Below are 57,671 nucleotides of genomic sequence, written 5' to 3'. Positions count from 1 at the left end.
AAGACAGCTGCGTAGAGCTTTTTATCGCCTTTAACGGCGAAGAAGCCTATTATAACCTGGAATTCAACAGCCTGGGGACTTGCCTGATGGGGTTCGGCAACGGCAAAAAGGACCGGCAGGTCTTTTCAGAAAGCATTATCAGGGAAATTAAGCGGTCTGCGCAACTGAACGTGCGCGAAAGCAAGCGCGGCGCAACGGTGGTACACTGGGAACTGACGCTGCTGATACCAGTAGACGTGTTTTGCTGCCATGATTTCGCCACGCTGGACGGCCAGAACTGCAAGGTCAATTTCTTTAAATGCGGAGATGACTTGCCCAACCCACATTACCTGACCTGGAGCACCGTCACTGCCGAGGAACCTAACTTTCACCTTCCGGAATATTTCGGGGAGATGCAGTTCCAGTGAGAGAGCATTAATTGTGCATCGGCAGCGCCGAAGAAATAGAAAAACAACCCGTTTTTGGCCCGTTTTCCGGAAAACAGGCCGAAAACGGAAAAAAAGTTTAGGCGGCATTTCAGCTGACCAATGAAACCTGCATCAGCTATTGCTGACCTGACACAACCTTACACCAAATACAAACAAACGCTATGTCACTTGTCACCACTTCGCCAGAAACATCGGCCCCGCCGCTGGCCTCGCAAACGGGCAGTGCCCGGCCCATCATCATCATTGGGGCGCTGTTCTTCATCTTCGGGTTTGTCACCTGGCTGAACTCGGTTCTGATTCCCTACCTGCAGATTGCCTGTGAGCTGAGCACGTTTGCCTCTTACATGGTGGTGGCCGCCTTTTATATGCCATATCTAATGGCCATGCCTTCGGCGTGGGTGCTGAAAACTATCGGGTTTAAGAAAGGCATGTCAGTGGGGTTAATAGTGATGGCGGTTGGGGCGTTGGTCTTTGTACCGGCGGCCATGAGCCGGACGTATGGCCTGTTTTTGCTGGGGCTGTTTCTGCAAGGCACGGGCCTGGCGCTTCTACAGACGGCTGCCAATCCGTACATCACCATTCTGGGTCCCCGCGAAAGTGCGGCCAAACGTATTAGTATCATGGGCATCTGCAATAAAATTGCGGGTATCTGTGCGCCCATCGCGTTGGGGGCAGTGGCTTTGAAAGACGCAGACGCGTTAGTGAAGCAACTGGCCCAGATGGATTTAGTGCAAAAAACTGCCCAGTTAGATGCCCTAGCCCAGCGCGTGATTGTACCTTACTGCCTCATGGTAGGCGTGTTGCTGGTCTTGGCATTGGTGGTGTATTTCTCTTCTTTGCCAGAGGTTGACACTGACCAGGAAGATGAGGCCGTGGCAGCCGCCAATTCAGGCAAGAAAAGCATTCTGCAGTTTCCGCATTTGTTGTTGGGTACGGCGGCTATGTTCCTGTACGTGGGCGTTGAAGTGATTGCCGGTGATACCATTATCAGTTACGGAGCCTCGCAGGGCATTGCCTTTGCCACGGCCAAGTTTTTCACCTCTTTTACCCTAGGGGCCATGATTGTAGGTTATCTGGTGGGCATTGTGACCATTCCCAGGTTTATCTCCCAAGAAAATGCCCTGAAGCTGTCTGCGGTGCTGGGTATTGTGTTTGGGTTAGGCGCTATTTTCACCGACGGTTTCGTGTCGGTTCTGTGCGTGTCGCTCATGGGGCTGGCCAATGCGCTGGTGTTCCCGGCTATTTGGCCGCTGGCCATTGCGGGGCTGGGCCGTTTCACCAAGATTGGTTCCTCTTTCCTGATTATGGCGTTGGCGGGCGGGGCCGTCCTGCCGTTGCTCTACGGCTATCTGGCTGACCATTTTGACCCGCAGCAGGCGTATTGGCTCGTTATTCCCTGCTATTTGTTTATTCTGTATTTCGCCACGGCCGGTCATAAAGTGAAGTCCCGGTAACAGACGTTTATTGGCGCACTCCGTGCGATGTTTGATTGTATTCCTTAGCCCTTTACCCTTACACAATTTCATATGAGCAGTAACCGTAGAGACTTTTTGAAAATGGCCAGCCTGACCGGTCTTGGACTGGCTACTACCGGCCTGGTGAGCAGTTGCGCTACTTCAGCCCCTGCTTCTAATTTAGGTCAAATCCAGAAAGAGGCCGGCAAAACCCATCGGCAGGTATTTAACATGAGTGGCTACGCGGCACCCAAGATAGACAAAGTGCGCATTGGGTACATTGGTCTGGGCATGCGGGGCATTGGTTCCGTGAAGCGGGTAGGGCATATTGAAGGGGCCGAGATTACCGCCCTGTGTGACATCAGGCCAGAGCGTATAGACCTCTCCCGCAAAGAAATGGCCGCCGGCAGGCCCGCCCCGGCTACGTACTCCGGCACCGAAGACGCCTGGAAAAAGCTTTGCGAACGCGAGGATGTGGACTTGGTGTACATCGCCACGCCGTGGCACCTGCACACGCCCATGGCCGTGTACGCCATGGAGCACGGCAAGCACGTGGCCGTAGAGGTGCCCGCCGCCAAGACCATTGACGAGTGCTGGCAACTGGTAGAGACATCTGAGCGCACCAAAAAGCATTGCATGATGCTGGAGAACTGCTGCTATGATTTCTTTGAGATGCTCACCCTCAACATGGCCCGCCAAGGGTACTTTGGGGAAATTGTGCACGGCGAGGGTGCCTACATCCATGAGCTGATTGACCTCAACTTTGGCAAGACCAGCGAGACCGACCAAGCTTATTATGACATGTGGCGGCTCAAGGAGAACGGACGCAACGGTAGCCTTTACCCCACGCACGGCCTGGGTCCCATCTGCCAGATCATGGACATTAACCGCGGGGACCAGATGGACTACCTGGTGTCTATGTCCTCCAATGATTTCACCATGGGACCTAAAGCCAAAGAACTGGCCGCCAAAGACAGCTTTTACAAAGACTTCGCCCAAATGAATTTCAGGGGCAACATGAACACCACCACCATCCGGACCCGGAGAGGCAGGACTATTGTGGTGCAGCATGACGTGTCTTCTATCCGGCCTTATTCCAGAATCCATCTGGTGAGCGGCACCAAAGGCATTGCCCAGAAGTGGCCCACGCCCGCCAAAATCGCCAACAGCCATAAGTGGCTTTCAGCCGATGACTTTAAAAAGGTGCAGGACCAGTACACCCCGCCGCTCACCCAGAAACTGGGCGAAATGGCCAAGAAGATTGGCGGCCACGGCGGCATGGACTTCCTGATGGAATGGCGCCTGATAGACTGCCTGCGCAACGGCTTGCCGCTGGACCAGGACGTGTATGACGCCGCCTTGTGGAGCGCCATCGCGCCGTTGAGTGAATGGTCGGTGGCCAACCGCTCCAACTCCATTGACGTGCCTGATTTTACCGGCGGTACCTGGCAAAAGAACAAGCCGGTTGACCTCACGCTGGCAGGGGGCGGAACCACGAACGTGCGGGCGTAACCGCCAGAACTGTTTTCCGGTTGAACCCACTTTTCCGTTTTCGGGCTGTTTTTAGAAAAACAGCCCGAAAACGGGAAGATTCCCATCTCCCTTGCATCTCAAATCCTCCTCTACCATGATAAGAATTATTCCTGCCTTTCTTCTCCTGTTCCTGCTAAGCCAGGTTCAGGTTTTTGCCCAGGACAGCCTGCGGTACACCATCATTCCCAAGCCGCAGAAGTTGACGCCCCAAAAAGGCGAATTCGTCCTGGACGGAAAAACCACCCTCATTTTGCCTGCAGACAGCCCCGGTTTCAAGCTGGCCGCCGACTATCTGGCGGGATTGGTGAAAAACGCCGCCGGTTACCAGTTGCCCTACGCCAAACCGGGCAGTAAACCCCAAAAAAATTCCATCTCATTTTTGGTAGACACGTCCATTAAAAATGCCGAAGGGTATAAGCTGGAGGTGACGCCCAAGCAGGTGCTGGTGAAAGCCAGAACGGCCCAAGGTGCTTTTTTTGCGCTGCAGTCGCTTCGGCAGTTGATGCCCGCCGAGATTGAAGGCAAAACCCAGATGCGGACCTTTAAGGTACCTGCGGTGGCCATTGAAGACGCGCCCCGTTTTGCTTACCGCGGCCTCATGCTGGACGTGGGCCGGTACTATTTCCCGGTTGATTTCCTGCGGAAATACATAGACCTGATGGCGTTTTACAAAATCAACACCTTTCACCTGCACCTCACTGAAGACGCCGGTTGGCGCATGGAAATCAAGAAATATCCCAAGCTGCAGGAAATTGCCGCCTGGCGGGACAGCACTGTGGTGGGGCACGTGAAAGACAAGCCCCGTAAGTATGACGGCAAACGTCACGGCGGCTACTATACCCAGCAAGAGCTCAAAGACCTGGTGAAATACGCCCAGAACCGCTTTATCACTATTATTCCCGAGATTGACATGCCGGGCCATTCCCTGGCCGCGTTGGCTGCATACCCAGAGTTGGGCTGCATAAAAGACACCACGTACCAAGTGCTCACCGCCTGGGGAATCCAGAAAGACATTTTCTGCCCGCATGAGACCACCTTCAAATTTTTGGAAGATGTGCTCACTGAGGTGATGGACGTGTTCCCGAGCAAATACATTCACATCGGCGGAGACGAAGCCCCTAAAGACCGCTGGAAAAAGTCTGCTGAAGCCCAGGCCGTGATTAAGCGCGAAGGCCTGAAAGACGAACACGAGCTGCAAAGCTATTTCATTCAGCGCATTGAGAAGTTTGTGAACTCAAAAGGCCGGGCCATCATTGGTTGGGACGAGATTCTGGAAGGCGGTTTGGCCCCCAACGCCACGGTCATGAGTTGGCGGGGCGAAAAAGGCGGGATTGCCGCGGCCAAGCAGAAGCATGACGTGATCATGTCGCCCAACACGTTCCTGTACCTGGATTATTACCAAACCCCTGACGCCCGCAAAGTAGAGCCGGTGGCCATTGGCGGATACTTGCCGCTGGAGAAGGTGTACTCGTACAACCCCGTGCCGGCCAGCCTCACCCCAGAGGAAGCCAAGCATATCCTGGGTCCGCAGGCCAATGTCTGGTCAGAGTACATCGCCACCCCTGACCACGCTGAGCACATGACCTTTCCCCGGGCATCAGCCTTTGCCGAAGTAGCCTGGACTGCCCCCGAGAAAAAGAATTTCAGCGACTTTAAAGCCAGGTTATTCAAGCACGTGCAGCACCTGGATAAGCTAGGTGTAAAGTATGCCCCGTATTTTAAAACTGAGAAAGCGTTAGGGCAGGTCAAATAGGATAAGTTGTAAACTAGTTTGTTGTAGAGTAAAGCCGCCTTGGTTAAACCAGGGCGGCTTTCTTTGTGGGCATAGGTACGTCTTCCTGCAGAAGCCAGCACCACTTTTTAGTTGACGGAATAGGTTTGAAATGTAATAATGGCACTTGGGGAAGGCGACCAGAGAAGATGTTCTTATTTTTTTTATTCGCCCACGGCGGAAGTTACTAAAGCATCGGCCGCAGGCCGAAAGCAGGGGAGACGCAGACATTTAGTTTTGTGGGAAAGCTGCCAAAACGCTTGCAACGCATACAATCAAACTTGTGTTTTCGGCCTGTTTTCCAGAAAACAAGCCATAAACAGGAACCCGATTTGCTATCTCCATCCACGCAGTCTGTCCCCCTTTGAAGGGGGTAAGGGGATGATACTCATGCAGAAGTACGCATTCTCGAGAATCATTTTTTCAAAGACATTTGGCAGAAGCTGGCGGTTCTTCAACGGCCTTGGTCATCCCCCTACCCCCTTCAAAGGGGGACGGAATGCGTGTTAAAACAAAATTCCGTTTCCGGGCTGTTTTCACGAAAACAGCCCGGAAACGGAATTTAAAAACCCAAGATGAAATGGCTTTCAAATAATCCGTAGTCGGTTTGCTAACTTTTCTACTGAAAGCGGAATACAAAAATTACTTCTTCAGCTGAATCTCTGAAACCAACGGCAGGTGGTCAGAGGCGTAGGTTTCGGTGATGGTGCGGTAGCTTTTGATGTTGAATTTGTTCAACGGGTGCACCATGATGTAATCTATGGTGCGGGTGGGGTTAATGGCCGGGAACGTGAACGGGCACGCGCTTTGGCAGCCGGAACTTAACTGCTGGAACAGAATGCCCATGGTGGTAGAAGTGGGTACTGCGTTTAAGTCTCCGGCAATGATTAGAGGTAACGTAAGTTCCTTGACCACTTTCACCAGCTCATTCGCTTGCAAAATGCGGTTATCCTCGGGGCCCAGATGGTCTAAGTGCGTAGACGCGAAATGGAATTTATGTCCCTCTTTCTCCACTGTGATCAAGGCCACCGAACGGGTTTCTCCGCCCAGCTGGGAAGTTACCGGCAACTCATAGCGGCGTTTTTCAAGAATGGGCAGGCGGGACAGCACGGCATCACCAAATTGGCCGCCCTGGTAATCAATGGCCTTGGTGTAGTAATAGTGCATGCCAGTTAACCGGGCCAGTTCTTTCGCCTGGTCCACTGTTGATCCTGACCTTCTGGTGTTCACATCTACTTCCTGTAAAGCCACCAGATCAGGTTTTTGGAGGTTGATCACGTTGGCGGCTGCCTCCAGTTCCCGGTAATCGGCGGGTTTAGAGGGCGGGTTGCCAATATGGATGTTATAGGACATCACTTTAACCACAGGGCCCTGAGGGGCAGGGGCCGGAATCTCCTCTTCCTCCGGGTCGGCACTGGTTCCGCCGCAGGCGGCCAGAATGCATAAAGGCAGGAATAACTTAAATAGTGGCTTCATAGGGGTATGCTTGGTTTGTTGTTTAGTTAGATGACCGGAAAGGGAACCTCCAGTAGTAATTTTTCTAAAATCTTAAACTGCCGGAAGCTGGCATCCGTGTTTGGTCTGTTTGTCTGAAAACAGGCCAAAAACGGATGCCAAGTCCGGAGTTGGGGTGTTGCTTGAAACCCCCGGCCGCTTCCGGTGAATTTCCGCCGGGCGGAAGTTATGATTCTAACGTCTTGCGTGGTAGTTATCTCCTTTTAGAAGCCCCGTCCGCTGTGAATTGAGTGGAAACTATTCCCAACGGGCGGAGCGTCTTAATCTTTGTACACTTGAAACTGGGCAATAACAGGCAAATGCGCGCTGGTAGACGTGGTGCCCACCGTGTACCCCATCACTCGGAACCGATTTGGTTGCTTGTACAGGATAAAGTCTGAATAGTTCACCGGGTTTGTGACCGGAGTGTTGGCGGGGCAAGTGCTGCACGGGAAAATGAACTGGGCGTCTGCTAAGGAAACGTACACCGGCCCAGACGGCGGCCTCTCGTTGAAATTGCCAACTAAGATGAGCGGCTGGGTAGTGTAGGTGTTCATAACGTTCAACAGTTCCGGGAGCTGGGCCGCCCTGCGGGTGGCGTTGGAGTTTAGGTGCGTACCGGCAAAAACCACCTCGGTGCCGTCTGCCAACGCCACGGTAATGATGCCCAGCGGGCCTTTCTCGGTGTTGATGTCACCGGTGGGCAAGATGTGGTAGATCTGTTCTTTGATAGGCAACCTGGAGAAGATAGTGGCCCCATAAGAACCGCCGTCATAACTGGCAATAGACGGAATGTACAGGTAATGCGGCATACTGATCAGTTCTGCCAGCGCAGCGGCCTGGTCTATTTTGCCGTTGCGGTTGGTGTTGATATCCATCTCCCTTACCAGCAAAATGTCTGGGTTATGGGGGTTGATGATATCTGCCACCAAGGCCATGTTGTGCGCCCCAGACCCTTTCCCGAACGACATGACTTTGAGCGGCGTGCCTTCGCGCTGGCCTTCCACCACAAAATAGGTGGTTTTGAGGCTCTCATTCACCGGTATGTTCCCGTTCACCTGATCAATGGTCACCGGTAGCAGGTACTGCTTGAAGGGCTCTAACGCGCCTTTGGTTTTTACCTTTATCCGTAGCGCGGAAGAACTGACCCCGCCCGCAGAAATGCTTGCCTTGGGGTTGGGTAATTCATAACTCCCGGCGGGCATGGGGGCATAAGACGTGCCGTTGGCATTGTTAAAGGCGTCTACCAAAGCGGGGTCTACCCTAAATGTGACCTCTATAGGACTTTCAAGCGAGTTTGGCCCGCCGTAGGCAGCCCCAATCACAATGCTCTGCAGGGTGTCTGCCATCACAAACGTGCGTCGGGCCGGGGTGTCTATGGCCTGGGGCATATATACTTTGGCGTAGTCACTGGGGTTGGGGATGTCTGTATCATATTTGCATGCCACCAGACAGCAGCTTACAAATAAGGCTATGGCATAGAGATAGTTTATTCTTTTCATGGGTTTCATGCTTAATAGCCTGGGTTCTGGACCAAATTCATGTTCTTGTTAATTTCCGGCTGCGGAATAGGGAAGAAGTAATAGCTCTTCCGGAAGACGCGGTTTTCAAACACCACCCGCTTGTAGAACTCGGGCGGGTTGGCGCTGATGTTCATGCCGTAGAAAGGACCAGCGTCGGTCTGTTCGGCAATTTTCCAGCGGCGGGTATCAAAGTAGCGCATGTGCTCAAAGGCCAGTTCTATTCTGCGCTCATGGCGGATCAGCTCCCGTACGGCGTCTGGGGAAGGAGTGGGGAGCGGAGAAGGCCCTTCTCCAAACTGGGGAATGCCCGCCCGTTCACGTATGTCGTTCAGGTACTGCAGAATGTCTGGGTTGGAAGGATCGGTTTCATGCAGGGCTTCTATGTAGTTGAGTAGAATTTCCGCGTAGCGGAACATCACCCACGGGCGGGCGGTGTTCACCCCCGTTCTGGGGTTGGCAGCGGGGGAGACATTCTTACGGTTGATGTAACCTGTGCGGGAGTGGTCCCAGGAGCCGGCCGGGCCGGATTCACCGGTGTTGTAGGTCTGGATGACTTTCACTCCTTCACTGGTGTTGATCCATTGAACGCCGTTGAAATTCACGTTGGCATAGAAGCGCGGCTCCCGGTTCACGTACATGTTGTAGGTGTTGGCGAGCGTGTACTTGGTGGCAGCGGCGGTAAAACCGGTCTCTGAATAACCAGAGGGGGCATTGATGATGGGCGAACCGTTGGAAGTATACCCAAGAACCGGTCTCAACCCATTGGCCATGTGGTATGCATCTACCATTTGCTGGGTAGGACCAGTACTCGCGAACCCACTGGCCAACCTGGGGCTGGAGGCACGTTCCCACCCGGCAATGTTGTTCGCCACCCGGGCAAAAATTACTTCAGGGTTCCAGGCATCCAGGAAAATACCTCTGTAAGAAAGCAGCGGGTCAAAATTGCCCTGTGCGTCATTCTTTTTGTACAGCGACAAAATGTTCAGGTCAATAATGTCTTTGGCCGCTTTGGCTGCTCTTTCCCATTTTGCAGGGTTATACTGCTGGCTGATCAACTGCTTACCGTCTTTGTTCGTGAAACCGGCGTACTCCTGGTTGCCATTTACCAACGGGCTGGCGGCATACAGCAAGACACGGCTTTTAAGCGCCATACAGGCCACTTTGGTAGCACGCCCAAACTCACCCACGCCATACTGCTGGCTGTTTGATTCCTGGGTGGTCCAGTGCAGCGGAAGGTCCTGGCCTGCCAGGTCCAGTTCAGAGACAATGTAGTCTACGCACTCATCATAAGAATTGCGGGGCAGGTGGAGTTTTGCGTCATTGGGTTCCAGGTCCCCGGGTATAAGTTCATCCCCCAGAATGGTGACGGGCCCCCAGGTGCGCAACAGGCTGAAGTACAGGAACGCCCGCACAAACCGGGCCTCGGCGGTTCTCCGGGTGATCAGTTCTGGGGTAAACTGGGGGTTGTTGCCAATGTTGTTGATGAACGTGGTAGCAGACCTGATGCCTTTATAATAGTCACCGTAGTAGTTGTCATAGTACCCAGAGGCGGCACTCCAGTTCCCAATGTTCATCAGGAAGGTGAGGTAGCCTGGGCGGTCATAGGTCACGTCCCCTTCGTCTGAAAGACCAATCCAGGGGGCGTTGTTGGTGACCATGCTTTCATCCTTGATGTAGTTGTACACATTGGCCAGGTATTGTTCAGAGGTCTCGCGGCGCAGGAACACCTGCTCAATGGTTAAGCGGTCATCTGGCACCTGGTCCAGAAAATCATCCTGGCAAGAACTGGAGAACAGCAGGATAGTGAGACCAAGAATATGTTTTAGACTTTTCATAATAAACGTGGTAAGTCTGGTTAGAAGTTGAGGTTAAAGCCAAGGCTGTACGTGGCCACGTTGGGGTACATGGCCCCACCGGGGAAGGCGGCGTCACTACCGTCTCCTAATTCCACATCCCATAACTTAAAGGGGCTGAAGGTGAGTAGGTTCACCCCGGAGAAGAAGATATCTGCATTGGCCATTTTGGCTTTGCTGACAAAGCTCTTAGGCAGTTTGTAAGCCAATTGGGCGGTTTTGAGGCGCATGTACCGGCCGTTGGCAATCCACCAGGTGCTTCTGGCGTAGTTGTCATTGATGGTACCGGCTCCCAAGCGAGGATAAAAGGCATTAGGATTCGGGTTTTCCACGGTCCATCTGTCTTCAATGTTGTTGAACAGGTTGCCCCGGCTCAAGCCCTGCTGGAAAGGAACCAGACCTTCGCCGTTGAGCCAGATATCCATGTTGCCCACCCCCTGGAAGAGCGTTGAAAGCGTGAACGCCTTGTAGCCTAGGGTAAACCCGAACCCGTAGATGATTTCGGGCACTTGCCCGTAGCCGATGGGTGCCTGGTCATAGGCGTCAATGCGGCCATCTGCGTTCAGGTCCTTGAATTTGATGTCGCCGGGGCGAACGTCACCCGCTTGCAGGGCGCTGTTAGCAATTTCGTCTTCGCTTTGGAAAAGCCCCAGGGCAATGTAGCCAAACCGCTGGCCCACTTTCAGGCCTTTGCGGTCAAGCCAAGGGTAGATGGGCTCGGGTTGGTCGTCTTCCACCACTTTGTTGCGGTTGAAAGTGATATTGCCCAGTACCTGGAAGTTGAAATGCTTGCCAAGCTTACCTGAGTAATTGGCAGAGGCGTCTATCCCTTTGTTGTCAATTTTACCCACGTTGCCGTAGGGGTTGTTGCGCATGCCCACATAGGCCGGGAGCGAAGCCCTGCGCAGGAAAATTCCTTCCCTACGCTCCTGAAAGATATCTACCTGCAGGTTGAGCCCGCTGTTGATGGTCCAGATGTCCAGGCCAAGGTTTGATTTGGTGGCGGTTTCCCAGGTTACGTCTACGGCGTACTCGCCAATGTCATAACCGCCAAGGCTGGAAGGAGTCTTCCCGAACGAATAACCGGTGGTGGAAGACACGGTTCCTAAATAGGCAAACCGGCGACCGCCAATATTGCTGTTCCCTACTATGCCATGCGAGAAGCGCAGTTTTACCATCTGGGCTACGCCTTTCAACGGAGTAAAGAAAGGTTCTTCAGAGATTAACCAGCCTACGGCTGCCGAAGGGAAGAAACCGTACCGTTTGCTGGGCAGGAAGTTCTCTGAGCCGTTGTACCCAAAGTTCACCTCGGCAAAGTATTTCTCTTTGAACGCATACGTGGTGCGGCCCGCCAACCCCCGGAACCGGAAAGGCAGGGAGGATTCAAAGTCAGAGGCCTGGGTATTGATTTCATCGCTTTGGTTGAAGAGAATCATGCCCCCAAAGTTGTGGTTACCGAAAGCCCGCTGGTAGTTAAGTGAGCCCTCACTGTAAATGGTGCGGGAACCGTTGTTGTTGCGGCTGTAGGCCAGGTATTCTGTACCAATGCGGGTCTGCTGGAAAATCAGATTCCCATCCGCATCGCGGCCATTGGCCAGCCAGGTGTCAGGGGTTTTGGTTCTTCTCAAGCTTACGTAGTTGTAGGCGTCAAAAGAAAACATACCGGTAGCTGACAAACCCTCAGTGATGAAATCCAGGGTCTGGGTTACCCGCAGGTTAGAGAACAGTTGGTTGCGCCATTGGTTGGCATAGCCGGTTTGGGTCAGCAACGCGTACGGGTTCTGCACGCTGGAGGCCGCCACATCGGCCATTTTTCCGTCTGGGTACTGTACCGGGTTGAGCACCGGCGTCATGAAAAAGGCTTTCTCAAAGATGTCGCTGGCGTTGGTGCCTGGATAATTTACATTGGCCAGGTATCCTTGTACCCCAAGTTTCACGGTGGTGGTGACAGACGGCTTTAAAGTGATGTTTGAGGTGAGGTTATATCTTCTGTAGGAGACCTGGGAGTCATATTCAGCCAGCTGGTCTGTTTTGTAAAGCCCTTTTTCATCATAGAAGCTGGTGGCCACGTAGTAATTGACCTTGTCACTTCCGCCGTTAATGTTCATGTTCACCCTTCTGGTGCTTCCCCATTTGTTGAAGAGCTCTTTGTACCAGTCTACATTGGGGTAGAGGTAGGGGTCTGTCTGGTTTCTGGTAGCCTGTATGGTTTCTTCAGTATAACGGGGTTGGCCGCCCCGGTTGGTAAGCGCCTCATTGGCCATCTGCATGTACGTGACTCCGTTAGCAAAAGCAGGGACTTTAGTAAAAGTGGTAATACCCTCATTATACCTAATGTTGAATTTCGGTTTGCCCATAGTGCCGCTTTTGGTAGTGATAAGGATCACGCCGTTGGCACCTCTTACCCCGTACACCGCCGTGGCAGAGGCATCTTTGAGCACCGAGAAGGTTTCTATGTCTTCCGGGTCTACGTCTGAAAACGGGCGGGGAACCCCGTCTACCAGCACCAGCGGTTTGCTCAAGCTGTTGCTGAACGTAGAAATACCCCGTATGTAAATATCGGCGTCATCTCCGCCTGGTTCACCGCTGCGTTGCACAGAGACTACCCCAGCCAGACGGCCACCCAAAGATGTGCTCAAGTTCCGGACCGGGAGCTGAAGTTCAGTAGGCTTAATAGTAGACTGGGCGCCTACCGTACTGATTTTTTTCTGGGTGCCAAACCCCACAACCACTACCTCATCTACCTGCGAAGAATTGGATCTCAAGATTACATTTACCACGTCTTTTCCCCTCACCGTGGCTTCTTGCGAGAGATACCCTATGTAGCTAAAAACCAGCGTGGCATTGTCTGGGGCGCTCAGAATGTATTTCCCGTTGACATCTGTGCTGGTGCCAATGGTAGTGCCTTTAATTAATACCGTAACCCCCACTAAGGCAGTCCCGGTTGAGTCTTTTACAGAGCCGGTAATATCGCGGTTGGTGGTTTGCTGCACCATGGCTGCATATTCTTCAGCAGCAGGTGGCGGTGGGGTGGCAGCCTCAAGTAGATCTTTGCTAGTACCGGAGACATCCGTCGCTAAAGACCTATCCCTGGCAAGGCTGGTGTCAGGTGCCGCAGAAAGCAGTGCTGCTAGCATGACGGCAGACGGGTAAGGTAACAGTTTTCGCATTGAGAGAAGTTTAAAGGTTATTTCTGGGTAGATGTTGCTGTATAGGTATTCCGGCTTCTGAAAAGGAACCTGCGTTCTGCCGGGGCAGAGTGGGAAAACAAATCCTCAGGAACACAGTACCAGTTGCCTCTCTCTTTCCTTGTGCCCTCAAGATGCCGTTATGAACCCATGTTTATGGCATTATTGCATTTTTAAGCCATGGGTTTTGTCTTGCTCAACCAAATATGAATAAAAAAATCAATTGTGCAAACAAATTCATAAAATAAATGTGTACGTAAACGCATGAAAAATTTATAAGTGTTGACGTGCACACAAATTTCTGTTTAATTCTTGCCTTGGGAGATTGTATATATGTAAGTACCTTTGGGATTCAGGAAGAATTTGAAATATAAAGGTAAGGGATCAGGACGGAGAGATGGATTAAGGATTTGTTAAGCTTTTTTGAAAACAAATAGCTAGATCAGGTTTACCTTTAAAGTATACCTTTTAACTTTAGAAAGATATTTCCTATTTGTGGTACGCTAGCCGAAAGTTCCTCCGCCCCGGCAATAGTGCAGAATGCTAAAGAAGTGAAGTGCCTCTTCTTCTCAGGGGTTCCACTTAATAGATATTTAAGAATATATAAATGGTCAGGATTAAAGATATAGCCGAAAAGGCCGGGGTCTCAACGGGTACGGTAGACCGGGTACTGCATGAGCGCGGCCGCGTGGCCGAAGACGTACGGCAAAAGGTTTTAGAAATTGCCAAGGAGCTTAATTATCAGCCCAATCTGCTGGCCAGAACCTTAGTGAACAACAGAACCTATGATATTGCGGCACTCATTCCAGATCCTGCGCAAGATGATTATTGGCAGGCTCCGCAAACCGGCATAGAGAAAGCAGCTGCAGAATTAACCCAGTACGGGGTAAGGGTGACCCAGTTTATCTTTGACCCGCTTAACGCCAACTCTTTTAAGGAACAAGCCGCAGAAGTAAGAGCCCGGCAGCCTATCGCTATTTTGGTAGCTCCCATCTTTTACCGGGAGTCCTTGGCGTATTTTAAGCAATGGAAAGAAGCAGGTATCCCCTTCGCCCTGTTCAATACCCATATCCCAGACTATGAACCCCTGATCTATATTGGGCAGGACTCTTACCAAAGCGGATATCTGGCGGCTAAACTGCTGCAGTATGGTCATCCAGAGGGCGGGACATTCTTAGTGGTACATATAGATGTTGACTTGGCCAACTCCTCACACTTGATTAACAAAGAGCAAGGGTTCTATGATTATTTCCACCAGCATTCTGCGGGCAAGATGTTTAAAATAGTGCAGGCAGATCTGGGGAACTCCACCTCAGAGGCGTTTCAGGACCAGCTAGACAAGCTGCTGCTGCAGAACCCAGAGGTAAAAGGCATATTCGTGACCAACTCCAAGGCACATACCGTGGCCCAGTACCTGCAAACTAAAGGCATCTCCCAGATTAGGCTGATTGGCTATGACCTCATGGAGAAAAACCTGGAGTTTCTGAACAAAGGGACCATAGATTTCCTGATCAACCAAAACCCCAAAGGGCAAGGGTATTGGGGCATTTACGGGCTGGCAGACCAACTGGTGTTCAAGAAAAAGACCAACCCCATCAAGTACCTCCCCTTAGACATCATCACCAAAGAAAACCTGCATTATTACATAGAGGCAGATCTGTAGAACTTTCCCGCTTTTGTTGCAGCGTCTCACCTATCGGCTGTTTCTGGGCTGTTTTGGACAACAGCCAGAAACAGCAACTACATTTAACGCCCCAGACTGCAGTTCTGAGGACTTTGGCGTTTTAGGCCTGATTTTGCTAAAACAGGCCTAAAACGGGTTGTAAGATTATTTCATAACCATCTTATTTATCCGTGAAACGGCAAAGGCGATTGACTATTTTTTTGAGGAAGATAGAAAAGAATACTATACTTGGCCTGCGGTCTCATTCGCTTTTCAACCAATTACCAGCTATGAAAAATCTTCTCCTGTCGTTCTGCGTCTTGTGGGCATGCAGTGCTTCGGCCCAAGGGATATTAAAAGAAAGCCTTGAGGTAAAAAGCAAAGTTCTGGACAAGAAGGTAGAATACTCTATGTACCTGCCGGCAGACTATGAACGAACTAACCGCCGGTACCCGGTGCTGTACCTGCTGCATGGCTACTCAGATGACGAGACGGGTTGGGCGCAATTTGGCGAGGCCCACCTGACCGCAGAGCGGTTGATGCAGGCCGGCGAGGTGCCGCCTATGATCATTGTCATGCCAGATGCCGGCGTGAGCTGGTACATCAACAGCGCAGACGGCAAGGTGAAGTATGAAGATTTCTTCATCAACGAATTTATTCCCTACATTGACAAGATATACCGTACCCGTGGCAGCAAAGAGTTTAGAGCCGTAGCCGGTCTTTCTATGGGAGGTTACGGCACCCTGGTAATGGCGCTGAAACACCCAGACCTGTTTGCGGCGGCAGCCCCGCTGAGTGCCGCCGTCTGGACAGATGAGTTGTTTACCACTATGCCAGAGGCCTCCTTTAAACGGTATTTTTCTACTGTGTTCAAAGAGAACCTGCAAGGGCAGGAGCGACTGACTGCCCACTGGTACCAGAATTCAGTGCTGAAGTTGGTAGAAACAGCGCCTCTTGACCCCATGAAGAAAGTGAAATTTTACATTGACTGCGGGGATGATGATTTCCTGATCAAAGGTAACATGGCATTGCACGCGGCCATGCTGGACCGTAAGCTTCTGCATGAGTTCAGGGTGCGTGACGGCGGGCATACCTGGAACTACTGGCGCACGGCCCTGCCAGAGGTGTTGAAGTTTGTGGGGGAAAGCTTTCGGAGGTAGGTGTTCTAGGTACTGCCTGTTCAGGCGATGGGAAAATCCGTTTTGGGGCTGTTTTCTGAAAAACAGCCCCAAAACGGATTTTTTTTAGCGGCCCTTCCGGCCGTTCTGGAGAATAAAGAATATCTTATATACAGTAATTTCAGTATAAGACAATGAATAACGTAAGGAGCCCTTACAGTATTGTGAAGGCTTTCTTGACCATTATTGCTTGACCTATGCTGCAGATAAACGAACTGTCCCTGAACATACCAGACACCACCAAGCCACGTGTTGTCATCATTGGCGGCGGCTTTGGCGGTGCCAACCTTGCCCGCAACCTCTCTGGAAGGGATTTTCAGATTGTGATGTTTGACCGCCAAAACTACCACGGCTTCTGGCCGCTGCTGTACCAGGTGGCCACCGCGGGGCTAGAGCCAGATGCTATTGCAGAGCCGCTGCGTAAAATGTTTGATGAAGACTATGAAGACTTCCACTTTAGGCAGGTGAAGGTGACGGGCATAAACCCGGCTGCCAAAACGGTCTCAACGCTGGTGGGGGACTTGCCTTATGACTTTCTGGTGATTGCCACGGGCACCAAGTCTAACTACTTTGGCAATGAGCAGATCAAGAAGTACTCGTTCCCGCTCAAGCAGATCCCAGATGCCCTGAACCTGCGCAGCCAGCTGCTGCAGTCGTTTGAGCAGGCCAACATGATCAAAGACCCTGAGGTGCGGCAAAGCCTGCTCAACATTGTGATAGTGGGCGGCGGACCAACGGGGGTAGAGTTGGCCGGTGCCCTGGCCGAAATGCGTAAGCACGTGCTTCCCGGTGACTACCCCGGCATGGACTTCAGTAAAATGAACATTTATCTGGTAGAAGGCATGGATCGGGTGCTGCCGCCCATGTCACCGGAGTCCAGTGAAAAGACCAGACGCTATCTGGAGGAAGTAGGCATCATAGTCAAATTGAACACCCTGGTGGAGTCTTATGATGGCCAGACGGTGACCTTCAAGGGCGGCGAACAGATCAAGACGCAAACCCTCATCTGGGCGGCCGGCGTGTCAGGCGCTCAGATTCAGGGGCTTCCGCCAGAGTCCAGTGAGCGGGGCCGTTACCTGGTGAACACGTTCAACCAGGTGCTGGGCTTCAATGATGTCTTCGCCATTGGTGATATTGCCGCCATGAAGACCGAAAAATGGCCCAAAGGGCACCCGGGGGTGGCGCAGCCCGCCATTCAGCAAGGCAAGCACCTGGCCAAGAACCTGAAGCGGCTAGTGCGCCGGGAACCGCTTGAACCGTTTGAATACTATGACAAAGGCTCCCTGGCCATTATAGGGCGTAACCGGGCGGTGGCCGACTTGCCCAAAAACATGCACCTCAGCGGTTTCATTGCCTGGATGGCCTGGCTCTTTGTGCACATTTACTACCTCATTGGCTTTAGGAACAAGGTAGTGGTGCTGGCCAACTGGGTGTACAAGTTCTTTACCTATGAGAACAGCACACGCCTTATCATCAGGCCTTTCCTGCGGAAGGAAGATATAGCAGGGCAGGAGTTTGTGCGCAAGCAGGCAGACCTTGATTAAGTAGGAATCAACGTTTCATAGCAGCTTTCCTGTTTTCGCTGTTTTCCCAAAAACAGGCCGAAAACAGGAAAGTGAAACCCTCCTGGTTAATCCTTTGCCTGCCATGGTTGGTGTTCTCGCTAGCAACACACTGGGCGGTTCAGTTGCAGAGGCACCTACTTAGCCTGAGAACCTGTTAATAGTTTTCCGTTTACTTGTTTACAAGCGTAAGCCAGCGCCCAATATTGGGGGCTTGTCAGTTGAGACGAATCAGCAGCTTGCCCTTCCAAAAAAAGCTAAATGGAAAGCTTGCGCCAGAGAAGGGAATGCCTTTCAAATAGCTTCTAAAACAAAAAGCCCCGCTGTGGCAACAGCGGGGCTTTTTAAAGATAGTCAATATGGTAGATTAACCAATGGCAACACGCTTGAACTCAGTCACGGTCATGCCTTTGTTAGTGTTATCTAACAATTTAGCAATGGTTACAGATGGGTCTTTCACGAACTCCTGGTTCAACAACGTGCTTTCTTTGTAGAACTTGTTCAGTTTGCCTTGGGCAATTTTCTCCAGCATTTCCTCTGGTTTGCCTTCCTGGCGAGCCTGCTCTTTCCCAATCTCAATTTCGCGTTCAATAGTAGCGGCGTCAACTCCGTCTTTGTCAACCGCGATAGGGCGCATAGCAGCAATTTGCATGGCTACGTCTTTGCCTACTTCAGTTACTTCTTTACCGCCGGTGTTGGTTAAACCTACCAACACACCCAGTTTACCGTTTGAGTGGTTGTAAGCAACAACTTTCTCAGCAGAAACAGTCTCGTAAGACACTACATCAATTTTCTCACCAATTTTACCCATCAGGTCAGTGATGTGGTCTTGCAGAGAACGGCCGTCTGTCTGTGGCGTAGCCAACAGTTCTTCTTTAGTGGCAGCGTTGGTAGAAACCGCAGCGCTCAATACCGCTTGCGCCAGGTTTTTGAAATCTTCTACTTTAGATACCGGCTCAGTCTCGCAGGCTAACGCGATTACTTTACCTACAGTACCTTCAGCGTTTACTTGCGTTAAAACAGCTCCTTCAGAAGTAGCGTTGTCAGCGCGCTTGCTGGCAATTTTCTGACCTTGCTTACGCAGAATATCTTTGGCTGCTTCAAAGTCGCCGTTGGCCTCAGTCAGGGCTTTTTTGCAGTCCATCATACCAGCGCCAGTCTCTTGGCGAAGTCTGTTTACATCTTGTGCTGTAATAGCCATTTTTCTTTTATTAAGAAGTACGGATAAAAAGTTTTATGCGGGTGGGGTTGCTTTCTCGCAACGCCTTTTAAGCCTTTAAATCTTTGTCTTTCCTGCTGCCATGGGCTCTGTCAGGAACTGCTTCTGCAGAACCTGGTTGCCTTGGCTTGCAGGAACAATCTTTAAAGAGGCTGTTATCAAAAAGAAACTGAACATTAGTGGCCAGGCTTCCTAATGTTCAGTTTCTTTGACAGTGATCTTATGAGGTTAGGAGCTTATTCAGCCTCTACTTTCTCGGCAATGCCTTCTTCCTCGGCACGTTTTCTGTCTGAATCTTCTTTGTCTACTTTACGCTCAGACAAACCTTCTTCAATGGCTTTGCCAATCAAAGAAGTGATCAGGGCGATAGACTTAGAAGCGTCATCATTGGCCGGGATTGGGAAATCAACCAGCTCTGGGTTAGAGTTGGTGTCTACAATCGCGAATACGGGCAGGTTCAGTTTATGGGCTTCTTTGATAGCAATAGACTCACGCTTCACGTCCACTACAAACAAAGCTGCCGGGAGACGGGACAGGTCAGCAATACCACCCAACACACGCTCCAGTTTCTCGCGCTCACGAGACAGCATCAAACGCTCACGTTTCGCCATGGCGGCATACGCGGTGTTTTCTTTCACCATTTTGTCAATGGTAGACATTTTCTTCAATGACTTACGAACAGTCTGGAAGTTGGTGAGCATACCACCTAACCAACGGTCAGTCACATAAGGCATTTTCAGGCGTTTCGCCTCTTCTGCCACTATGTCCTGCGCTTGTTTCTTGGTAGCCACAAACATGATCTTGCGGCCAGACTTGGCAATCTGCTTGATAGCAGCAGTAGCCTCATCTAAAGACACAAGGGTTTTGTTCAGGTCAATGATGTGAATGCCGTTTTTCTCCATGAAAATGTAAGGAGCCATTTTAGGATCCCATTTTCTGGTAAGGTGACCAAAGTGTACACCGGCATCCAGTAAATCTTTATATGTGGTATTAGCCATGATATTGATACAGCTGATGAAATATTAACGTTTAGAGAACTGGAACGAACGACGGGCTTTGCGCTTACCGAATTTCTTACGCTCCACCATACGTGGGTCACGCGTTAAGAAACCTTCTTTTTTCAGGGCCGGACGGGTCTCAGCGTTTTCTTCTACCAATGCCTTGGTAATTGCCAGACGAAGGGCCTCTGCCTGACCGGCAACGCCACCGCCTTTGATATTCGCCTTAATGTCGTATTTGCCCACCCCGTCAATCAGCACCAATGGCTGCTGCACAATGGTTTGCAACACTTCACTAGGGAAGTATTCCTTAATATCTCTATCGTTAATAGTGATATTCCCTTGCCCTGACGTCATGTAAATGCGCGCCACCGAGGTTTTTCTTCTACCAGATGTATTGAGAACTTCCATTAAATATGTCTAGATTATTTTGTAAGTTTTACTTGAACAGGCTGTTGTGCCGCATGTGGGTGCTCTGCACCTGGGTACACAAACAGGTTGCGGAATTGCTCACGGCCCAGACGGGACTTGGGCAACATCCCTTTCACCGCACGCTCTACCAGCAGCGTAGAAGATTTGGCTTTCAACTCACGGGGAGTGAAGGTGCGCTGGCCGCCTGGGTAACCGGTGTGGGTTACAAAGGTTTTCTTATCCCACTTCTTGCCAGTCATACGAACTTTATCCGCATTGATCACAACCACGTTATCTCCGCAGTCTGCGTTAGGCGTGAAAGAAGGTTTGTTTTTGCCGCGAAGGATCATCGCGATCTGAGAGGCCACACGGCCAAGGGTTGAGTCTCCGGCGTCTATCACTACCCAGCCTTTATTAGCGGCCGCCTTATTAACTGATAGCGTCTTATAACTTAAGTGGTCCATTATTAAATGGTTAACGGTGAAAAGAATTTACTTTTTCTTGAAAATGGTCACAAAGATACGCGCTTTCTTTTTGGTATGCAACACTCCCTTAATTTATTGCCTTGAAAATCAGGCGAATTTAGAAAGAGTCAGAGTGGTGGCTGTAGAGGAGGCCTCCCGTTGTTATCTGGGGTAGAAGCGCTTGAGAGTTGTTTTGGGATAAACAGGCCAGAAACGGAAATTGGCGCAGAGGCCCGCAGGTCTTCCGGGCGCTAGGGGGCCGGTAGCAGTCCTGAGTCTTGGGTTCTGAGTCAAACATGTGATTTGGTTTCAGTTGGGGAAACAACTTGCCACGCGTAAAACCCACCACTGCCCCTCCCAGGAGGGGAGTAGCAGGAATGCGTGGGGCAAGTGGCGGGTGACCGTACATCTGGCGAATGCGTATCCCTCGGCTGTCCGGAATTTACCATCCCGGGCCTGTTACCTGCGGATTTGCAATCCGCGGCGCCTGCAGATCAAACGTGCCGCCACGGGGATTGCAAATCCCCTCAGTACCAGCTTCCGGATTGCAAATCCGGAAGAGCACTGTGATTGGCAGAACGCAACTATATGCGCCAAAAAGAGGGTGATCAGCAATGCGGGCTCTCCTATGTCAACATCCCCCTTCGCCCCCTTCAAAGGGGGAGTATTGGAGTGAGTTCTGAGTCTTGAGTCCTGAGTTCAGAGTCCTTTCTTTTCATCTTAGGGAATTCAGCCGGAATGAAGCAGCAATGCCTGGTTTCGCCGCCGTGCCGCGAGGGCAGGCAGAGACGGCCCATCAGTAGGAACGGGTCTGGAGGCCCGCGCCAGCGCGGGATGTGGGAAACCATTCGCAACAGGCGAGCAGCAATGAACAATCAACACTTCTGCCCTTGGCTGATGTGCGCAGCACGGGCTCGCCTCAGGCTAGCGGGACAGCAACCATTACCTACTGGAACAGATATAATAAGTGAGGCTGATCAGGAGAGGAACCCAGACCAGTCCTGGGGGTGAGCGCCTCTGTTACTACGGTGCCGCTCCGGCGGCAAGGCCGGAGGCGTAGTTTTAACAGCAGTGCGAACCGCCAGGACGGGCCCCGCGGCCGTGAGCGCTTACCGGAAAGATGAAACGATACAGTGAGTGAGGCATTGCGTCAAACAGCAAAGCCAAGGGAACAGCGAACTACGCATTGCCCTTGCAGCAGCATGACTATAAGGCACCTCATCCAGCAGCCCAGCCAGGATAACTGCAGACTACACATTGCCCAAAAAGAACAACATACTACGCATTCCCGCAATGCAACATGGTAGCCCGTGAGGCACTGCTTCCAACAGCCCCGCCAGGGAAACAACGAACCATGCATACCCGCGGCAAAAAGCAGACACACCTTATTAAACCAAGCAGCGACGGCAATGCTGAATTAAGCAGAGGAGATGAACCCTGCCGCCAAGAGAACAACAAACAACCCCCCGCTACCCATGCTGCCGCAGCAGCTTCACCAGCACCTGAAAATCTTTGGGGTATTCTGCCGTAACCATGACGGTTTCACTATTCAAAAGTGTAAAGCCCAACTGGTATGAGTGCAGGGCGAACCGTTTGATCACCGGTTGCTCCTCTGTGTTCTTGGCCAGATTGAACTTGCGTTTCAGGGTGGAGAGGTACAGCGGCTCCCCGCCGTACAGCTCATCCTGCACAATGGGGGCTTTCAAGAAAGCCAGGTGCAGACGAATCTGGTGCATACGTCCCGTAATAGGCTTACACGCCAGCAGGGTGTGGCGGCCAAACTTCTCCAGCGTGGTGAAATAGGTTTGGGCAGGCTTGCCCTTGTAGGCCAGTTTGGCCACTCCTTTGAGACCGGGTTGAATGGCGCGGTCAACCAGTTCATCTTGGAAGGCATGGCTTCCCCAGGCTACCGCGTGGTACACCTTCTGCACCTGCCGGTTCTCAAACTGCATGGAGAGGTGGCGGTAGGCCTCCGGGTTCTTGGCAATGGCCAGGCAGCCCGAGGTTTCCTTGTCCAGGCGGTGGCAGGCCTGGGCGTCTGGGTGATACTGGCGGGCCAGGGCCAAGAGGTTGGTGGCGTTGAGGGCGCGGTCTTCCAGCGTGGCCAGAAACGGTGGTTTGTTCACCACTATATAATCATCATTCTCAAAAATGATGAGGTCCTGAAAAGCAGGTAACTTCATAGAAACAGCTAAAGGTGGGCCTGGGTGATTTCTGTTTTCGGCCTGTTTTTCTAAAAACAGGTTGGAAACAGCTACGGCCTTTCACGCAACAAAGGTACCGAATATTTTCTGGTAAGGGGAACGGTCGTTTTGGGGCTGTTTTGGGCAATTCAGCCCCAAAACAGAAACTATTCCTTCAGTGTGGGCAGTTTGAACCGGAGCGTGGTGCCTTGCCCCACCTCACTGGAGACCGCTATCACAGACTGGTGCGCCTCTACAATGTGTTTGGAGATGGCCAGCCCAAGGCCAGAACCACCCCCAGACGTATCACGGGTGCGGCTCTTGTCTATGCGGTAGAAGCGCTCAAAAATGCGGTTGAGGTGCTCTTTGGGAATACCCGGGCCGTCATCCCGCACGGTGATGAGCGTTTTCTTTTTGCCGTCCTGGAACGAGAGCCAGATGTTGCCGTTCTCCAGCCCGTACTTGATGGCGTTGTCAATGAGGTTGATGAGTACCTGCTTGATCCGGCCCCGGTCAGCAAGTACGTCAAAGACTTCGTGGGGCGGGGTGAGCAGGTGCAGGGTGATGTGTTTAGAGGCGGCTTTCCCTTCCAACTGCTCAAACACCTCCTGCCCCAGCTCATTCAGGTCAAAGGGGGCCTTCTTCATCTGGATCACCCCTTTCTCCAACTGGGAGATGGTGATCAGGTCCTGCACCAGGGTGTCTAGCCCGTCTAAGCTTTTGGCGGCTTTCATCAGGAACTTGTCCCTGACGCGCTCATCATCCATGGCACCGTCCAGCAGGGTGTGAATAAAGCCCTGGGCGGCGAAGATGGGGGTTTTCAGCTCATGTGATACATCGGCCAGAAATTCGCGGCGCATCACCTGCAGGCGTTTCAGCTCGTCAATCTCTTTCTGGTTGCGCTCAGCAATGAGGTAAATCTCATCTTTGATGCGCTTGAGCGGGTCTGGCCTGAACAGGAATTTGCTGCTCATCTGCTTGAACTCCTTGCGCTTGAACTTCTCCAGCCCGGCGTAGATGTTGTTGATTTCCCTGAACACCAGCGCCTCATAAGAGAAGTACACCAGCAGGAAGCAGGCCGAGAAGGTGAATCCCAGCACCAGCACCATTTGCTTAAAGCTCAGCTGCGGCGCTAAAATGAGGTACGCCGTGATAATGAAAGCCACCAAAAAGGCCACTGCAACAGCAATGGCCCGGGAACCTACTCTAATCCCTTTTTTAGGGGCAGGTTTAGTCTGTGTTGAATTTGTAGCCAACGCCTTTGATGGTCTTGATCTGATCTTCGCCAATTTTCTCCCTCACTTTTCTGATGTGCACGTCAACGGTACGGGCAATCACGTAGACATCGTTCCCCCACACGTTGTTGAGGAGCTCGTCGCGGCTGAAGACCTTGTTCGGCGTAGCCGCCAGAAAGGCCAGCAGTTCAAATTCTTTCTTGGGCAGGGTGATTTTCTGCTCGCCTTTGAGCACCATGAAGCTGGTACGGTCAATACGCAGCTCCCCAATCTCAATCACCTGGGTCTGCTCCGGGCCCTGGCTGCTCTCGCGGCGCTTGTAGGCGGCCAGACGGCTAATGAGGGCGCGCGGCTTGATGGGTTTGACAATGAAGTCATCTGCCCCGGCCTCAAAGGCGGCCACCTCAGAGAACTCCTCACTGCGGGCGGTCAGGAACAGGATGTGCGTGTCTTTGAACTTGGGGTCTTCCCTGAGCTGGCGGCAGGCGGTGATGCCGTCCATCACGGGCATCATCACATCCAGCAGAATAATGTCTGGGGTGATTCTTTTGGCGGTTTTGAGCGCCTCCTGGCCGTTTTCGGCGTGAGACACTTCATAGCCTTCCTTCTCCAGGTTGTACTGCAACAACTCTACAATATCTGGGTCATCATCTACTACCAGAATCTTATATTTAGCCGGCGTTTGCATAAAGTATGCGTTAAATTGAAAAGAGTATCACAAGTGGCTAGTCTCTTCGAAATGTCAGGCTAAAATCGCTAGGGTAAGTGGAGAATCGCGAATCTCTGAATTTCAAGTCAAAGATAGGGAATATGTTGTTAGTTGTTTGTTTTTAGTTGCCCAGGGCGTTTTTTACAGGTGCCAGGCAAACCAAGAACAGAGGTGCAGAAGCGGTGAGGGTGGGGCGGGCGCCTGTAAAGTCACTAGGGTGGCCATTCCTGTTTTAGACCTGTTTTCAGAAAAACAGCCCCAAAACAGACGGCAGCGCAACGCTTACACGGCCGCGGTGGCTGCTATCGTTACGTTTATCTTTCCAAGCCGCAAAGTCCAATGCCAGGCCGCTTTCCCGCTCTTACCGTTTTCATAACGCGCTAGTAAGTTCTTAAAACCGCTCTACAAGAACCTCCCGCGGCGGCTCTACGCTACCAGAACTTACCCCTAAACAGCTTTCCCAGAAAACTCAGTGACGAACCACTCTGGACTCAGAACTCTTGACTCAGGACTCTTTCAGGGCGTGCCCCTGCGGGTCGGGCGCTATACGCTGCAAGCCCACAGGGCCGCGGCGGGGCCTTGGCCCTGTGGGCTTTCCGCTGCTATGCCTCACGCGCGGCCGGGCAAACCGCTGCAAGTGGCAAGCTGTTTCCTGTTTTGGAGCTGTTTTTTCAAAAACTGCCCCAAACCAGTGAGGGCCGCCCAAGTCAACTTGGGCGGCCCTCACTGGTTCTCCTGACTGCTGGCAACAGGAACTGATATTACTTGACCAGGTTTAACCTGCTCTTCAGGCCGCTGTACTTGTAGAGGTTTACTTTAACGGATCCCACAAACATTTCGGCCTCAAACAGAACCGGTGCCTTGTTCTCGTCATTTGAAAAATAGACAGAGATGGCGTCTTCGCCTTTGAACAGTTTGTTTGACGGCATCTTGGGGGTAAGGCGGTGCGCCCTGATCTTGCCGGCCTTGGTGTCAACCGTAGTCACCCCTTTGTAAGTAACGGTCATGTCAAAGACCTCATCCCCCAGAAAGCCAGACATTTTCAAGGTTTGCCCCGGTTTGTAGCTGTCTAAATCAAGGGTGCGCAAGTAGTAGAAGCCGCTCACCATGTCCTGCACGTTGTCTGGCACTTTGTACACCTGGTTCTTTTCTTTGTCACGGCTGTCATTGACCACCACCACGTTGCGGGCATGGTCAAAGTCTGTAGTCTCTTTGCGCTTGTAGCTGCCTTCTTCAATGTTACGGTGGAACCGCAGCGGCTGCATGGTAGAGGTGTCTATGAAAGAGCTCCAGGTGTCCCGTATGCGGTGAAAGAAGTCAAAGGAGCCGGTGGTTTTGCCGCTCACGGTGGTGAGGTAGCACGGGCGGTTGTTGATGCGCTGCAGGTTGGAAGACACGTTGATGGTGGCCTCTCCCGCATTGATGATGCCGTAGTGCACTTTGTATTGCAGAACCTCGCCAGGGGCGAAGCTGTCATTCTTCATGGTGCGCAGGGTGTCCTTCAACGCGAAGCCGCTCAGCACCAGCCCAAGAAGAGGGAGTATCAAAAGTAGTTGATGTTTCAATCGCATAAGCTGTTCAATCAGGTGTACCTGTGCCTATTCAAATGTCGTACCAAATCTGGTTAGGTGCTTGGCTGGTACAAATCTAAAGTTTTCAGGTGAACTTCACCTAAACAAAAACGGCACCCTGAAAGGTGCCGTTTTTGTCTTATTTTTTCTGTTATTCATTGTCTTCCAGGGCGGCCGCACCTTGTCTGGCTCGCCTTTTACCAGAGCTCTGATTTTCGTCTCAATGTCCTGCATGAGCTCTTCGTTGTCCAGCAGCAGCTGTTTTACCGCGTCACGGCCCTGGCCTAAGCGGTCACCGTTGTAGGAGAACCAGGAACCAGATTTCTGGATAATGTTCAACTCCACGCCCAGGTCAAGGATTTCGCCTACTTTGGAGATACCCTCGCCGTACATGATGTCAAACTCCACCACTTTGAACGGAGGCGCCACTTTGTTTTTCACCACCTTCACCTTGGTGCGGTTACCGGTAATGTTATCAGCCCCCTCTTTGATCTGCCCAATGCGGCGGATGTCCAGACGTACGGAGGCGTAGAACTTAAGGGCGTTACCACCGGTAGTGGTTTCCGGGTTCCCGAACATGACGCCAATCTTCTCCCGCAACTGGTTGATGAAGATACACAAGCAGTTGGTTTTGTTGATGGTACCGGTCAGCTTACGCAGGGCCTGTGACATCAAACGGGCCTGAAGCCCCATTTTGCTGTCCCCCATGTCGCCTTCCAGTTCGCCTTTAGGCACCAGAGCGGCCACTGAGTCAATCACAATGATATCAATCGCGCCAGAGCTGATCAGGTGGTCCGCAATCTCCAGGGCTTGCTCGCCGTTGTCTGGCTGGGCTATCAAGAGGTTTTCTGTGTCAATGCCGAGTTTCTCAGCGTAGGTTTTATCAAAAGCATGCTCGGCGTCAATGAAAGCGGCAATACCGCCTTGTTTCTGCGCCTCAGCAATGGCATGCATAGTGAGCGTGGTTTTACCGGAAGACTCCGGGCCGTAGATTTCTACCACCCTGCCACGCGGAAGACCCCCAATTCCCAAGGCGATGTCTAGCCCGAGGGAACCGGTAGAGATGGCCCCTACGTCCACCACTTGGTTGTCGCTCAGCTTCATGACCGTGCCTTTGCCATAGGCTTTGTCCAGCTTGTCAATGGTGAGTTGAAGCGCTTTCAGTTTTTCGGTGTTTACACTCATGTCTGTGTTTTCTTTGCTTAAATTTAGGTCTAAATTACTACTTCCTGAGCCAATCTGCAAACGCTTGCCGCGGCGTCTCAGCTGCTTCTAAGACAGGGTCTGGAGGTGTATAAATGAAACACCCAAAGTACCGGATTTGTGCCAAGATATGCTACTTTTTTTAGTTTTATTTTTAGCTGTTTGCTATTGGTGATAGTAAAATTTTAACGGGCTGAGCAGCACGTGCTTGGTACAGTCTGGCTGTGGGCGGCCGGTTTCCCCTCTTTCTGAAACAAAGCAGGGGAGAGATTAGTTACACCCGGGCTGAGAATTTTCAGGGGTAAGCGCGGCATACCTGCCGGGGCAGGCATTCTGTTTTAGCCCTGTTTTAGAAAAAGTAAGCCAGAAACGGCCTGGCCAGAAGGGGAGGGGAAGTTTGTAAGGGGGCGCCCTCCCTTTTTTCCTTCTTTTAAGTATCTTTCGGTTTGGTGCGGCGGCCTCAGGGAGCAGATGCCGTGCGCTCAACTTGTTTGCAGCTGTTGCGTTACCAGGGGTGACATTAAGAATCATATGCTAAAAAAATGGCTTTTCATGGCCGTAGGAGCCGCTTTTGCCGGGCAGAGCGCCTTGGCGCAGTTAAACAACAAGGCGCTGGAGCAGCGGTTTCCGGTGAAACCAGACCAGACGGGTGAGCTGCAGCTGGGCCTCAACGCCTTGGGGTACCAGAAAAACAATGAGTACTTCAATGACATCGCCGAAGGCTATACGCTGTTTGGCTATCACCTGAACCCGCGCCTCATCTACTTTGCCAGCCCTAACGTGCGCATTGACGTAGGGGTGCAGGTGCAGAAAGACTTCGGGACGAACAAGTATTCAATGGTGCAGCCCACGTTCACCATCCGGTATGAGAAAGACGGCAAAGCGCTGTTGTTTGGTAATCTGGAGGGCAACGTGAACCACGGGTATATTGAGCCGCTGTATGATTTTGAGCGCGTGATCACCAACCGGCTGGAGAACGGCCTCCAGCTCCTGCTGGACAAACCCGGGGTGAAGCTGGACGCCTGGATGGACTGGCAGCGCTACATCAGGCGCATGGACCCGTTTCAGGAGGAAATTGCCGGGGGCGCTTCTGCTGAGCTGCGGCTGTATGAAACGCCCGTTTCGCTTGATTTTCCAGAAAATAAGCCGGAAACAGAAACTTACATCGGGCTTCCGCTCCAGTTCACCGCCCAGCACCGCGGCGGCCAGATTGATGACACAGAACTGCCGCTGGTGACGTTGCTGAACGTGGCGGCCGGATTGGTGCTCAGGAGGACCTATAACAGGAGAGTACTCAAGGCGCTGCATTTTCAGCCGTACGTGGTGGGCTGGAAGGATTTCTCCAATGAGAAGAACCTGCCGTTCACGAAAGGGGGGGGCATTTACCTCAATGCGGGCGTAGACACCAAGTACCAGAACGTGATGCTGAGCTACTGGCGCGGGAGCGGCTATTATGCAGAACTGGGCGGCAAGCTGTTCCAGTCAGTGTCTACCAACTTCAAAAGCCCCGGCTACACAGACAAGACCCGCCAGCTGCTGATTCTGCGGCTCATGCATGACATCAAACTCATGGAAGGGCTCATGCTCACCCTGCGGCTGGAGCCGTACTATGACCTGGACAACCCCGCCCTGGAGTTCTCCAACAGCCTGCACCTCAACTTTAACTCAGACTTCTTCCTGGCGCGGCTCAAAAAGCGCTAAGGGCATGTTTACAGGTTGATTTTACCGGCTAAAAGTACCAGCAAACGGTTCTGCAGAGGCAGTTTTTGAGCCGCGTAGCAGCACTGCGGGAAAAGTGTGCAGGCAGTTTCTTTTTATGAGCGTTTTGCAGCCTGAGAGATCCATTGAAACAGGCTCTGGCGTTTTTGGCCTGTTTTCCAGAAAACAGGTACGCCAGAGCAGCTGCAGGGCAAAATCATTCCGCTGAAAACTGTAGCAGCACAACTCCCGCGGTTCCCCGCCGCTGTCTGTGACGGTGGGGGTGTAGGTTCTGGTGAGGGTGAAGCCGGTGCGCTCGGCCACTTTCTGGCTGCGGGTGTTGGCTTTGGCGCACCGCAGGCTCACGCTTTCCATTCTCAACACCTGAAACGCGTATTTGAGTACGGCTTTCAGGGCCTCGGTGGCATATCCCTGGCCTTCGGCGGCGCCGGAAAGGTAGTAGCCCACTTCTGCGTACAGTTTGCCGCGGGCCAGCCGCCTGAGGGTAACGTCGCCAATGTAATCTTCAGTGTCTTTCCTGAAAATGCCCAGACTGTAGAGGTCGCCCGCCCGGCGCTGGTAGGTCATGGTCCTGATGCGGTGGGCGGCGTCTTCCAGGGTCTGCACCGCCGCGGTGCGGTCTGGGAAATCTGTGAGCAGCCGGCTCCGGTTTTCCTGTAAGAGCCGCCAGAAAGGGAGGGCCATCTCGGGTGAATAGGCCCGTAGCCAGAGTCTATGGGTTGAAAGTTCAAGGGTGGCTGGCGAAGGTACTGCTGTCTGCCGCATAGGTCTCTTTCTTCTTGGTTCCTTCTTTTATCTACGGGCCTTGCCCGCCGGTGTGACAGGAATTTCAACTAATTGTGCGGGCTTCCCGTTATTCTTTCAGAAATGTACATGAAAACAATGGAAGGAAGATTAGCAAACAAAGTGGCCATTGTCACAGGAGGTGGCACGGGCATAGGCGAAGCCATCTGTAAGAAATTTGCCCGGGAGGGCGCCCGCGTAGTGGTGTGCGGGTTCCCGGAAGATCCTGTAGAAGAGGTGGCCAAGGCCATTCGGGAGGAAGGCGGCACGGCCATCTCGTTCACGGGTGACATCTCTCTGGAGCCAAACGCCAAACGCTGTGTAGAGCTGGCGGTGAAACAGTACGGCCAGCTTGATATTCTCATCAACAACGCCGGGGTGTTCCCCGCCACCTCTCTGTTGCAGGACTACCCCACAGAGGCGTTTGAGTACATGCTGAAAAACAATGTTGCCAGCACCTTCATGATGAGCCGGGCCGCCCTGCCGGAGCTGCACAAGACGCACGGCAACATTATTTCTGCGGGCTCAGAGGCCGGTCTGATTGGGATTGCCCAAAACACGCCTTACGGCGGAACCAAGGGTTTTAACCACGCCTTCATGCGGGGCCTGGCGGTAGAGCAGGCCCAGTTTGGGGTACGCTGCAACTGCGTGTGCCCCGGCCCCATAGACACCGCCTGGACCCACAAAGAAACCGGCCCCATGGACAAGGAAATGGAGCAGAGTATGATACAGGCTACGCCGTTGGGCCGGCGCGGCACCCCGGAGGAGGTCGCCAACGTCTACGCCTTTCTGGCCTCAGATGAAGCCTCTTACGTGACCGGGGCCCTGTATTTTGTAGACGGCGGCGTCACCGTAGCCAAAGGCCCGGTGGGCGACAAAGTGAAGGGGAGCCTCAAGAAAGAACCCAACGGCACCCTGAAGACAGAGCACAGCCTTGACGGCCATACCCAGATACGGGAAGAACATCAATAACCGCTAAAACGTAGAATATCACCCGCTTCTGTGCAACAGGGCGGGTGTTTTGCTTTTAAGGGTGCTTACATGTTGAATTGGGCATTGAAAACGGCTGGCGTTGGGGTTTACTGTAGCGGCTTCAAGCCAGAAGCAGTGCTGCCCAGGCAGTAGAAAGTGAAAGGGCGGCAGGGCCTGCCAAGGCGGTTGCAGCACAAAAGGCTACAGGTAAACTTGCCCTGGAACAGTACCACGGCAAGCCGAAAGGAGGAGCAACTATGCGGGTGAAAAGCGTTTACCACTCATTGCAGGAGTACGGCAGGGGGATCATTGGCGGTCTGCTCTTCAGCCTGCCCATGCTCTACACCATGGAGGTCTGGTGGACCAGCTTTGATGTGAGCCCCTGGCAGTTGATGCTGTACGTGGCCCTCACCTTTGTCTTGCTGCTGGCGTACAACGCCTATGCAGGTCTCCGGGCCAGTGCCTCCTGGAAAGAGGTGGCCATTGACTCAGTAGAAGAGCTGGGGCTGGGGCTGGTATTGTCTTTCCTCTTCCTGTGTTTGCTGGGCCGTATTGTTCCCGGTGAAATGTCTCTGCAGCGAATAGTGTACATGGTGGCCGTAGAAGCCATGCCCGTGGCCATTGGCGTCTCAGTGGGGACAGCCCAACTGGGGGCGTCTCCAGAAGACGAAGAAGAGGAGAAGGCAGACCGGGAGCCGGCTTCCAGCCTGCCGGGCCAAAAGCAGGGAGACGCCTCTACGCTGGAGCAGATCCTGCTGGCCACCTGCGCGGGCATGCTATTTGCCGCCAACATTGCCCCTACAGATGAGGTGATGGTAATTGCCACCGGTGCCACACCGGTGCAGCTGCTGCTCATGCTGCTGGTCTCACTTTCCCTCAGTGGGTCCATTTTGTTTTACATTGGGTTCAGGGGGGCGTATGAGACACCCGCCCAAAAAGCGCCCAGCCTGCTGGAGGTGGTGTGGGGGCTCAGCCTGACCTTCGCCTCCTCGGTTTGCGTGTCAGCGGGGGCACTGTGGTTTTTTGGGAGGTTTGAGGGCGTGGGTCTGCAGGTTGGCGTAGAGGCTACGGTGGTACTGACGGTGGTGGCGGCTCTGGGCGCCTCGGCCGGAAGGTTCTTACTGGATCAGGAGTACAGAGATGAAAAGCAGGAGGAATGAAAAAAAATGCATTGGAATGGTGTGTGTTTGGGGCCAGCGTGCTGCTGAGTGTGGCATTGATTGGGTATCTGGGGGTAAAAGCCATTACGTACCAGAGCACTCCCCCAGACCTGCGGGTAGAGATCATGCCTGAAAAGGATACATTGCGCCGCAATATTCAGCGCATAGAACTGATCAACCACGGCGAGCAGACGGCAGAGAATGTGGCGGTTGAGGTGGTGCTACTGGTGCAAGGCAAAGAAACGGAGACCGCAGAGGCCCTTTTCCCGTTGGCCCCCAAAGAAAGCAAACAGGAGGCGTGGGTTACCTTCAGAACGCCGCCGGCAGAAGGGCAGAGGTTCAACGTGCACATTCTGGGGTATAACAAACCCTAAAAGAGAGGATGCCCCCACTTGTTTGTTGGGCTTTCCCCGCTTTTAGGGCTCTATCTGGTCATGCGTGCCCGCAGGGGCAGGTGTCTGTGCGAGGGAACGGGGTCAAAGGCTGTTTTCGGCCTGATTTCTGAAAACTAGCCCCAAAACAGGGAATACCGCAAGCTCTTCTATTTCATGGCGCTACTAAGGCTAATGCTGCCGCTCCCTATTTGTTCAGGAACGGATAGTTGTACTGCAGGGGGCTTCCCAGTTGCTGCAGGCGGGCAATCACTTCCATGGAGTGGGCAATCTCGTTGAAATACTCCAGCCTTCTGATCAGCTGCTCCTTTAACAGGACTGTGCCGTCACCGGTTTTGATGTAGGCGCGCTTGTCTTCCAGAATCTGGTGCATGGCGTCCAGCACGTGTTTGCCTTCGCGCATGTACAGGTCATGAAACTCCACCAGGGCGTCAAACCCGCCTTTGGTCACTTGAAAGTGAAACCCTTTCTGGTTCAGGACATCGCAGAGCAGGTTTATCTCCAGCGGCATGGAAATGTGGTAGGGCGTAGTGCGCACATCTAAGCCTTTTTTGATATAGCCGAAGATAGTTTCTAAGTTATTCTCAAAGCGTTCGTAGAGAGCGGCTGCTTCCATGGGTGTAGGGTTAGGTATAGGCACAAAAGTACACAATGGCTTGCTCTTTTGCATTACCCAATGTACTGGTGCGGCCAAGGTTCTGTGCGTTTTAGCGCTGTTTTCAGAAAAGTAGCCCGAAAACGGAAAGTATTTCCTGGTGGTATGGAGGAAGGGGATGGTGCGTTTCTGGCCTGTTTTTCTGAAAACAGACCCAAAACGGCTACAGCAGCCCTTTGATGATCTGCTCTACGGTAATGCCTTCGGCCTCTGCCTTGAAGTTGCGCACCAGGCGGTGCCGCAGAATAGGAATGGCAACTGCCTGCACGTCTTCAATGTCTGGGGAATATTTTCCGCGGAGCAGGGCGTTGCACTTGGCCCCCATGATCAGGTGCTGTGAAGCCCTTGGCCCGGCGCCCCACTCCAGGTACTGCTGGGTCTGCGGGCCCGCCATTTCTGTGTCTGGGCGGGTGGCGTGTACCAGTTTTACCGCATACTCTACCACGTTGTCTGTGACTGGTACGCGGCGCACCAGCTGCTGAAAGGCCACAATCTCATCTGCATGCAGGACCACCTTGGGCTGGTGCTTCCGGTCACCGGTGGTGTTCTTTACAATCTGAAGTTCGGCCTCGTAACTGGGGTAGGTGAGGGCCACATGGAACATGAAGCGGTCTAACTGCGCCTCTGGCAGCGGGTAGGTGCCTTCCTGTTCAATGGGGTTCTGCGTGGCCAGCACAAAGAAGGGCCGCGGCAGGTTGTAATGGTGCCCGGCCACGGTCACTGAATACTCCTGCATGGCTTCTAACAGGGCGGCCTGGGTCTTGGGGGGCGTGCGGTTGATCTCATCTGCCAGAACAATGTTGGCAAACACAGGGCCCTTCACAAACTGGAACTGGCGGTTCTGGTCAAGGGTCTCAGAGCCCAGAATGTCAGAGGGCATGAGGTCTGGCGTAAACTGCACCCGGTTGAACGAAAGATCCAGGGAGGAGGCAATGGTATGGATCAGGAGCGTTTTGGCCAGCCCCGGCACCCCCACCAAAAGACAATGCCCCTGACAAAAAACAGCGGTAAGCACTAGTTTTACCACCTCTTCCTGCCCAATAATGGTTTGGGAGATTTCAGAGGTCAGGCGCCCGTAGGCTTGGTAAAGCGCGTCAGCGGCTTCTTTGTCAGAGGCGAATGGCATATTCAGAGAAAGTTATTGTTCTAACCTACAGGCTTCAAATTCTGGCGCTACGTCAACAAACACGGTGTCTTTGTTTTTCTCAAACCACTCACTGATGGCTCTGTTGCGTTTGTTGCTCAGGGCGGCCGTGGCAATCTTGGTGTAGTCGTCCTGTAAATTGGCCTGGTGCGGAGGTGTTTTAGACTTCAGGTACAAGATGCGCATGGCGTCTTTCCCGTCTTCTGTACGGTAAGGGAGCGGCCGGCTGATCTCTCCTACCTGCAGGGTGTCTACCACAAAGAAAACAGAAGGGTCCAGTTTGTCTACCGGAATGTAGGTGGTGGCGCTGTTGCCCAGAGACATCATGCCGCCGTTGCCCTTACTGAGCATGTCATCTGAGAATTCTTTGGCTGCTTTGGCAAACGTCATGCTGTCGTTCTGGATCAGGGTCCTGATGCTGTCCAGGAACTGGGCAGTCTGCTGTACGTCTACCTGCGCGGTGGCGGGCTTGATCAGGATGTGACGGGAATTAAACTCCTCGCCGCGTTTCTCAATCAACTGAATCAAGTGGAAGCCAAACATAGACTCTATCACGGGCGACATCTCGCCTGGTTTCAGGCGCAGGGCCGCCGCCTCATACTCCGGTACCAGTTCACGCTTCTTGAAGAACCCTAACGTTCCGCCCTGGCTGGCAGAGCCGGGGTCCTGGGAGAACTGGCCTGCCAGGGTGGCAAAGTCTTCACCGGCCAGGATGCGCTTTCTCAGGGCTTCCAGCTGCTCCCGCGCCGCCTGTTTCTGGGCAGCGCCAATGGTAGAGATTTTCACAATTTGGCCCACTTCTACCTCGGTAGAGAAATAAGGGAGGCTGTCTTTGGGAATGGTGTTGAAGTACTGCTTCACCTCTTTTGGGGTCACCTTGATCTGACCGGCAATCTCCTGCTCCATCTTCTGGAGCGTCATTTGCTCTTTGATGCTTCTCCTGAGGTCAGCCCTGATTTCGCTCATAGGTTTTTTGAAGTACTCCTCCAGTCTTTCCTCGCTGCCTATCTGGGCAATGAACTGCTGCAAACGGCCTTCTAACTGTTCTGTTATTCTGGACTCATCTACCACCACAGAGTCAATCTCAGCGCGGGCGAGCAACAGTTTGTTCTGGATCAGGGAACGCATGATGTCACACTTCAGGTTGGGCGACGTGTACCCCTGGCCTACCGCGTTGGCGTTCTGGAACTCTAATTCTGACCTAAGCACAATGTGACCGCCAACTTTGGCCACAATATTGTCAATAAGGGTAGTCTGTTGTGCCTGGGCAGACAGTGCCAGACCCAGGGCCAGGCAAAAGCAGAACAGGGCTCTGGTGAAAGAAGTAATAGAAATAAGGGTTTTCATGTGGTTATCAACAACTGACACGGGTTAGGTGCCGCATTACTAGCAAATTAAAATTAGTGTAACAGACAAAGCTAGGCAAACCGCTTCATTAAATGAAACTTACTTACTTTCCTTCCTGATAAGTTTCTGGACCTGCTCTTGGTTCACGTTTACCGGGTATTTCTGCCTAAGCTCTTTGATCCATTCTTTCTCCAGGTAATTCTGGTAATCAGAAATGACCAGGCCGCGGGTTTCGTTCAGTTGTTTAGGCATGGGGGGCTCCACCTGGTCAATCTTTAACCAGATGGTTCTGCCGTCCTGCTCAACCGTATAGGTGCCGGGTTGCCAGTTCACCGCATCCAGGGCTTTGTTTTCGCCCCGCTGAAACTTGCGGGCGGTTACCTGCAAGGCAAGCGGGTTGTTTTGGTTCAGCTGGTCTGCCAACGTCTGCAGGTCAGAGGAATACACCGCCACTGAAACTCTGCGGGCGTTGCGGCCACTGGTAGAACGATCTGCGGCGGCAACTATTTCAACCTGGTCTTCTTGAACCCCTTTTTGCTGTAAATAATTCTTTACTGCGGCGGCGCGGCGGGTGGCCAGGGTTCTGTTGGCGCGGTTGGTGGTCTCCCGGGCGTCTGTGTAGCCGGTGAGCTGCACAGAGAGGGAGGTGTCTGCCTGCAGGGCCGTTACCAACTGGTCTAGCTGGGTGGTGGCATTCTTCAACAGGTTGTCATTCCCGAATTCAAAGGTGAGGTCAGGCTGCTTGAACCGCACAGACGGGAACTTGCCCTGCTGCAGCTGTTTCTGGGCTTCGGCCAGGACCGCCGGGCTGGCCGCGCTTAAGATTGTGGCCTTGGCGCGGGTTCCCCAGGTGTATTTGTCGCGGTTCTGTTCAAAGAAGGCTTTTAAGCCCACGGTGTCTTCTACCGCTTTGGCCCATACTTTCTCCTCCATTAACTGGAACAGCAGAATGCCGTCATGGTAGTCTTTCACCAGCATTCTGAAATCCTGATGTTTCTCCTCCAGGTGCTCCCGCTCATAGTTGAGCAGGCTGGTTTCCACAAACCTGTCATACAGCAGGTTCATGGCGTGGGCTGGGGAGACATTCTGCTTTGGCCGTTGGTTCGCTTCTACGTAGTCAGCAAACTGGGTCACGGTGTAAGCCTGCCCGCCAATGGTGAACAGCGTGGCAGAGGCGAAGTTTTTAGGTTCTGCCGGGGCTTGAAACTGCCAGTTGCCTACCACCAGGGTTGAATCTGCCAGCTTGAGGGCGGCTTCTTTGGTGGCGGGAACTTCCTGCAGGTTGTTTTCTTTTCTGATTCTTCTCAGGAACGCCGCTTTGTTCAGCTCTGAGCGGGAGTCTTTGGAGATGCGGTTCCGGAGGGAGGTCTCCATCTCCTCATAGGTGGGCAGCTCTTTGCGCTCCAGCAGTTTGATAATGTGCCAGCCATAGGGGGTCTGCACCGGCGGGGTGATGGCCCCCGGTTGGGCCAGGGCGAAGGCCGCTTCCTCAAAAGAGGGAATCATGCGGCCGGTGCCAAACCAGGGCAGCTCACCGCCGTTGTCAGCTGAGGCGGCGTCTTCAGAGAATTGAGAAGAAAGCTTGTCCCAGTTCTCCTGGCGTTGTACCCGCTTATAGATTTCGTCAATCTTGTTCTTCGCCACCAGGGAGTCTGCCTTGGGCAGGCCTTGCTGGGCCCGCACCATGATGTGGGCAACTTTGATTTCACCCTGGGCCGGGCGCACTTCATTTACTTTGATCAGGTGATAGCCAAAACGGGTTCTCACCGGCTGGGAGATCTGGCCTGGGGAGGTGGTGTAGGCGGCATTCTCAAACGGGTATACCATCTGCAGGGCAGTGAAGTACCCCAGGTTGCCGCTGTTCTCTTTGGCTGAGGGGTCTTCTGAATGCTGGCGGGCCAGGGCTTCAAAGGAAGTGCCACTTACCGCCTGCTGCCTTAAACCCATGATTTTCTCATAGGCGGCCAACGTGTCTTTGGGGTCTGCGTCCTGTTCAACCGTTACCAGAAGGTGGGTGGCGTTGATTTCCTTCTTCATGCGCTCATACGCTTCCCGCACCAGTTGGTCTGTGACACTTTTCTCTGTGAGGTAGGGCTGGGCCAACTGCTCTTTGTAGCCGCCCAGTTCTTTCTTGAACGCCTCAGTGGTGTCCAGGCCTCTGCTTTTGGCCTCGGCCACTTTCAATTTATAGTTGGTGTACAGGTCCAGGTATTCTTTGATGCTGGCACTGGAGTAAGCGCTGTCTGCATTGCCGTTGTTTTTCTCATACACATAGGCAAACTCAGCGGCCGGAACCGTCTCAGAACCAATGGAGAGGACAACCGGCTCAGTGGCTTTCTTGGGAGAGCCACATTGAAAGAGGAGCAGGGCACCCAGGCCCACGTAGAAAGATGATAATCGCATAGTTATTGGCAAAACGCATGCTGACCTGAACACACTCATCAAGCCATTATGCAATTTTACTCATTTTTTCTCACAGAACCGGCTAAGGTTGTAAAACAAAGTGCCAGAAGTGGGCTAGCAGACATGACATTGCCGTTTTTAGCCTCTTTTGCTGAAAACAGGCTAAAAAGGTTTTTATTGTGCGGGAGGCAGAAAAAGTAAGGAATGGGTTACGGGATGTACTTGTGCAGAATGCAAATATTGGTGTTGCCGTTCACGCTGTACTCCACTTTGTCCATGATGCGGTTGACCAGCGCCACCCCCACGCCCCCTTTTTTGCCCATGCGAATGTTGTCCTGGATGTTGGGTTCACGGTAGTTGGCCCGCTCAAACGCCTTGCCGTTGTCAGACAGCTCAAAGACCATCTCCTTGTCATCATACCGGATGGTGAGGTTCAGGAATTTCTGGCTGTCTTCCTGGTTGGCATGAATGATCAGGTTGGCGCAGATCTCATCTACCGCCAGTATGATTTGGTTGAGGGTGATCTCAGATAAATGGACGGGCGCCAACGTATCCGTCACAAAGGTGCGGATCGTTTTCAGGTTTTTCCTGTCACAGCTAACCCGGATCTTGTTAGTCATTGGCAATGGTCACGGCTTCTTCATAAGAACCGACAATGGTCATGAGCAGGTCAAGCCCCAGGATCTCAAACACGTTGCGTACTTTTTCCTGCATGTTAAAGAAGATGAGTTTGATCTGCGCGTCTTCAAACCGCTGTAGGTGGGAGATGAAGACGCCTAAGCCGGCTGAAGAAATATAATTCAGGTTCTTGCAATCCACAAGAATCTTGCTGAACATCATGATGCTAGGGTTTGAAAGCTCTTCATCCAGCATAACAGAGGAGCTGGCATCTAATTCACCGTCTAAGCTGATGGTGATCGTGTTGTCGGAGATTGTGTGTTTTATTTTCATCGCCCTTCTTTACGAATCTCTATGTGTTAGGTTGACGTGGTTTGAATTTGATCACAAGCAAGGTCTGGTCATCATGCAACGTGTCATTGGTAAAATCGGTTACATCATTCATGATGGCGCTTTTAATGTCCTCAGCCTCCAGGTGGTAGGTCTGGGAAAGCATGTATTTCAACCGGTCCTCCCCGTATTCCTCCTGATCCTCGCTCCGGGCTTCAATGATGCCGTCTGTGTAAATCACCATCACATCACCGGGGTTGTAGTCATAGTGCAGGCGGTGAATGCGCTTGGCGTAAGAGGCGTCTCTGATAATGCCCAGGCCCAGTCCTTCGGTCTGGAAGTAGAAGGTGTCTTCCATCATGGCGTTGTAGTACAGGGTGTGGCAGTGGCCGGCGCGGGCAAACGAAACCCCCTGCATTTTGTAGTCAATGATGTACAGTGCTGACGTGATGAACGAGGTGCGCTCCAGGCAGCGGCTGAGGGCGCTGTTGGCCTGCACCATGAACTCGTCTGGCAGTAAGTCCTGCTGCATGAGGCCATGGAAAATCCCTTTCATCTGCGCCATGTGAAACGCCGCTGAAATCCCTTTCCCAGACACGTCCCCAATAATGATGGCAATGCGTGACTCACTCAGCTGCAGAAAGTCATAGAAGTCTCCCCCCACTTCTTTGGCCGCCTGCGAGTAACTGCTGATTTCAAACCAGGTGTCAGTGGGAAATGTTTTTGGGATGAGCCGGTCCTGTACCAGGCTGGCAATCTTGAGTTCCTCTTTGTAGCGCTCGTTCTGCAGAGACTCTTCCAGCAGCCGCAGGTTTTCAATGGTGAGCACCGTCTGGTTGGTGAAAGACTGCACCACGTTGATGGTGTCCTGGTCAAACCCTTGCTCTACTTCCCGCAGCAGGTACAGGTGGCCATACCGCCGCTTGTTTGACGCCAGCGGCATCACGAGCAGCGAGTGAAACGGCAACTGCAGATCTTTGAACGTGGAACTGTGCCTCAGGTCATTGTTGATGAAGATGTGGTTCCAGTCGGCTTGTTTGTCTTTGCCAGATTGAGCCAGAGCCCGTTTAATATCCTGAACCAACGGGTCTGGCGCACTTTCATTGTGCCTTCTGGCGCTGGGCTTGGCATCTTCACCATATTCCAGCCAGGCGGCGTCTGCCCCAGAGGCCTTGATCACACTTTCAAAGAGCAAGGCATATACCTCTTCTTCGTTCTGCCCCTGCTGAATAGACTGGGTTAACCGCTGAAAGCTCAGCAGGTCTGCGTTCTTCTGCTCAAACACCCGGCTGGTGGGTAGGCTGAACAAGGCCACCAGCAAAGAGGAGAGGGTGTAGCAGAATACAAAAGCCAGCGTGATCAGAATGAAGGGGTTGTCTGTGTAGTCTACCACCAGCTCCGGGGAGTCTGAGTATTGGAACAGGAAGTGCGAGAACAGGACTATGCTCAGAAGAATGGCGGCCAGCAGAAAGATGCTCAGCCACTTCTTGTCAAGGCTCAGGAACGCCACCCAGCGCAGGTTCACGCTCAGGTACAGCCCGTAAGCCAGCAGCAGGCCCAGATCCAGGATCAGGAAGATGTGCTTCATGTACTCCACGTTCAGGAGCGGGACCAGGAGCGAAAGGGCCACCAGAATCTCAAACCACTTCCACTGGGTCATCAGGTCCTTGGTCTTCTGGTACAGGATGAACTGGCGCCAGGTGTAAAACGCCTTGGCCAGAAAGTACACCAGAAAGCCAAACAGCACCTGGTAGAACGCATCTAAGAGGAACACGTTGTTGGTGCCCATCTCCTGTATGCTGGGGTACCCGAAGAACAGCAGGGCGGTTAGGTAAGCGCCAGCCCCGCCTTTCAGGAGTACTGCCTGCAGGGGGGCGGTAAACTCAGCGGTGCGCTGCGCGTGTACGCGGTACCGCTGGTACAGAAACACAGACAGGATGAAAATGACAGACAGCAGGTTGTTCAGGTATGGCTCTGCCAGGTTGGCTTCGCCCTCATGACGCTGGCGCGCCAGGAACAGAACATTCACCAACAGCAGAACCCAGCTCACGCATCCGGTAAAAAAACTCAGTCGCTTGATTCGTTTGTCTTTGGGCATTGGAAAAAGTGCCTGCTGTGAACGTTTTGGTTTAACGAGGGTGAATACGAGAATTCTCTAAAAATAACTGAAAAAAGTTATTTTATTACGTTTTGCTCCGTGGTAGAATTTCTGTCTGCTGGGCAAAGGTATCGTATTCTTTGGTCAATAGACAGCAAACCGCAAAAGTAACAGCGCAATACTATACTTAGAAACGCTAATAAAGCAGGAGGGTTGTTGTAATCTTGGTTTGCCCTGAGGCGGCAGGAGGGGGAAATACGTTTTGGCCTGGCGGTTTGAAGGGGTATTTCAGACAGCAACCCCTCTTGGTGACAGGATTTCTGTTTTGGGGCTGTTTTCTGAAAAAGAGGCCAGAAACAGGGCCGCTAAAAAAATAGCCTTGCCCAGAGGTGCTGGGCAAGGCTAAAGAATAGGCTTCATCTGTACGGTTGGCGCTCATGGGCTTTCCCGCACAGGAAAGCAAGACTCAAATAAACCGGAAAGGCTGACTTCTCTGAAAAATAAGCGCTCCTGGTTAGCGGCTGTAGTTGGGCGCCTCCCGGGTGATCTGTACGTCATGCGGATGGCTTTCTCTTAAACCGGCCCCGGTGATCTTTACCATCTTCGCTTTCTGCAGCGCGTCAACGTCTGGGGCGCCGCAGTAGCCCATGCCCGCTTTCAATCCGCCTACCAGTTGGTAGAGTACTTCACCGGCCAGCCCTTTGTAGGGCACGCGGCCTACAATGCCCTCTGGTACCAGTTTCTTCACGTCATCCTCGGCATCCTGGAAGTAGCGGTCTTTGGAGCCTTCGCCCATGGCTTCAATGGAGCCCATGCCGCGGTAGGTCTTGAACTTGCGGCCTTCATAGATCTGCATGTCGCCGGGAGCTTCCTCTGTACCGGCCAGCAAGGAGCCAATCATGATGGTGCTGGCGCCGCCCGCAATGGCTTTCACAATGTCACCTGAGAATTTTACGCCACCGTCGGCAATGACGGGTACGCCCGTGCCCTCCAGGCCTTTGGCGGCTTCCATCACGGCAGACAGCTGCGGCACGCCAATGCCGGCAATGATACGGGTGGTACAGATAGAACCCGGGCCAACGCCCACTTTCACGGCATCAGCTCCGGCGTCGGCCAGGGCCTTGGCGCCTTCGGCGGTAGCCACGTTGCCGGCTATGAGGTCCAGGTCTGGGTACGCGTCTTTGATGCGGCGCACGGCGTCTATCACGCCTTTGGAGTGGCCGTGGGCGGTGTCAACGCTGATCACGTCTACACCGGCTTCTACCAGGGCGGCAATTCTATCTAGAACGTCTGGGGTTACGCCCACGGCCGCGCCCACGCGCAGACGGCCAAACTCGTCTTTGCAGGCGTACGGGCGGTGTTTTCTCTTGAGAATGTCTTTGTAGGTGATGAGGCCGGCCAGCAGACCGTTCTCGTCTACCACGGGGAGTTTCTCAATCTTGTATTCCTGCAGAATATCTTCGGCTTTGTCCAGTTCAATGCCTTTAGGGGCGGTGATGAGGCGGTCTTTGGTCATGATCTCAGAGACCTTCACGCTGTAGTTCTTCTCAAAGCGCAGGTCGCGGTTGGTGATGATGCCCACCAGCTTCCGGTCATCATTGGTCACCGGAATGCCGCCAATCTTGTGTTCCTTCATGATCTGCATGGCTTCGCCCAGGGTGGCGTTCTCATTCAGGGTCACGGGGTCTAGGATCATGCCGCTCTCAGAGCGTTTCACCTTGCGCACCTGCTCAGCCTGCTGCTTGATGCTCATGTTTTTGTGGATGATGCCAATGCCGCCTTCCTGGGCCATGGCAATGGCCATGTCTGCCTCGGTCACCGTGTCCATGGCCGCTGAGAGGAGCGGAATGTTCAAACGGATGTTTCTGGTCAGTTGGGCAGAGGTGTTGGTATCGCGCGGCAGTACTTCTGAGTAGGCCGGTAAAAGGAGAACGTCGTCGTAGGTGAGAGCCTCGAACAACACGTTAGGAGCGTGGGACTGCATGGCAAATAGCGTTTATGGTATTTGCCACGTAAAATTAAGGGAAAAGTTGAATAAACGACAAAATGACCTAAAATAAACTTATGCCGGCCTGCTTGACCTTCCCCTTGAAAATAGGAGGAGCACACTCATAAGCACTTCCATTCTATTCCTTTTCCAGTGATAGGCCCACTTTATACAGGCTTCCCAAAATGCGTTCCCCTCAGCTGAGGGGAATCGCCATTTTGGGAAGCCTGGTTAGGTAAACAGCACCAGCATATGCTTACTCTGTAAAGGCAGGTGATCTGCAAATACTTTTAAGCTGTTTAAGACGAATGCTTATGCAAGGGATTGTTCCTGCTCTATCCTATAGACCTGTTCAATAAAGCGGTGCACACTGGTTGGTTTTCTTCCCAGCAAAATTTCTAACGTGGTATCTTCCAGATCCATCATTCCGGCTGCTATGCCGGTTCCCCACATAGTAAACATACCGATGTACAAATCAGGCACACCTGCTTTTGCAAGAATGGCCTTGAAATCTTCCACCGCGGGAGAAACATAGGTCACCTTTTTACCTAAAACCTCCGAGATATAAGCAGCTATTTGCTCAAAACCTACCGAGGTAGTATTGGTTAAAGGATATGTCTTGTTTTCATGTCCATTCGTGATCAATATATTTGCTGCTGCCTCGGCAAGTTCTTCACGAAGCACCCAACTCGCTTTCCCATCCTGGGCAGGAAATAAAATAGTATCTGTTTTGGCAACACCTTCACCTATAAAGGCCAGGATCATTTCCTGGTAAATACCGTTTTGAAGAATAGTATAGGTAATGCCACTCTCCTTCAGGAAATTTTCTGATTCTACATGAGAATTCTGAAAGCCGGATATGGCAGAATTTTCATGGCCTGGCTTTCTCACAAATGACGTGTAGGCGATGTGTTTTACGTTTGCTGCCTTGGCTGCCGTAATCGCATTGATATGGTGCTTTGTCCGGTTTTCCACCGCCCCGCGGTCATTGCTTGAAATCAGCAGCATTTTATCAACGCCAGCAAAGGCCTTTACCAAGGAATCTATCTCTGCATAATCACCTATTCTTATATGAATGCCTTGCTCCTTAAGGGTACTGGCGTCCTCTTCTTCTCTAACCAATGCGGCAATGTCTTTTGCCGCGGTTCCCTTATTCAATAGATGTGCTATTACTTTTGAACCCAGATTTCCTGTGGCACCTGTAACTAAAATCATACTTTTACTTTTTTATAGTGGATGAATAGAGGACACTTGTCTTTGATGCTTTGCATAGGACACATAGGACGCAATCAAAATGGCAAGAAAAGCCAATCCCGCCACTACTTTATCTGCAGGATCTCCCATCATGAAGTGGGCGTATGCCGCCGAAGCAAACATGATGGCGAAACCAATGTACCCCGCTTCTTTTAGCAAGCGAACAGGCAGCCAAAGGAAAACCACCCCAATCAGTTTCGTGATCCCTAGTTCAATCCTGAAATAATCTGGGAACCCTAAATTAGCCATGGATACTTTAACCTCAGGTTTAGTAAGGGTCTCGTAAGCAATGAAGAGCATCATTACCGTGATAATACCGGTAGTGGCGTAATAGGTGATCTTGGTTTTGTTCATGTCATTGTTTTTTAGAAGTTGATGTTGCAAGATTATGTATATTTACTATACTAAATAGAGTACTTACCCATAGGTGAGTAGTTACCTTTGAGTTAGTTTATTCAAAAAAAGACAATGGCCTTAAGCAAATTAGAGTATACACCAGTACAGTGCAGTAATAGGTTATCAGCAACTGAAGACGCTATTTATGTGCTTGGAGGGAAATGGACGATAAGGGTAATGATTGGAATTCTGGGCGGGAATACCAGGTTCAACGAATTGCAACGCGCCTTGAAAAGTATCTCTGCTAAATCGATGTCAATAGAATTGAAGAAATTAGAAGAAAATCATCTGGTGGAAAGGAAAGTATATCCTGACCAGACTCCTGTGATGGTAGAATATATTCCTACGGAATACAGCCATTCCTTAAAAGATGTCATTACCGCTTTGACCCAATGGGGAGCAGGGCACAAAAGGAAGATCATGGATTTGACACCGCAAGAGCAGGAAAATGAACTTGGCTAAACCCAAAGAAGTAAGGAGGGAGCGAGCATATTCAGCAAAGCCTGTTTTGGGCCTAATTTCCGGAAAACAGCCAAACAGCTTCTGAATACCAATGAAATAAGCAGTACTCCTGAAAGAAGTACAGGCAGGATTGCTCAAAAGGCCTTAAAAAAAGACTCTAAACAGCTTTACGGGGTTTTTATCTGAGGCAACCCCAGCGTTAATTGAATGTCTGCCTAAATTCCAGCGGCGACATGTTTGTTTTCTTTTTGAAAAGTGTGCTGAAAGACTGTGCATGCTCAAAACCAAAAGAATAAGCAATTTCACTGACTGACAGATTGGTAGTGGCTAGCCTTTCTTTCGCTTTTTCTATCAGTTTCTCGTGTATATGCTGCTGGGTGTTTTGGCCGGTGTGCACCCGGAGCATATCACTCAGGTAATTAGGGGACAGGTTCATCCGTTCTGCCACATACTGCACGGTTAACAGCCCTGCCTCCTCAGGAAGGTTGGTTTCAAAATAATGACTAAGTAACTGCTCAAATTTAGTGAGCAGATGGTGGTTGTTGTTTTTACGGGTAATAAACTGGCGCTCATAAAACCGGTTAGCGTATTGAAGCAGCAAGTCTATCTGAGACAATATGATTTCCTGGGTATGGCGGTCAATGTGCGCGCATTCTGCGTCTATTTTAGCCAGGATCGTTAACAAATTGTCTTCTTCTTCGGCTGATAGGTGCAATGCCTCGTTGACGGCGTAATCAAAAAAGCCATACGTATGGATGGAGCTAGCCAGGTGATGTTTCAACAGGAAGTCTGGGTGGAAGATAAGCAGGTACCCAGAGCCGCATTCCATGTTCTGCAAATCCAGCGATTGCACCTGGTTGGGGGCCGTAAAACTGAGGACGCCCTTGTCATAGTCATAGTGCTGTTGCCCGTATTTTATTTTGCCCTTCGCTTCTCTTTTCAAAGCAACGCAGTAGAATCGGTTCACAAAACCTTTCCAAATGTCATCTTCCAGAAAAATACTTTCCTGCAGGTTAATAACGCTTACCAGCGGGTGCCGGGGAGCAGGCAAAGACAATAAGCGGTGAAAAGCTGAAACAGAGGTAATGGCATTCATAGAGGTAAATCAAACGTGGAAATAACCAGCGGCCGCACGCTAAGCAGATTTTTGGGCGGCCGCCGGTTAAAATTAATCAATCAGCCCCATGCTGAATTCATCATAAGGCTTACCGGTATCTGTTCCCAAAGGCACAATGTTCTCTATGGTAAGCAGGTCGTCTTCGGTTAGCGCAACACGGGTAGCGGCTTTGTTTTCCTCTACATACTTCCGGCGTTTGGTGCCGGGTATAGGTAGAATGCCTTTGCTCATAATCCAGGCCAGGGCTAACTGTGAAGGGGTAACGTTTTTGGCTGCGGCCATGGCTTCAATGGCTTTTACTAACTCAATGTTCTTATAGAAATGTTCCGCCTGAAAGCGGGGAATGGCCCTCCGGAAATCATTTTCGGGCAGGTCGTCTATGCTGCGGAGATTTCCGGATAAAAAACCGCGCCCCAGCGGAGAGTAAGCGACAAACCCAATGCCAAGCTGCTGCAGGGTTTGCAAAACGCCTCGTTCCTCCACGGTGCGTTCAAATAAGGAATACTCACTTTGTACTGCCGTAATAGGGTGCACCGCATGGGCTCTTTTCACCGTTTCAGAAGACACTTCTGACAAACCAATATAGCCCACCTTGCCTTCTTTCACCAAATCTCCCATAGCCTGAACGGTTTCTTCTATTGGGGTGCTTTTGTCGAGGCGGTGCAGGTAATACAGATCAATATAGTCAGTGTTCAGGTTTTTAAGTGACCGCTCCACTGCTTTTTTTACATACTCCTTTTTACCGTTAATGGCCCAGGTGACTTTGTCGTGATCATCTATCTCCCAGCCAAATTTAGTGGCAATGATATATTTGTCTCTATTGCCTTCAATCGCTTTTGAGATCAACTGTTCGTTTTTTAGCGGACCATACAAGTCTGCCGTGTCCAGAAAGTTACCTCCTAACTCCAACGACCTATGAATGGTGGCAATGGCTTCCTGTTCATCTGCTGGGCCATACATGTGGCCATCTTCAAAACCAGTCATGCCCATGCACCCCAGCCCTATCATAGGCACAGACAGACCTTCACTTCCAAGTTTCATTTTCTTTATTTCCATAACGTTTAGTTTATATACCAAAAGTAGTGGAGCAGTGAAAGGCAGATGTTGGCAAACCCCTGTTACATGTGTGCAAATCAGGGAATGATTAGTTCTTGGAGAAATGATCAATTTTTAAACTAACCATTTTGTCTGAAAAGAGCAGGTGTGGTTGCTGCATCAGCTGCCAGTGATTTGCTGGTAACTTAATCGTAATTTGCTTGTTGATATAAGTATTGCCCTCAACAAGAATGTTATTTACAAACGGCGAAATTTCTGTGTGATTTTTAAATCGAAAAAGCAGGTATTCAAATCTATTGCCTTACGGACGTTTATACTTGCAGCCATCATTGCTCCAAGCTAAAAACTTGCAGAAGGCAGAAGGTAAAATGGAGCTTCTCCAATAAAGGCGGTAGAATATGGCTGCAGGAGAAACAGTTGTAAGGGAACTGGAGCTGCGGCAAGAAGTTTTGTTCTAAAAAACAATTATTAAATACCCATCAATATACCGGGAACTCCGGGTCTACCTCCTGCGCCCATGCATGTACGCCGCCTTTGAGGTTGAGCAGGTTGGTGAAGCCGTGGCGCTGCTGCAGAAACATCAGTGCCTGCGCGCTCCTGAAGCCGTGGTGGCAGATCAGGACCGTGGGCGTGTCTTTGGCTATCTGGTCAATAGCCTTGGTCAATTCACCCAACGGGATCAACTGCCCGCCCAGGTGGCAGATGGCCCACTCCTCAGGTTCCCGCACGTCAATCAGTTGCAGGTTCTCCTGGCGGTCCAGGCGCTCTTTCAGTTGCCGGGGTGTAATTTCTGGGATCATGCGGTAAAATTACAGCATTTTTCGGCGCAGCCGAAAGGAAACTGCCGCAACCTGTTGAATTGCTTCTATTTTTGTGCGCCTGCCTTTTTAAGGGAAAGCCGTTTTTGGCCTCCTTTCCTGAAAACAGGCCAAAAACGGCTTTTTGATCTATGGACTTCTTCTCCCCTGACTACTGGACCCTGGACACCCTCACTGAAGTGGTGGGCGTGATCACCGGCATTCTGTGCGTGTGGCTGGCGGCCAGGCAGAACATCTGGACGTTTCCCGTGGCGCTGGTGAGCGTGCTGCTGTACATTGTGATCTTCTACAAAGCCCGCCTGTATGCTGATATGGGGCTGCAGGTCATGTTTGCCCTGCTTAATTTCTACGGCTGGTACATGTGGCTGCATAAGGGCAGTCAGCGGGTGGAGCGGCCGGTAACGGCCATGACCAAAGCGCAATGGGGCTGGCTGCTGCTGTTTGTGCCCGTCTTTACCGTGGGGCTGGGCTATTACCTGCACCAGCACACAGATGCTGACCTGGCTTACTGGGATGCCGGCACCACGGCCGTGAGCCTGGGCGCCCAATGGCTCATGAGCCGGAAGAAACTGGAAAACTGGCTCATCTGGCTGGTGGTAGACGCCGTGTACGTGCCTATTTACCTCTACAAAGAGCTTTACCCCACCGCCGGGCTGTATGCCATCTACCTGGTTCTGGCCTGGATTGGCTACCGCGACTGGAAGAAGAGCATGCAGCCGCAAACCCTTTCACCTGGCCAGGCAGCAGGGTAGGTTGAACCTGAAAAACAGGGCTTAGCAGCATTCCATGCAAGAAAACGGGGCAGATGGCGCAATTAACCCCCTCTGGGGCGAGTGGCGCTTGGTACTTTCAGAGGCAGTAGCTTCTGTTTTGGGGCTGTTTTACGAAAAGTAGCTCAAAAACAGAGGCACCAGCCGCCGCTTGCCCCGGGCAAACTCCTCCCAATAAACCTATAGAGCGCTCTTACCAGGCTCCGTCAATCAATTCTGCGGCGGCGGAAATGGGGGATTTCTCCGGAAGGTATTTTTTTTCCGGGATCGCTTGAAAAATTTATAGGCTTATGGGGGAATAAGGGCAGATTTTTCTCATAATCACTCTAAAAATGGAGGGTTGGTTTGCCTGGCATAAAGTTTAGGGCTTGTTTTGCAGCTGTACTCACCAGATGCCGTTTCTGCGGCAAGACTTGCTATGAAGAAGATTTTCCTGCTAGCCCTGCTGATTTTAGGAGTGGCGGTTGCCCAGGTTCAGGCCCAGAACAACCGCCGCCATGACACCAACTTCAACGGCTGGTACATGTATTTCGGGAATCACAGACTTACTGACAAAGTGGGGCTGCACACAGAATTCCAGCTGCGGCAATACAAGGTTATCACCCGGCAGCAGCAGCTCATGCCGCGGGTGGCACTCACGTATAACCTCTCAGACAATGCGTTTGTGGCCTTTGGCTACGCATACGTGCACACCTACCCCTACGGCGACAACCCGGCCGCCCATGATTTTCCGGAGCACCGCACGTACCAGCAGCTTCAGTTTAGAGACCAGCAGGGTATTTTTGGGCTGACCCACCGGTTCAGGCTGGAGCAGCGCTGGATCAAATTCGCCAATGCCCAAGACTACACGTACCTGAACCGGGTGCGCTACCAGTTTAGAGCCAATATCCCGCTGCAGGGGCCTTCTATTGAAGACAAGGAGTTTTACCTGGGCGTGTATGACGAGGTGTTCATCAACTTCGGGCCTAATGTGACCACCAACTTTCTGGACCAGAACCGCGCCTACGCCGCCTTGGGCTACCGGTTCCACAAAGACGCCTCGGTAGAGGTTGGGTACCTGCACCAGCACGTGGCCCAGCGCAACGGCGTCTGGTTTGAAAACAACCACACCCTGCAGGTAGGGCTCACCTATAACCTGGACTTCCGGAGGAAAACCGAAACGGCGAAATAGCGAAGCCTCTTTTTTGAGAAGGGCCTGCCCGCGGTTTCTTTGGCAGGACCAGATTCTTTTGGCTATTTTCACCGCTGAGAATTTTCTGTTTCTGGGCTGTTTTCTGAAAAACAGGCCGATAACAGATTTACCCTTTATCCCGCTTTCGTGCTGAAAATAGCCATTACCGGTCCGGAGAGTACGGGCAAATCTACCTTGGCCCAGCAGCTGGCGCAGCATTACGGTGTGCCGTGGGTGCCAGAGTATGCCCGCGAATACATTGCCCACCTGGGCAGGCCGTATGAGGCGCATGACCTGGAGAAGATTGCCCGCGGCCAGCTGCAGCGGTGGCAGGAGGTGCTGGGCGCGCAGCCGCCGCTGGTGTTGTATGACACGGAGCTGCTGGTCCTGAAAATCTGGTCTGAGCATGCCTACGGCGTGTGCGCCCCCTGGATTCTGCAGGAGCTCAAGCGGCAGGACGTAGACCTGTATCTGCTCCTGAACATAGACCTGCCCTGGGAGCCGGACCCGCAGCGCGAGCATCCGCACCTGCGGCAGTACTTCTATGACTGGTACAAACGCGAACTGGAGGGGCTGGGCGTGCCCTATGTGGCGATCTCGGGCTCTTCTGAGGAACGGCTGTTGAACGCCATTCAGGCGGTGGAGCAGGTGCGGCAGCTGAGATCTTTTCAGTAGGCGCCGCATACCTTAAACCCATGTGTTGATCAAACCCGTAAACAAATAGAAACGCCTGTTCTTACGGCCTTCTACCCCTCATCAAACCATAACTTGACCTTGGAAACCACTTTTCTTGAAAACGATCTGGTACGCGTAGGCGTGAAAAGCCACGGGGCCGAACTCTGCTCCCTGGTAAAAAAAGACAGCCACCGGGAATATCTCTGGCAGGCAGACCCGGAGTTCTGGAACCGCCATTCGCCCATCCTGTTCCCCATTGTGGGACGGTTGCCGCAGAACCAGTTCCTGCACCAGGGCCAAACGTACAGCCTGCCGCAACACGGTTTTGGGCGGGATAATGTATTTGCGCTGGTGGGGCAGACAGAGAACCAGCTGGTGTATGAGCTCAAAGCTTCTGAGGAAACCTTGAAAGTATATCCGTTCCGGTTTACGCTAAGGGTGGTGTACATGCTGCAAGACCAAACGCTGGAGGTGAAGTGGCAGGTACGGCATGCCGGCGAAGGGGAGATGCTTTTCTCCATTGGCGCGCACCCTGCGTTCCACGTGCCTATCACAGAAAACGGCGCTTTTGAAGACTACTACCTGGAGTTCTCCCAACCCGAAACCCTTTCCCGGTACCTGCTGGAAGAAGGCACCGGCTTGTTGAGCGGCGCCACTGAACCGGTGCTGGACAACATGGCCCTTCTGCCGCTGAACTATGACCATTTTGAGAAAGACGCCCTGGTGTTCAAGAACTTCAAGTCTGAGCGCGTGACCCTCAAATGTGACCAGCACCCGCATTTTGTGCAGATGGACTTTGCCGGCTTCCCCTTTCTGGGTATCTGGACCAAACGCCGCGGCGCGCCTTTCCTGTGCCTGGAGCCGTGGTACGGCGTGGCTGGCAGCGCCGGTGGCCCCGTAGAGCTGAGTGAGAAGGAAGGCATGCAGTCTGTTGGTTCCGGTGAAACCTTTGAAGCCGCCTATACCATTACCATAGGTTGATCTGTTTTGGGGCTGTTTTCAGAAAAACAGCCCCAAAACAGCCTTTAGATTTTCTTTATGGAAAGCATTTCCTTCTTCGCCAAAGATACCGCCTTTGGGCGTTCTCTAAACTTAGCTGATTTTGGCATTGAGTTAGACGGGAAATAGTGGCCCTTAAAGAGCATTATTTCCAAACCCTGAAGTTTGGAGATGCAGCGTATCAGGAAAAGATCAGAATCGCTGCCTTTCCCAGAATGGCAAGGGAGTTGGGGAAGACCAGACAAATTCACATTAGAACTGACTGGGAGGAGGTACGGAAGGAGGGTATGCTTTCCGCGGTGCGGAAGAAATTACAAACCCATACCGTGTTAATGGAGCTTCTGCTCTCTGCGCCTTTGGCCGAGGCGTCACCGTATGACTTCTTCTGGGGGATTGGGGCTGATGGCACGGGGCAGAACAGGCTAGGCCATCTCCTGATGCAGGTACGCGAGGAGCTTCATGTGTGAGAAGTTCTTCTATCTAACTCAAGTTGCGATTTATTAAAGCAGTTGACCCGTTACCTACCCCTTTAAGGAGGGGGCTTTCTACTGAGACTTTTGCAGATGATTCCCCTCTTGGGAGGGGTAGGGGTGGGTTGTCACAGAAGGGCAGTAACCATTGCAACTTGAGTTATTTAATTGCGTAGCTGATGCCCAGCAACAGATTGGTGGAGGTGGTTTTTAAGGTGCCTCCGGTCAGGATAGGTTCTTTGTTGGTGTCCAGCAATCCCCAATTATGCCGCGCTTCCACTGACCATCTCCACGTGTTGGAAAGACTTCTTGAAAAACCAATTCCGGCGCTGAGCCCGCCATCTATTCTGCCGGTGTAGGGGGTGAGGTTCAGATCTTCGTCAAAGGCGCTTACCTGCTGTTTGAAAAGGTAGGCTAAGTAGACTCCCGCGTTGCCGTAAAAGCCGGTTTGGCCAACGTTCTTCCCAATGAACAGGGGCATGACCAGGTAATGGTAATGGGTGCGTACGGTATACAGCTGCTCTCCCTGCAGATGGCCTTGTTCATCATAAACTAGGTTATTGCTTTCTTCTTTGTTCCCTTTGTTCTCATACAGGAGCCCCGTTTGCAGAAAATACCGGTTCAACTGGTACCGCAACGCCAGGCCCGCCACCGGCCTGATATCCCCTGACGCTTGATCTGTAAGTTCACGTCCGCGCAAGAAGGTATGGCTGGGACCAGCCTGTAATAGAATCTCTAAGGTTTGGCTTGTCTGCTGGGCAAACCCAAGGACAGGGAAATCAATCAGGAGGAAGAGGAGCAGGTAAATGCGGCGGAGAATCTTGTAACGTACAGTACGCATGTACAGAGGCAGTTGGTTTCTGGTATGTACGTGCGAGGGTGGGTTTTGGCTTCTGGTGAGATAACTGCTTCTGGTAAGCGGAACAATGACCTGTATTGACGCTTTCCTACTTATAAAAAGCTTTATTTTTCTGTCCCTTTATTGGCTTCTCAAAGCTGCCACCTTCTAAAATATCTTCCTGCTAGCGTTAACCCTAATCATAACCTGCGAGGGGATTAGGTTTCAAACACCTGTTACGCCTAATGAGTTGGCGGCCTCTTCAACGGCTTCTTTTCTCCTGCCCGTAATAGCTACTTCCGCTCCTTGTTTAGTCAATGCTTTTGCCAATGCCGCTGTTGCCGTCCGTAATGACGGCAACTTTCTCTTTTAAACTTGTCATTTTAGTACGTGCTATTTAAGTATTAAATATTGGATGCTACACCTGTCATTTTTTCGCTCCAATGGCACAGTTGCTTTGCCGTGGCCTCATCCAGTGAGTGTGCTTTTACACCCGCAGAAATAGCGGTGTCAGAAGCCAATTCGGGAATGTCTCCATCTCCACAGTACACACCTGCAGGCTGTTGAGCAAGGGGCTGGTGGCAGCCCAGACAGTGGTGGCGGCCCCTTGCGGAATGGTTTTGAGCGAGGCCAGAACTTCGGGCAGCATATTGCCTTCTGCATCACAGAACCCCATTTGCTGAAACAGTTCCAATGGCGCTTCTCTGCCTAACTCTTTGCCCCCAAAAGAACCAGGGTGTACTGAATAAGCTCTTGCCTTGTATGTTTTGGCTCTATTGTCTAATTCCAGGGCGAATAAATTACTGGCAGTTTTAGATTGCCCGTAGGCTTGTAATGTCCGAAGCTGTTTAGAGTTTTTGAAACCGGCAGGCAAAGGCTGCCGGGTAAGGTTTTTCACCAGCCTGTAGTTTCTGTTTTCGGCTTATTTTTCAAAAAACAGGCCGAAAACAGAAACTAGAATCTTGACCAAATGCCTTTCTATCAAAACTCTAAACAGCTTCGTCTCATAGTCCCTATGAAGGAATTGGGGTCTTTAAAACAGAAGGGTGCAAATTGGTGCCCTTGAGAGGAGACATTGACTACCCTTGCCCATTGGCTTTTTAAGGGCAGGCCAAAGGTTTGCCGTCAGTTGAAACTGTGCTACATAGTTAGTTCCTAACGGAGATTCTATGCCCCGGTTATCTTTGCGTAGCGGTACCCACATAATGCCTGCGTTGTTGATGAGCAGATGAAGCGGTCTGCCTGATGCTAAGAAGTTTTCAGCAAACGCATCAATTGAATTGGGATCCATCAGGTCCATTGCCGCCAACTCTACATGGGCAATGCCCTCCAGATTTCTTTTTGCTTTCTCAATGTCTCTTGCAGGAACAACCACGGTTGCCCCTGCGGCTGCAAGTGTTTTGGTTGTTTACAGACCTATGCCTGTGTTACCCCCTGTAGCAATGGCAAATTTTCCTGTGAGGTCAATGCCTTTAATTACCTCACTTGTGGAAGATGCGGCGTTAAACCCTGAACCTACTGGTTTCTGTAACGCTCCCTGATAATTGTTCTTTCCCATTTCTTTAACATTTAATTGTTTTGTTGGGACAAAGGGAGATAGCATGCTGAGCGGTAGCTTTGTTCAAACGTCTGAAGTTGCTTTGTTCAAACCGCCAGTTTGTTTTCTTTGAATCTCAGGTATAATGGGGTAGGTGTTTTTATTGTTTTTGCGTCTCCTTTACCACGGAATCTCGCCTGTTGCCGGGTTTGTTTCTTCGCTGAAGAACTTTCCGGTGGGGCCGTTTTGGTCTATCAGGGCGTATTTCACAATGCGTTTGCCAGCTTCTGCCACCTCACCTCCATTGTGGTTAGTGAAATCGGTTTTGGTATAACCAGGACAAACGGCGTTTACTTTGAAAGCTGTGTCACGTAATTCATAAGCCAAATGCACGGTATACATATTCAAAGCGGCTTTTGAAGAACCATATACTGCATATTTTGCATAGTCATAGGCTGGCCAGCTCGGGTTACTTTGTAGTGAAAGAGACCCCACGCTGGTGCTTACATTGACAATTCTTGGCTCAGCTGATTGATAGAGTAAGTCAATAATAGCCTGTGTCACTCTTGCTACGCCTACTACATTGGTATTGAAGGCAGCCATGAATTGGTCTGCCCCCGCCTCAAGTGCGGTATAGGGCGGCCTCCCTCCATTGATACCCGCATTATTGATAAGAACATCTAGTACCTCTGTCTTCTTGCCAATTTCCTCACGCACAGCTTTTACAGAGTTGTCATCTGTTACATCTAGTTGGATGGCTTCAGTGTTGGTTAGCCCTTCTGCATGTAACCTTCTTACAGCTTCCCGCCCATTTTCCAGTTCACGGCTTCCCAGATAAACATAAAACCCTTTTTGCAACAGTTGTCTGGCAGTTTCAAACCCTATGCCTTTGTTCGCTCCAGTAATCAATGCTGATTTCATTTTTATAAGTATTTTAATAATGAAGCAAAGTAGGCTCTTCTAAAATGGAATCATTTACCATTTGGTAAAAACCAGGTTTACCTAATGTTTTTTCTTATTCTGCTTAAAGACTGCTGCGTGATTCTTAGCTAGGACGCGATATACGCTAATGGAATTCGGTTGACAAGGGACGGGTAGTTTTCTATAAATTCTAGATAACGTGTTGTCGCATGCCAGCTTGAGCAAAGGCGGGGGATTTTTAGCACAAGTGTTCAACCAAAAATTTGCAGAAGCCCCATTGTAGCCGCTCACCCCCGCTTTTGACAATACATGGTTACCAGCCATTTTCTGTCAGTAGTTTAGATAATGGGCAATGCACCACCGTCAACTGAATAATTTGTGCCTGTGATATATTTTGCTTCAGAAGAAACAAGGAATGCTACAAGGTTAGCAATTTCTTCGGGTTCAGCCATTCTTCCCATTGGAACACCTACTTTGTCTATTAGTGCTTTGAACGCCTCGTCAGGTGTGATGCTTGAAGATTTGGCTATATTTTCAACAAACTCCAACATTAACGGTGTTTTTACCACACCCGGTGAAACTACGTTTACCCGTATTCCTTTTGAGCCCACTTCGTTTGCCAATGCTTTACTGTAAACATTCAACGCTGCTTTGGCAGAAGAATAAGACATGGTCATTTCCCAAAGCGGTTGTTTTGCAGCACCGGTAGAGATGTTGATAATAACACCACTTTTCTGCTCAATCATAGTAGGCAATAACGCTTTGTTAATGCGAACGGCTGACATAAAATTGAGCTGCCAATCATTATTCCAATGCTCGTCTGAAAGAGCACTGAAGCCGCCGCCCGGACTTAAATTAGCCCCTGCGTTATTAATGATGATGTCTATCCGGCCATATTTTCCCAGAATTTCTTTTGCAACTCTTTCTGCACCTTCGGGGGTGGCTAGGTCTGCGGAAATAAAATACTGTCCGTTGGTGTTTTCTTTTGGCGCAGTGCGTGCCGTTACCACCACTTGCATACCTGCCTTACTTAAATTGTCGGCAATGGCTTTTCCAATGCCTTTTGTTCCGCCTGTTACTAAGGCAACTTGTCTTTCTACTAGATTGTCCATATTGCTTTTAAAGTGAGTTGCAAAGCAATAGACAATACTTTACTTTTGAAAGTAGTTACATGAATGTATAGTAATAACACAAAGTAAAGCGTTAAACAGAATCAAGTAGTTATGAACAAAAAAAAAGGTAGCAGCTCTGAAGAAAAATGTACACTTCAGGAAATTTTAGGTGTAATAGGCGGAAAATGGTCTATGTCGATCATCTATGCCTTGTTTACCGGTAAAAAGCGTTTTAGCGAGTTAGAAAGGCTTGTGCCAAACATAAATACCCGAATGCTGGTCAAAGAATTGAAGAATATGGAAGCAAATGGAATCGTTGTCAGGGAAGTTTTTGCGACCGTTCCACCAACAGTTGAATACACCTTAACAACAAAAGGAAGAAAATTAGAGCCCATTATCAATGAGCTGTATAAATGGGGCGTTGAATATGTTGGCTTACCGTGACGGTGGTGTTAGGTAATTGCCCGTTCGTGATATTTTTTTTAATCAGCGAAGAACTGTCCAGTCCAAATGTAGAAGTTAGATGTTCGTCTGTTGAATTTCAGTTGTGTAGGCCGAATAGTGAACTGTCAGTGAACGGTTCTCCGCAAGCTTTAGAACTGTCGGGTTTTGTAGTCGTCTAAATTGACCGCCAACGGTCTTGGCTAAAAAGCGTGCAAGGCCGTCGGCCGTAGCATGGCTTATGCACAATGTGCTTGTTGCACAACTGGTTGAAGATAAACGTAAAGGGATATTCCACCAAATCATTTTACGATGCAGGGCAGGAAGCACTTTGCCGATGAGAAGGAGCTGCGCTTCTCGCTCTCGGCGCACGTTCCGGAACATAA

51 protein-coding genes (1 of these 51 running past the window's edge) are annotated in these 57,671 nt (G+C 51.5%); 18 read left to right on the top strand and 33 right to left on the bottom strand.

What is annotated here, in order from left to right:
- The 4 genes from A8O25_RS10930 to A8O25_RS10915 form a co-directional block, all read left to right on the top strand.
- A protein-coding gene (locus tag A8O25_RS10930) for a carbohydrate-binding family 9-like protein (RefSeq protein WP_161947738.1) crosses the window boundary here: on the top strand, window positions 1–407 show its 3' portion. It extends 235 nt beyond the left edge of the window; the window shows 407 of its 642 coding nt (coding positions 236–642); the start codon falls outside the window, past its left edge; it ends in the stop codon at window positions 405–407.
- Window positions 408–589: 182 nt separating this feature from the next.
- Window positions 590–1,882, top strand: coding sequence for a sugar MFS transporter (locus tag A8O25_RS10925; RefSeq protein ID WP_066834690.1), 1,293 nt, complete (start codon window positions 590–592; stop codon window positions 1,880–1,882).
- A 72-nt stretch (window positions 1,883–1,954) separates the two neighbouring features.
- Complete coding sequence (locus A8O25_RS10920; RefSeq protein WP_066834687.1) at window positions 1,955–3,394, top strand: Gfo/Idh/MocA family protein; 1,440 nt, start codon at window positions 1,955–1,957, stop codon at window positions 3,392–3,394.
- A gap of 115 nt (window positions 3,395–3,509) precedes the next feature.
- On the top strand, window positions 3,510–5,168 hold the full coding sequence (locus A8O25_RS10915; protein WP_066834756.1) for a beta-N-acetylhexosaminidase: 1,659 nt from the start codon (window positions 3,510–3,512) through the stop codon (window positions 5,166–5,168).
- Between the two features lie 660 nt (window positions 5,169–5,828).
- Here the strand turns inward: A8O25_RS10915 and A8O25_RS10910 are convergent.
- From A8O25_RS10910 to A8O25_RS10895, 4 genes are all read right to left on the bottom strand, one after another.
- A complete protein-coding gene (locus A8O25_RS10910; protein WP_066834684.1) occupies window positions 5,829–6,662 on the bottom strand; it encodes an endonuclease/exonuclease/phosphatase family protein in 834 nt (277 codons plus the stop codon).
- Between the two features lie 299 nt (window positions 6,663–6,961).
- Complete coding sequence (locus tag A8O25_RS10905; protein ID WP_161947737.1) at window positions 6,962–8,182, bottom strand: BT_3987 domain-containing protein; 1,221 nt, start codon at window positions 8,180–8,182, stop codon at window positions 6,962–6,964.
- A gap of 11 nt (window positions 8,183–8,193) precedes the next feature.
- A complete protein-coding gene (locus tag A8O25_RS10900) occupies window positions 8,194–10,038 on the bottom strand; it encodes a RagB/SusD family nutrient uptake outer membrane protein (protein ID WP_066834677.1) in 1,845 nt (614 codons plus the stop codon).
- 20 nt (window positions 10,039–10,058) lie between these two features.
- On the bottom strand, window positions 10,059–13,226 hold the full coding sequence (locus A8O25_RS10895; RefSeq protein WP_082893578.1) for a SusC/RagA family TonB-linked outer membrane protein: 3,168 nt from the start codon (window positions 13,224–13,226) through the stop codon (window positions 10,059–10,061).
- A gap of 625 nt (window positions 13,227–13,851) precedes the next feature.
- Here A8O25_RS10895 and A8O25_RS10890 point away from each other — a divergent pair.
- The 3 genes from A8O25_RS10890 to A8O25_RS10880 all read left to right on the top strand — a co-directional run bounded on the left by A8O25_RS10890 (window position 13,852) and on the right by A8O25_RS10880 (window position 17,629).
- Window positions 13,852–14,907: a LacI family DNA-binding transcriptional regulator gene (locus tag A8O25_RS10890; RefSeq protein ID WP_066834674.1), complete on the top strand. Its 1,056-nt coding sequence runs from the start codon at window positions 13,852–13,854 to the stop codon at window positions 14,905–14,907.
- Window positions 14,908–15,197: 290 nt separating this feature from the next.
- Window positions 15,198–16,067, top strand: coding sequence for an alpha/beta hydrolase (locus tag A8O25_RS10885; RefSeq protein WP_066834672.1), 870 nt, complete (start codon window positions 15,198–15,200; stop codon window positions 16,065–16,067).
- Window positions 16,068–16,282: 215 nt separating this feature from the next.
- Window positions 16,283–17,629 (top strand): NAD(P)/FAD-dependent oxidoreductase, encoded by a 1,347-nt coding sequence (locus A8O25_RS10880; RefSeq protein WP_066834669.1) that lies wholly within the window; start codon window positions 16,283–16,285, stop codon window positions 17,627–17,629.
- 385 nt (window positions 17,630–18,014) lie between these two features.
- Here A8O25_RS10880 and tsf read toward each other — a convergent pair whose 3' ends face one another.
- The 9 genes from tsf to recA all read right to left on the bottom strand — a co-directional run bounded on the left by tsf (window position 18,015) and on the right by recA (window position 27,622).
- Window positions 18,015–18,848, bottom strand: coding sequence for a translation elongation factor Ts (tsf, locus tag A8O25_RS10875; RefSeq protein WP_066834666.1), 834 nt, complete (start codon window positions 18,846–18,848; stop codon window positions 18,015–18,017).
- Between the two features lie 254 nt (window positions 18,849–19,102).
- A complete protein-coding gene (rpsB, locus tag A8O25_RS10870) occupies window positions 19,103–19,864 on the bottom strand; it encodes a 30S ribosomal protein S2 (RefSeq protein ID WP_066834663.1) in 762 nt (253 codons plus the stop codon).
- Between the two features lie 24 nt (window positions 19,865–19,888).
- Entirely contained in the window at window positions 19,889–20,275 is a 387-nt protein-coding gene (gene rpsI, locus A8O25_RS10865) for a 30S ribosomal protein S9 (RefSeq protein ID WP_066834660.1), read from the bottom strand.
- A gap of 14 nt (window positions 20,276–20,289) precedes the next feature.
- On the bottom strand, window positions 20,290–20,739 hold the full coding sequence (gene rplM / locus A8O25_RS10860) for a 50S ribosomal protein L13 (RefSeq protein WP_066834657.1): 450 nt from the start codon (window positions 20,737–20,739) through the stop codon (window positions 20,290–20,292).
- Between the two features lie 1,469 nt (window positions 20,740–22,208).
- Window positions 22,209–22,922 carry an RluA family pseudouridine synthase gene (locus tag A8O25_RS10855; RefSeq protein ID WP_066834655.1) on the bottom strand — a complete coding sequence of 238 codons (714 nt, stop codon included), beginning with the start codon at window positions 22,920–22,922 and terminating at the stop codon, window positions 22,209–22,211.
- 167 nt (window positions 22,923–23,089) lie between these two features.
- Window positions 23,090–24,178, bottom strand: coding sequence for a sensor histidine kinase (locus tag A8O25_RS10850; protein ID WP_220483123.1), 1,089 nt, complete (start codon window positions 24,176–24,178; stop codon window positions 23,090–23,092).
- Window positions 24,153–24,845, bottom strand: a complete 693-nt coding sequence (locus tag A8O25_RS10845) for a response regulator transcription factor (RefSeq protein WP_066834652.1) — start codon at window positions 24,843–24,845, stop codon at window positions 24,153–24,155. Before A8O25_RS10845 ends, A8O25_RS10850 begins: the two co-directional genes overlap by 26 nt.
- Before the next feature lie 782 nt (window positions 24,846–25,627).
- Window positions 25,628–26,437, bottom strand: a complete 810-nt coding sequence (locus A8O25_RS10835) for a DUF3108 domain-containing protein (protein ID WP_066834641.1) — start codon at window positions 26,435–26,437, stop codon at window positions 25,628–25,630.
- 96 nt (window positions 26,438–26,533) lie between these two features.
- Window positions 26,534–27,622, bottom strand: a complete 1,089-nt coding sequence (recA, locus tag A8O25_RS10830) for a recombinase RecA (protein WP_241498999.1) — start codon at window positions 27,620–27,622, stop codon at window positions 26,534–26,536.
- A 570-nt stretch (window positions 27,623–28,192) separates the two neighbouring features.
- Here recA and A8O25_RS10820 point away from each other — a divergent pair.
- The gene (locus tag A8O25_RS10820) at window positions 28,193–29,341 is read left to right on the top strand and encodes a hypothetical protein (RefSeq protein ID WP_082893581.1); all 1,149 of its coding nucleotides are present in this window, start codon (window positions 28,193–28,195) and stop codon (window positions 29,339–29,341) included.
- A gap of 21 nt (window positions 29,342–29,362) precedes the next feature.
- Here A8O25_RS10820 and A8O25_RS10815 read toward each other — a convergent pair whose 3' ends face one another.
- Window positions 29,363–30,124 (bottom strand): GNAT family N-acetyltransferase, encoded by a 762-nt coding sequence (locus tag A8O25_RS10815; RefSeq protein ID WP_074987971.1) that lies wholly within the window; start codon window positions 30,122–30,124, stop codon window positions 29,363–29,365.
- A gap of 117 nt (window positions 30,125–30,241) precedes the next feature.
- Between A8O25_RS10815 and A8O25_RS10810 the strand changes: the two genes are divergently transcribed.
- The 3 genes from A8O25_RS10810 (at window position 30,242) to A8O25_RS10800 (ending at window position 32,648) form a co-directional block, all read left to right on the top strand.
- The gene (locus A8O25_RS10810) at window positions 30,242–31,114 is read left to right on the top strand and encodes an SDR family NAD(P)-dependent oxidoreductase (RefSeq protein ID WP_066834746.1); all 873 of its coding nucleotides are present in this window, start codon (window positions 30,242–30,244) and stop codon (window positions 31,112–31,114) included.
- A 257-nt stretch (window positions 31,115–31,371) separates the two neighbouring features.
- Window positions 31,372–32,274 (top strand): TIGR02587 family membrane protein, encoded by a 903-nt coding sequence (locus A8O25_RS10805; RefSeq protein WP_066834635.1) that lies wholly within the window; start codon window positions 31,372–31,374, stop codon window positions 32,272–32,274.
- Window positions 32,271–32,648 (top strand): hypothetical protein, encoded by a 378-nt coding sequence (locus tag A8O25_RS10800; protein ID WP_066834626.1) that lies wholly within the window; start codon window positions 32,271–32,273, stop codon window positions 32,646–32,648. The genes A8O25_RS10805 and A8O25_RS10800 overlap by 4 nt, the downstream gene beginning before the upstream one ends.
- Window positions 32,649–32,853: 205 nt before the next feature.
- On the opposite strand, the gene A8O25_RS10795 is transcribed toward A8O25_RS10800, so the two are convergent.
- The 10 genes from A8O25_RS10795 to A8O25_RS10745 all read right to left on the bottom strand — a co-directional run bounded on the left by A8O25_RS10795 (window position 32,854) and on the right by A8O25_RS10745 (window position 44,856).
- Entirely contained in the window at window positions 32,854–33,282 is a 429-nt protein-coding gene (locus A8O25_RS10795; RefSeq protein WP_066834624.1) for a hypothetical protein, read from the bottom strand.
- A gap of 202 nt (window positions 33,283–33,484) precedes the next feature.
- Window positions 33,485–34,447, bottom strand: coding sequence for an AAA family ATPase (locus tag A8O25_RS10790; RefSeq protein WP_066834623.1), 963 nt, complete (start codon window positions 34,445–34,447; stop codon window positions 33,485–33,487).
- Between the two features lie 12 nt (window positions 34,448–34,459).
- On the bottom strand, window positions 34,460–35,812 hold the full coding sequence (locus A8O25_RS10785; protein ID WP_066834621.1) for a peptidylprolyl isomerase: 1,353 nt from the start codon (window positions 35,810–35,812) through the stop codon (window positions 34,460–34,462).
- Between the two features lie 99 nt (window positions 35,813–35,911).
- Window positions 35,912–38,215, bottom strand: a complete 2,304-nt coding sequence (locus A8O25_RS10780) for a peptidylprolyl isomerase (protein WP_066834617.1) — start codon at window positions 38,213–38,215, stop codon at window positions 35,912–35,914.
- A 209-nt stretch (window positions 38,216–38,424) separates the two neighbouring features.
- Window positions 38,425–38,835: an ATP-binding protein gene (locus A8O25_RS10775; protein ID WP_066834616.1), complete on the bottom strand. Its 411-nt coding sequence runs from the start codon at window positions 38,833–38,835 to the stop codon at window positions 38,425–38,427.
- Entirely contained in the window at window positions 38,828–39,166 is a 339-nt protein-coding gene (locus A8O25_RS10770; protein ID WP_066617784.1) for an STAS domain-containing protein, read from the bottom strand. The genes A8O25_RS10775 and A8O25_RS10770 overlap by 8 nt, the downstream gene beginning before the upstream one ends.
- Before the next feature lie 19 nt (window positions 39,167–39,185).
- Entirely contained in the window at window positions 39,186–41,261 is a 2,076-nt protein-coding gene (locus A8O25_RS10765; protein ID WP_066834615.1) for a PP2C family protein-serine/threonine phosphatase, read from the bottom strand.
- Window positions 41,262–41,775: 514 nt separating this feature from the next.
- Window positions 41,776–43,245 (bottom strand): IMP dehydrogenase, encoded by a 1,470-nt coding sequence (guaB, locus tag A8O25_RS10755; RefSeq protein ID WP_066834613.1) that lies wholly within the window; start codon window positions 43,243–43,245, stop codon window positions 41,776–41,778.
- A 315-nt stretch (window positions 43,246–43,560) separates the two neighbouring features.
- A complete protein-coding gene (locus A8O25_RS10750; RefSeq protein WP_066834610.1) occupies window positions 43,561–44,463 on the bottom strand; it encodes an SDR family oxidoreductase in 903 nt (300 codons plus the stop codon).
- A gap of 12 nt (window positions 44,464–44,475) precedes the next feature.
- Window positions 44,476–44,856, bottom strand: a complete 381-nt coding sequence (locus tag A8O25_RS10745; protein WP_066834608.1) for a DoxX family protein — start codon at window positions 44,854–44,856, stop codon at window positions 44,476–44,478.
- A gap of 114 nt (window positions 44,857–44,970) precedes the next feature.
- Between A8O25_RS10745 and A8O25_RS10740 the strand changes: the two genes are divergently transcribed.
- A complete protein-coding gene (locus tag A8O25_RS10740; protein ID WP_066834606.1) occupies window positions 44,971–45,360 on the top strand; it encodes a winged helix-turn-helix transcriptional regulator in 390 nt (129 codons plus the stop codon).
- 199 nt (window positions 45,361–45,559) lie between these two features.
- Here A8O25_RS10740 and A8O25_RS10735 read toward each other — a convergent pair whose 3' ends face one another.
- The 3 genes from A8O25_RS10735 to A8O25_RS10725 all read right to left on the bottom strand — a co-directional run bounded on the left by A8O25_RS10735 (window position 45,560) and on the right by A8O25_RS10725 (window position 48,333).
- The gene (locus A8O25_RS10735) at window positions 45,560–46,456 is read right to left on the bottom strand and encodes a helix-turn-helix domain-containing protein (protein ID WP_066834605.1); all 897 of its coding nucleotides are present in this window, start codon (window positions 46,454–46,456) and stop codon (window positions 45,560–45,562) included.
- Between the two features lie 72 nt (window positions 46,457–46,528).
- A complete protein-coding gene (locus A8O25_RS10730; protein ID WP_241498998.1) occupies window positions 46,529–47,518 on the bottom strand; it encodes an aldo/keto reductase in 990 nt (329 codons plus the stop codon).
- Window positions 47,519–48,012: 494 nt separating this feature from the next.
- Window positions 48,013–48,333 (bottom strand): rhodanese-like domain-containing protein, encoded by a 321-nt coding sequence (locus A8O25_RS10725; protein WP_066834603.1) that lies wholly within the window; start codon window positions 48,331–48,333, stop codon window positions 48,013–48,015.
- Between the two features lie 149 nt (window positions 48,334–48,482).
- On the opposite strand from A8O25_RS10725, the gene pnuC reads away from it, so the two are divergent.
- The 5 genes from pnuC (at window position 48,483) to A8O25_RS10700 (ending at window position 52,433) form a co-directional block, all read left to right on the top strand.
- Window positions 48,483–49,103, top strand: a complete 621-nt coding sequence (pnuC, locus tag A8O25_RS10720) for a nicotinamide riboside transporter PnuC (protein ID WP_066834600.1) — start codon at window positions 48,483–48,485, stop codon at window positions 49,101–49,103.
- A 436-nt stretch (window positions 49,104–49,539) separates the two neighbouring features.
- Window positions 49,540–50,292, top strand: a complete 753-nt coding sequence (locus A8O25_RS10715) for a DUF2490 domain-containing protein (protein ID WP_066834598.1) — start codon at window positions 49,540–49,542, stop codon at window positions 50,290–50,292.
- A 147-nt stretch (window positions 50,293–50,439) separates the two neighbouring features.
- A complete protein-coding gene (locus A8O25_RS10710) occupies window positions 50,440–50,967 on the top strand; it encodes an AAA family ATPase (RefSeq protein WP_066834596.1) in 528 nt (175 codons plus the stop codon).
- A gap of 99 nt (window positions 50,968–51,066) precedes the next feature.
- On the top strand, window positions 51,067–51,948 hold the full coding sequence (locus A8O25_RS10705) for an aldose 1-epimerase family protein (protein ID WP_066834744.1): 882 nt from the start codon (window positions 51,067–51,069) through the stop codon (window positions 51,946–51,948).
- 146 nt (window positions 51,949–52,094) lie between these two features.
- Complete coding sequence (locus A8O25_RS10700; protein WP_206598675.1) at window positions 52,095–52,433, top strand: NADAR family protein; 339 nt, start codon at window positions 52,095–52,097, stop codon at window positions 52,431–52,433.
- A 163-nt stretch (window positions 52,434–52,596) separates the two neighbouring features.
- Here the strand turns inward: A8O25_RS10700 and A8O25_RS10695 are convergent, their stop codons facing one another.
- From A8O25_RS10695 to A8O25_RS10675, 5 genes are all read right to left on the bottom strand, one after another.
- On the bottom strand, window positions 52,597–53,277 hold the full coding sequence (locus A8O25_RS10695) for a porin family protein (RefSeq protein WP_066834594.1): 681 nt from the start codon (window positions 53,275–53,277) through the stop codon (window positions 52,597–52,599).
- Window positions 53,278–53,761: 484 nt separating this feature from the next.
- Window positions 53,762–54,172 carry an SDR family NAD(P)-dependent oxidoreductase gene (locus A8O25_RS10690; RefSeq protein ID WP_066834592.1) on the bottom strand — a complete coding sequence of 137 codons (411 nt, stop codon included), beginning with the start codon at window positions 54,170–54,172 and terminating at the stop codon, window positions 53,762–53,764.
- Window positions 54,173–54,307: 135 nt separating this feature from the next.
- The gene (locus tag A8O25_RS23805) at window positions 54,308–54,649 is read right to left on the bottom strand and encodes an SDR family NAD(P)-dependent oxidoreductase (protein ID WP_241498997.1); all 342 of its coding nucleotides are present in this window, start codon (window positions 54,647–54,649) and stop codon (window positions 54,308–54,310) included.
- Between the two features lie 342 nt (window positions 54,650–54,991).
- Window positions 54,992–55,732, bottom strand: a complete 741-nt coding sequence (locus A8O25_RS10680) for an SDR family oxidoreductase (RefSeq protein WP_066834590.1) — start codon at window positions 55,730–55,732, stop codon at window positions 54,992–54,994.
- Window positions 55,733–56,070: 338 nt separating this feature from the next.
- The gene (locus A8O25_RS10675; protein WP_066834588.1) at window positions 56,071–56,844 is read right to left on the bottom strand and encodes an SDR family oxidoreductase; all 774 of its coding nucleotides are present in this window, start codon (window positions 56,842–56,844) and stop codon (window positions 56,071–56,073) included.
- 111 nt (window positions 56,845–56,955) lie between these two features.
- Between A8O25_RS10675 and A8O25_RS10670 the strand changes: the two genes are divergently transcribed.
- A complete protein-coding gene (locus A8O25_RS10670) occupies window positions 56,956–57,288 on the top strand; it encodes a winged helix-turn-helix transcriptional regulator (RefSeq protein ID WP_066834586.1) in 333 nt (110 codons plus the stop codon).
- Between the two features lie 75 nt (window positions 57,289–57,363).
- Here A8O25_RS10670 and A8O25_RS23510 read toward each other — a convergent pair.
- On the bottom strand, window positions 57,364–57,671 hold a 308-nt coding region (locus A8O25_RS23510; protein ID WP_206598674.1), incomplete at its 5' end, for a hypothetical protein.

The sequence above is a fragment of the Rufibacter ruber genome (assembly GCF_001647275.1).
In the GTDB taxonomy this organism is placed as follows: Bacteria; Bacteroidota; Bacteroidia; order Cytophagales; family Hymenobacteraceae; genus Nibribacter; species Nibribacter ruber_C.
This window is presented reverse-complemented; position numbering and strand designations above follow the sequence as displayed.

Coding starts and splice junctions, on each gene's coding strand:
- A8O25_RS10925 (WP_066834690.1), top strand. CDS start 590: ATGTCACTTGTCACCACTTCGCCAGAAACATCGGCCCCGCCGCTGGCC.
- A8O25_RS10920 (WP_066834687.1), top strand. CDS start 1,955: ATGAGCAGTAACCGTAGAGACTTTTTGAAAATGGCCAGCCTGACCGGT.
- A8O25_RS10915 (WP_066834756.1), top strand. CDS start 3,510: ATGATAAGAATTATTCCTGCCTTTCTTCTCCTGTTCCTGCTAAGCCAG.
- A8O25_RS10910 (WP_066834684.1), bottom strand. CDS start 6,662: ATGAAGCCACTATTTAAGTTATTCCTGCCTTTATGCATTCTGGCCGCC.
- A8O25_RS10905 (WP_161947737.1), bottom strand. CDS start 8,182: ATGAAAAGAATAAACTATCTCTATGCCATAGCCTTATTTGTAAGCTGC.
- A8O25_RS10900 (WP_066834677.1), bottom strand. CDS start 10,038: ATGAAAAGTCTAAAACATATTCTTGGTCTCACTATCCTGCTGTTCTCC.
- A8O25_RS10895 (WP_082893578.1), bottom strand. CDS start 13,226: ATGCGAAAACTGTTACCTTACCCGTCTGCCGTCATGCTAGCAGCACTG.
- A8O25_RS10890 (WP_066834674.1), top strand. CDS start 13,852: ATGGTCAGGATTAAAGATATAGCCGAAAAGGCCGGGGTCTCAACGGGT.
- A8O25_RS10885 (WP_066834672.1), top strand. CDS start 15,198: ATGAAAAATCTTCTCCTGTCGTTCTGCGTCTTGTGGGCATGCAGTGCT.
- A8O25_RS10880 (WP_066834669.1), top strand. CDS start 16,283: ATGCTGCAGATAAACGAACTGTCCCTGAACATACCAGACACCACCAAG.
- tsf (WP_066834666.1), bottom strand. CDS start 18,848: ATGGCTATTACAGCACAAGATGTAAACAGACTTCGCCAAGAGACTGGC.
- rpsB (WP_066834663.1), bottom strand. CDS start 19,864: ATGGCTAATACCACATATAAAGATTTACTGGATGCCGGTGTACACTTT.
- rpsI (WP_066834660.1), bottom strand. CDS start 20,275: ATGGAAGTTCTCAATACATCTGGTAGAAGAAAAACCTCGGTGGCGCGC.
- rplM (WP_066834657.1), bottom strand. CDS start 20,739: ATGGACCACTTAAGTTATAAGACGCTATCAGTTAATAAGGCGGCCGCT.
- A8O25_RS10855 (WP_066834655.1), bottom strand. CDS start 22,922: ATGAAGTTACCTGCTTTTCAGGACCTCATCATTTTTGAGAATGATGAT.
- A8O25_RS10845 (WP_066834652.1), bottom strand. CDS start 24,845: ATGCAAACGCCGGCTAAATATAAGATTCTGGTAGTAGATGATGACCCA.
- A8O25_RS10835 (WP_066834641.1), bottom strand. CDS start 26,437: ATGCGATTGAAACATCAACTACTTTTGATACTCCCTCTTCTTGGGCTG.
- recA (WP_241498999.1), bottom strand. CDS start 27,622: ATGAGTGTAAACACCGAAAAACTGAAAGCGCTTCAACTCACCATTGAC.
- A8O25_RS10820 (WP_082893581.1), top strand. CDS start 28,193: ATGGCCGTAGGAGCCGCTTTTGCCGGGCAGAGCGCCTTGGCGCAGTTA.
- A8O25_RS10815 (WP_074987971.1), bottom strand. CDS start 30,124: ATGCGGCAGACAGCAGTACCTTCGCCAGCCACCCTTGAACTTTCAACC.
- A8O25_RS10810 (WP_066834746.1), top strand. CDS start 30,242: ATGGAAGGAAGATTAGCAAACAAAGTGGCCATTGTCACAGGAGGTGGC.
- A8O25_RS10805 (WP_066834635.1), top strand. CDS start 31,372: ATGCGGGTGAAAAGCGTTTACCACTCATTGCAGGAGTACGGCAGGGGG.
- A8O25_RS10800 (WP_066834626.1), top strand. CDS start 32,271: ATGAAAAAAAATGCATTGGAATGGTGTGTGTTTGGGGCCAGCGTGCTG.
- A8O25_RS10795 (WP_066834624.1), bottom strand. CDS start 33,282: ATGGAAGCAGCCGCTCTCTACGAACGCTTTGAGAATAACTTAGAAACT.
- A8O25_RS10790 (WP_066834623.1), bottom strand. CDS start 34,447: ATGCCATTCGCCTCTGACAAAGAAGCCGCTGACGCGCTTTACCAAGCC.
- A8O25_RS10785 (WP_066834621.1), bottom strand. CDS start 35,812: ATGAAAACCCTTATTTCTATTACTTCTTTCACCAGAGCCCTGTTCTGC.
- A8O25_RS10780 (WP_066834617.1), bottom strand. CDS start 38,215: ATGCGATTATCATCTTTCTACGTGGGCCTGGGTGCCCTGCTCCTCTTT.
- A8O25_RS10775 (WP_066834616.1), bottom strand. CDS start 38,835: ATGACTAACAAGATCCGGGTTAGCTGTGACAGGAAAAACCTGAAAACG.
- A8O25_RS10770 (WP_066617784.1), bottom strand. CDS start 39,166: ATGAAAATAAAACACACAATCTCCGACAACACGATCACCATCAGCTTA.
- A8O25_RS10765 (WP_066834615.1), bottom strand. CDS start 41,261: ATGCCCAAAGACAAACGAATCAAGCGACTGAGTTTTTTTACCGGATGC.
- guaB (WP_066834613.1), bottom strand. CDS start 43,245: ATGCAGTCCCACGCTCCTAACGTGTTGTTCGAGGCTCTCACCTACGAC.
- A8O25_RS10750 (WP_066834610.1), bottom strand. CDS start 44,463: ATGATTTTAGTTACAGGTGCCACAGGAAATCTGGGTTCAAAAGTAATA.
- A8O25_RS10745 (WP_066834608.1), bottom strand. CDS start 44,856: ATGAACAAAACCAAGATCACCTATTACGCCACTACCGGTATTATCACG.
- A8O25_RS10740 (WP_066834606.1), top strand. CDS start 44,971: ATGGCCTTAAGCAAATTAGAGTATACACCAGTACAGTGCAGTAATAGG.
- A8O25_RS10735 (WP_066834605.1), bottom strand. CDS start 46,456: ATGAATGCCATTACCTCTGTTTCAGCTTTTCACCGCTTATTGTCTTTG.
- A8O25_RS10730 (WP_241498998.1), bottom strand. CDS start 47,518: ATGAAACTTGGAAGTGAAGGTCTGTCTGTGCCTATGATAGGGCTGGGG.
- A8O25_RS10725 (WP_066834603.1), bottom strand. CDS start 48,333: ATGATCCCAGAAATTACACCCCGGCAACTGAAAGAGCGCCTGGACCGC.
- pnuC (WP_066834600.1), top strand. CDS start 48,483: ATGGACTTCTTCTCCCCTGACTACTGGACCCTGGACACCCTCACTGAA.
- A8O25_RS10715 (WP_066834598.1), top strand. CDS start 49,540: ATGAAGAAGATTTTCCTGCTAGCCCTGCTGATTTTAGGAGTGGCGGTT.
- A8O25_RS10695 (WP_066834594.1), bottom strand. CDS start 53,277: ATGCGTACTGTACGTTACAAGATTCTCCGCCGCATTTACCTGCTCCTC.
- A8O25_RS10680 (WP_066834590.1), bottom strand. CDS start 55,732: ATGAAATCAGCATTGATTACTGGAGCGAACAAAGGCATAGGGTTTGAA.
- A8O25_RS10675 (WP_066834588.1), bottom strand. CDS start 56,844: ATGGACAATCTAGTAGAAAGACAAGTTGCCTTAGTAACAGGCGGAACA.
- A8O25_RS10670 (WP_066834586.1), top strand. CDS start 56,956: ATGAACAAAAAAAAAGGTAGCAGCTCTGAAGAAAAATGTACACTTCAG.